Source organism: Giesbergeria sinuosa (assembly GCF_042652905.1).
In the GTDB taxonomy this organism is placed as follows: domain Bacteria; phylum Pseudomonadota; class Gammaproteobacteria; order Burkholderiales; family Burkholderiaceae_C; genus Simplicispira; species Simplicispira sinuosa.
Window position 1 is genome coordinate 173,015 of record NZ_JBHSHJ010000002.1, and the last position, 54,838, is coordinate 227,852.

The window sequence follows — 54,838 nt, forward strand, 5'->3', positions numbered from 1 at the left end:
CAGACGTGCCTCGTCAGTAAGCAAGGCCGTGACATCGGGGGCATGGGTGATGAGCTGTCGAAACTGTTGCGCTAGCTTTTGCAAGTGCTGGGTATCTGCCGCGAAGCCTGCCTCACGCAGCGCACGGGCATCCCATGCGTGTAGCAAACGCTCTAGCCGCAACAGTTGCAATTGCTTGGCAGCGGCCAAGCGCAAATCATCATCAAACCAGAACTGTACCCAAGATTGCAGGTACTGGGTGGGGCGGTATTCACTTTGGGGTAACAGCCAGGCCACTTCCACATCTACTTCATTGGCTGTGAACAAAGGTGTGCCGCCACCGCCACAAAACCCTACCAACACGCCTGCCTTGGCCAGTTCACGCATGGCCGCTTGGGTGATGGAAGTGCCAGTGCCCAACAAAATACTGGTGGTGTTGGCGATGGGGATGTTCCAGTACAGGCTGCGCTGGCCCGCGTCTGTCACATATTCCACCCGACCACCGTTGACCAATACGCGGCAGTGCTCTAGGTAGTAAAGATTGGCCCGTTTGGAATGCAAGATGGTTTTTAGGTCGGTGGAACGGATTTCTTCTGCGCCAGACATGTCTATTTCCTTTCACAACGCAAGGATAGGGTGTCACAGCTACCCCGTAGAATGTTTAGCGCATGTCATTGATTCTCCTGATATTTCTCCCATTTTTGGCCAGCGCACTGGCCGCTGTGCTGCCTTCTAATGCACGCAACACCGAGTCCACTCTAGCGGGGGCTGTGGCTGTGTTTTGCTGCATACAAACGGCACTGTATTTCCCACAGATTGCCCAAGGTGGAGTGGTGCGTGAAGAAATAGCGTGGCTGCCTTCGCTGGGGCTCAATTTGGTGTTGCGCCTAGATGGCTTTGCCTGGATGTTCTGCATGTTGGTGCTGGGCATTGGCGCATTGGTGGTGCTGTATGCACGCTACTACATGTCGCCTGCCGATCCAGTGCCGCGTTTCTTTGCCTTTTTCTTGGCCTTCATGGGGGCTATGACGGGGGTGGTGCTGTCGGGTAACCTCATCCAATTGGCGTTGTTTTGGGAGCTGACCAGCCTGTTCTCTTTTTTATTGATTGGCTACTGGCACCACCGCAAAGACGCTCGGCGTGGTGCCCGTATGGCGCTCACAGTCACCGGTAGCGGTGGCTTGTGCATGTTGGCTGGCATGTTGGTGCTGGGCCATATCGTCGGCAGTTACGATTTGGATCATGTTTTGGTAGCAGGCCAGTTGGTGCGTGACCACCCACTTTACCTGACAGCACTGGTGCTGATTTTGCTGGGGGCTTTGAGCAAAAGCGCGCAGTTTCCTTTCCATTTTTGGCTCCCCCACGCTATGGCAGCGCCCACGCCCGTGTCTGCCTATTTGCATTCGGCCACGATGGTCAAAGCAGGGGTGTTTTTGCTAGCGCGGTTGTGGCCGGTACTCAGTGGCACTGAAGAATGGTTTTGGTTGGTCGGTGGCGCTGGAGCCTGTACCCTGCTGCTGGGGGCTTATGTGGCCATGTTCCAAAACGACCTCAAGGGCTTGCTGGCCTATTCGACCATCTCGCACTTGGGGTTGATTACGTTGCTCTTGGGCCTCAACAGCCCATTGGCAGCCGTGGCGGCCGTGTTTCATATTTTGAATCATGCCACCTTCAAGGCCTCATTGTTTATGGCGGTCGGCATTGTTGACCATGAGAGTGGCACGCGTGACATTCAGCGCCTGTCTGGGCTACGCACCATGATGCCTGTGACAGCTACGCTGGCTACTGTGGCTGCCGCAGCAATGGCTGGCGTGCCTTTGCTCAATGGGTTTTTGTCCAAAGAGATGTTTTTCGCCGAAACGGTGTTTATCGATGGCAGCACACTGATCAACTACTTTTTGCCCATAGCTGCCACTGTGGCTGGGATTTTCAGCGTGGCTTACTCATTGCGCTTTACGGTGGATGTGTTTTGGGGGCCACCGGCTACTGATTTGCCCCGACAACCCCATGAACCGCCCCATTGGATGCGGGTACCAGTGGAGTTGTTGGTCTGTGCCTGTCTGGTGGTGGGCGTATTGCCTGCATGGGCCGTGGGCCAATATCTTCAGGCGGCAGCACTGCCTGTGGTCGGTGGGGTTTTGCCAGCATTCAGTTTGGCGGTTTGGCATGGGTTCAACACGCCATTTGTCATGAGTCTGGTGGCTTTGCTGGGCGGCACCTTGCTGTATGGGGTGTTGCGCTGGCGGCGTGCTCGCACCACACTGGAAGCCCCTCCAGGGTTGCAGGGCGTGGATGCCAAACGTATGTTTGAACATCTGTTGGCCCAACTGTCCCTGATGGGGCGCCAAGGGCGGCGTTTATGGAGTACCCATCGGTTGCAATGGCAAATGTTTTGGCTTTGTCTCATGACTTTGCTGGTAGCCACGGTGCCATTGTGGAGCCGTGGGTTGCACATTGGTAACCGCTCGACCATGCCAGTGTCATTGGCTTTTGTCGGGCTCTGGGTGGCGGGCATGGCCTGTGCAGTGGGCGCTGCATGGCAGGCCAAATACCATCGTATGGCAGCCTTGACGCTTATGGGGGGGGCTGGGCTGTGTACCAGCATCACCTTTCTGTGGTTTTCTGCACCCGATTTGGCCCTGACACAATTGATGGTGGAAATTGTGACTACCGTGTTGATTCTGCTGGGGCTGCGCTGGTTACCTCGGCGTGAGCAAGACATTCCGCCTGCTAGCACAGCACGCCTGCGCACCCAAGGACGGCGCTTACGTGATCTATTGATCGCGTTGGCCGCTGGGGTGGGCATGGCAGCCTTGGCGTTGGCTATGCTCAGTCGGCCTTTCCCAGAAAGCACGTCCACCTTTTTTCTAGAAAATGCCCTCATTGGCGGTGGTGGTAGCAACGTAGTCAATGTGATGCTGGTGGATTTTCGGGGGTTTGATACCTTTGGTGAGATCGTGGTGCTGTGTATCGTTGCACTCACGGTCTATGCCCTGTTGCGGCGTTTCCGGCCTGCCCCCGAAACCATGGATTTGCCCGTACAGCAACGTGCGCTGCCAGCGGATTTGCATACCGATCTGATCAATCCACGACAAGCCACCGACACTGCTGTCGGCTACTTGATGGTGCCTGCGGTGCTGGTGCGACTGCTGCTGCCGTTCACCATTGTGGTGGCGGTACACCTGTTTATGCGGGGCCACAATGAGCCAGGTGGTGGTTTTGTTGCCGGTCTGGTGTTCTCCGTGGGTTTGCTACTGCAATATATTGTGTCTGGCACCCAGTGGGTAGAAGCCCATATGCCCTTGACGCCTCGGCGCTGGATGGCTACTGGCTTGCTGTTTGCGCTGGCTACCGGGCTGGGGGCACTGTATTGGGGCTACCCGTTCTTGACCACCCACAGCGTCCATGTGCATTGGCCGTTGTTGGGTGAATTACACCTTGCCAGCGCCCTGTTTTTTGATTTGGGCGTTTTCACGTTGGTGGTTGGAGCCACTTTGGTGATTTTGACTTCTATTGCCCACCAGTCGGTGCGCGGCCATCGTTTCCACGCCCGAATTGCAGAAGAAGCTGCCCAGCAGTCAGGAGAGCATTGATGGAAATGACCTTGGCATTGGCCATTGGCGTATTGACTGGCTCAGGCGTTTGGCTGTTGCTGCGTCCACGTACTTTTCAGGTGATTATGGGGCTGTCACTGCTGTCGTATGCCGTCAATCTTTTCATCTTCAGTATGGGGCGACTCGGACTGTCCACCGGAATGGAGCCAGTGCTGCGCTCAGGGGTGGCCCAAGACTTGGCACACTATGCCGACCCTTTGCCACAGGCACTGGTATTGACCGCCATCGTCATTGGTTTTGCCATGACTGCATTGTTCTTGGTGGTGTTGCTGGCCTCACGCGGACTGGCAGGCAATGACCATGTGGATGGCCGTGATCCTGGTCAGCATCCAGAGGAGAACACTTGATGCAAGCCCTGCTGCTATCGCTGGCGCAGGCTACTATGCCCCACCTGATGTTGGCACCCATTGCCTTGCCATTGGTCACTGCCGCACTGATGCTGATATTGCGTGAAGAGCAGCAGCGCCTCAAGGTCACACTCAATCTGTTGTCGACCGCACTTGGTTTGTTGATTGCGCTGGTACTGCTGTTTTGGAGCAACCAGCAGGGGTTGCCTACCAGTCTGGGCGTGTACCTGCCAGGCAACTGGCCTGCGCCCTTTGGCATTGTGTTGGCACTCGATAGGCTTGCGGCGCTCATGCTTGTGCTCACCAGCACTGTGGCGTTGGCCTCCGTGCTGTTTGCCAGTGCCCGCTGGCACCGTGCGGGTGTGCATTACCACCCACTCTTTCAGTTCCAGTTGATGGGTTTGAGTGGTGCCTTTCTGACCGCAGACCTGTTCAACCTCTTTGTCTTTTTCGAAATCATGCTGGCAGCCTCTTATGGTTTGCTCTTGCATGGTTCGGGTCGGGCGCGGGTGCAGTCGGGCCTGCATTACATTGCCATCAATCTGGCGGCCTCCGCACTCTTTTTGATTGGGGTGTCCATGCTCTACGGCATCACTGGCACCCTCAACATGGCCGATTTGGCTCGCAGTATGCCTGCGGTTGCCCCCAACGACCGGGGGTTGCTTCATGCAGCTGCGGCCATACTGGCCACGGCTTTCTTGATCAAGGCAGCGGCTTGGCCGCTGAACTTCTGGTTGGTGCCCGCCTACAGTGCGGCCACTGCTCCAGTGGGTGCCTTGTTTGCCCTCATGACCAAAGTAGGCATTTATGCCTTGCTGCGCCTGTGGACGCTGTTGTTTGGCACGGAGTCTGGTGCATCGGCTTGGTTTGGTAGCCTGTGGCTGCTCAGTGGTGGTCTGTTGACCATGGCCTTTGGTGCTATTGGTATGCTTGGCTCACAACGTTTGGGTCATTTGGCGGGTTATGCTGCGGTGCTGTCTTCAGGCACCTTGCTGGCAGCCATGGGTTTTGGTCACAACTTGCTCACTGGCAGCCTGCTCTACTACTTGCCTGGTTCCACATTAGCGGTCAGTGCCCTGTTTTTGCTAAGTGACCTCATTGACCGCTGGCGCACCGAAGGCAGCGGCACCATGCCCTACGAACCCTTGGCCGATGAGGCTCCCTTTCTTGATGCCGAGCTGGTGCCCGCTGCAGGCATGAACCTTGATGACGATGAGGAAGTGTTGGTGGGTCGGGTCATTCCTGCGGCAGCAGCCTTTATGGGCATATCTTTTTTGGGCTGCACCTTGATGGTGGCCGGACTACCACCATTGGCTAGCTTTGTTGGCAAGTTTGCCATGCTCACAGCGGTACTCAACCCCTTGGGTATGGGGGCATCAGCAGGGCATCAGCCAGGCTGGTATGGCTGGAGTTTTTTGGCGCTGCTGATTGCCTCCGGACTGCTGGCCCTGATTGCCTTGACACGGGTGGGGATCCGGCATTTTTGGGCTGCGCATGACCGCCCGCCCCCCCAATTGCGCTGGGCAGAGGGGTTGCCGATTGCCGGATTGTTGCTGACTTGCGTGCTGCTGTCGGTGGTGGCGGAGCCTGTGTTGCGTTACACCCAGGCCACTGCCGATGCTCTGCACTCGCCCGGTACCTATATACGGGCCGTGATGTCAGCGGTGCCCACACCATCGCCCGTCTATATGTCCCCTGAAAAGCAGCAACCCTTGGAGGATGGGCCATGAAAAACCTGTTGCCCATGCCTCTGCTGTCACTGGCTTTGCTGCTACTGTGGTTATTGCTCAACCGCAGTCTGAGTGCAGGCCATCTGCTGATGGCCTCGTTGCTGGCGCTGTTCATTCCACTGCTCACGCAGGGGCTGCGTCCATTGCCTGTGCAAGTGCGCAGGCCCGGCGCGATGGGGCGTTTGTTGTGCAGAGTTGCGCTGGACTCCATCCAATCCAACATCACCGTGATGCGATTTTTGTTGTGGCCCAGCCGTAGACGCCATCCGGCAGGTTTTGTCTATGTGCCTCTGGATGTCCGCGACCCCAATGCCTTGGCCGTATTGGCCATGATTGTGTGTATTACACCTGGCACTGCTTGGGCCGAACTGGCGCTAGACCGGAGCGTATTGCTGTTGCATGTGCTCGAGTTGGACGATGCCGAGGCCATTGCCGCACATATCAAGCAACAGTACGAACGCCCCTTGATGGAGATTTTTGAATCATGACCACCACGCCAATTCTGTCGTGGGCAGTTCCTCTGGCCCTGCTGATATTGGTGCTGGCCATGGCCTGCACCTTGGTACGTGTGTTGATTGGCCCCACAGCCCAAGACCGGGTGTTGGCACTGGACTGCATGTACCTCAATGGCATGTTGGCAATGTTGGTGCTGGGCTTACGCTACGACAGCCCACACTACTTTGAGGCCGCTTTGTTGGTGGCCTTGCTCGGGTTTGTCAGTTCTACGGCGATGGCCAAGTTTTTGTTGCGGGGCGAGGTGATTGAGTGAGTACCACCGTGTTGTTGCCCCTGTGGGCAGAAATAGCCATTGCTGCACTGCTGTTGTGTGGTGCTGCCATCGCGTTGTTGGGTTCTACAGGTTTACTGCGTTTGCCCAGTTTTTTTGAACGGGTGCATGCCCCAGCCATGATTTCTACCTTGGGTTGTTGGTGCATTGTGGGCGGTGCTGGGCTGTATTTTTCACTGCGTTCAGGACAATTGGCATTGCATATCTTGTTGATTGCCATTTTTTTGGCGATTACGGTACCTATCACCACCATCTTTTTGATGCGGGCAGGGCTGTTTCGTGCCCGGCAGGCCAGGCGCAAAGACATTCCCCCCACCCTGAGCCGCATCACCCCTTCGCGCCCCAGTAAATCCTGAGACACCTTGTTTGATGACGCCTATACACATAGTGAGTATCTGCTGCGGAGCCAGTCTGGGGGCGCTGGCCCGCTGGCGTTTGGGCCTTTGGCTCAGTACCGATGCCATTTTGCCTTGGGGCACGCTGGCAGCCAATTTGGTGGGGGGGTACTTGATCGGTGTGCTGGTAGGCGTCTTTCAAGTGATGCCACAGCTCGATCCGGTTTGGCGCTTGGCTTTGATCACAGGATTTTTGGGTGCATTGACCACTTTTTCGAGTTTTTCTGTGGAAGTGGTGGGGCTGTTGCAACAACAGCGTTATCTAACCGCGTTAGGCTGGAGCGCGCTGCATCTGTTGGGGTCTTTGCTCATGACTGCCGCAGGCTTGCAGACTACGTCGCTGTGGCTGGGGTTGCGCACCTGATTCCACCCCGGTCTCAAGTTTTGGCCTCTCTTTTTTGGACACCATGGACACCAATACCCGACTGAACCAACGCCGCCTGGCCGATGCTTGGGCTGAACTGCACACCGATGCCCACCAAGGCAATCCTTTACATGCCGATGCCCACCGCATGGCTTTTGCGGACCCAGAATTCATGTTTCGGCGTGAAACCCGTGGTATTCGCTTCCAATTGGAAATGCTCAAACCCGACCTAGGCCAGACCGAGCAAGGTATTGATAATACCGTGGTTGTGTATGGTAGCGCCCGATTTGTTTCACCCAAACAGGCTGCCAAACAACTCAACCAAGCCAAGGCAAAAGGAAATAGCCATCATATTGCAGAAGCAGAGCGGGCTGTGCGCAATGCTGAATATTATGCCCAAGCCCGAAAATTTGGCAGGTTGGTGGCTGAACATAGCAAAACCCAAAAACCAGAAAATAGATTGTATATTTGCACTGGAGGTGGCCCCGGCATCATGGAGGCAGCTAACCGGGGTGCCCACGATGCCGGAGCGCCCAATGTGGGATTGAGTATTGCCTTACCCCATGAGCAAGGAGGCAACCGTTATATCTCGCCATCATTGAGTTTTAAGTTTCACTATTTTGCATTGCGCAAAATGCACTTTATGATTCGGGCGAAGGCCTTAGTGGCGTTCCCGGGGGGGTTTGGTACGCTAGACGAGTTGTTTGAAGTGCTCACTTTGGTGCAAACCAAGAAGGCCAAACCCGTGCCAATTATATTGTTTGGTAGCAACTACTGGAAGCGGTTGATCAATTGGGAGTTTCTTATGGAAGAAGGAACTATATCGGCCCATGATCTTAAATTATTTCACATGACCGATGATGCTGCCGAAGCCTGGGCCATGATTCGGGATTTTTACAAGTTGGAACGTTAACATCCAATGTTTTGGTATTGAGGAAAAAGAATTCTCGTGAATATTGTGCTGATGTTGGCTATAAAATAAATATATCCCTCATGTCCTCGTTCAGGGGAATGTGAGGGATATATTTATAAAATTGTTGGATTTTTAATCGGATTGAATGGTGGTGGGTGTGATGATTATATAAGGCGTTGCCTTGTTGGATCGATGCTTGTGTGCCAAAGAATGAAGAAAAGCAAAACTGCATGAGCCGAGAAAATTGGCAATCAAATCTTGCATGTTATTGTCATAGCCACCAACTCCATGATGGGGTACAGTCAAAACAACTAAATATTCAACAATTTCTACCAATGCACCTAGCCCCATGACTACCAATACTACAAATATGCGATTAACCCGCGTTAGTGCAATGTGTTGTATATGAAATAGCCTGCTAATTAAAATGCTGATAGAAAAAGCATTGATAAAATGAACGTATTTGTCGTAGCGTATGTTAAAAATATAGGCGTCATACAATCTGCTGCCTTCTATTTGAATAAAGGCACCGCTAAAGTGCATCAAAATACCGCATTGAACCAACAATAAAAGTAAAGAATTGAATTCGTAATTGCGAAATACCCACCACAAAGCAACGATGCCGATTAATATAAAGATGGCATAAATAAAAAACTCTTCAACATGTGCGCTGCCCCGGTATTCTATAAATCTGGCGTAATACCTAAAAATGCACAGAAACAAGAAAAGCAGAGTGTTGAAAATGATAAAAACATCTATTTTTTTCATGGAATGCTGCCTTTCTAGTGAGATGGCCGCTTTATGGGGTGTTTGAAATCAATTGACCATCCCGCAAGGCCATGCACCGATGGGCGGTGCGGGAGATTTCAGGGTTGTGTGTGGCAATCAGCACCAAAGCACCCGTCAATTTGGCATGTTGGGTCAGTAGATCTACCACCCGTTCTCCGTTGCGGGTGTCAAGATTGCCGGTAGGTTCGTCAGCCAAGATCAATGCGGGGCGATTGGCCAAAGCCCGTGCGACCGCAGCCCGTTGACGTTCTCCCCCGGAAACATGCGCAGGTAAAAAAGCAGCCCGATGGGCTAACCCCATTTGTTCCAACAACTCTGCTGCCTGTTTTTGCCGTGTCTTGCGGTCTGTGCCCAAGGCCAACATTGGAGCCTCGATGTTCTCTTGCAGTGTCATGGTTGGCACCATGTGGTGGAACTGGAAGACAAAGCCTATATGTCGGGCGCGGAACTGGGGGACTTGTCGTATCGATGACAGGTTTTGCCCTAACAAAGTAATGTGCCCGCTGGTGGGGTGATCCAATAAGCCAATCAGAGACAACAGGGTGCTTTTGCCACAACCGGAGGGGCCAGTCAGTGCCACGACCTCACCACGACAAGCATCAAAGGAGATATCTTGGAGCGCAGGTGCCTCGCTGCGGTGGTAGCGGTGGCACAGTTGGACAACCTGTAGCAGGGGCAAGGCATCATTCATGGCGAAGGGCATGCAAGGGTTGGATGCGCCACAGCACAATGGCTGGCCACAACAGCGAGAACAGGGCTACGACAAAGCTCATTGCTGCGGCATCGGCCATGACTGACCATGAGAGTTTGACAGGAATCCACCCATAACCCACCGACTCCATCCGGTTGAGTAGGTGCAGCAATAACAAAGCCAATCCTTGGCCTGCTGCGGCGCCCAAACTGCACAGCAGCAGGCTCTCGGCCATCAGCATGCGCAACACCCGCCAAGGAGTCCAACCTACGGTCATTAAGATGCCAATCTCTCGCGTACGTTCAGCTACCGCCATGACCAAAGTGTTGGTGACCACTAGCACAGTGCCTATCAATACCAGTATGGAAATAGCCGTGACAAAGGCATTGACCACCCGGAGCAGGCGCAGTGAGCCTGCAAACTCAGTCCCAGGAACTGCACGCAATTGTGGGAAATGCTCGGCCACTTCTTGTAAAAAACGTTCGCGGGCTTGGGGATTGGTGGTTTGCAGTAACGCCAAGGTGTAGCGCCCTTCTTCACCCGGACGGGTCAACATTTGTTGCACATCCGTAATACTGCCCATCACTCCCCCATCCAGCAGCCTACTGCCAGTGCGGTAGATACCCGTGATAAGGTAGTCTTGTCCATCCAGCATGATGCGTTTCCCCGGTGCCAGCTGGAGGCGCTGTGCATTGATCTCGCCTACCATGACTTCGGGTTGGCCCGCAGTAAAGTGCTGCCCTGCTACCAATGGAATGCGCCGGGAAAAATCGGCCCCTGCTCCCACTACCAAGGCGTAGGCATTCCATTTCTCATTGAGTGAACCCAACACCATCGGGGTCAAGGCTGAACCAAAACGGGCAGACAACGCTGCCATTTGGGCCTGTGTAATGCGCGAAGAGAAGGCTGAAGTAGCCCGGCGCTCGTAGACGACTACTTCGAGGTTATAGGCACTGACGGCATGGGCAATTTGTGTGCGCAGATCGGCAGTAATCGTGCTGATCGCTACAAACAACGCCACACCACCGGCAACCCCCAGCAGTGTGAGCAAGCTGCGCACAGGAGCGCGCAGCACATTGCGCAGAAAGATCATGGACGGGGTAGTTTGCTGCTACATGGGCTTGCACAATCTTTATGGATTGCAGGCAGGCGCAGAGGTCACAGCTTCTCCGTTGACTGTCATGGCCGCTTGCAGCTTGGAGCCCGGCACAATGGTCGCGACAGAGGTAGAGTTGGCTGCGCCTGTCATTGTCACAATGCCGGAAACATAGTCTCCAGAATCGTTGGTAATGATGGGGGCTGTCGTGGTCAGATCGAAGTATTGACCGTTAGAGCGGTATCCCCGACCGGTGATAGAGATTTGCTCGCCACCGTCTGTCCGCTTGAAGGTTGTCATCGTGTAGTTGGTTTGTCGGTAAGTTTTTTGCGTTAGCCGGTTAACCACTGCAATCTCATCGGCTTGTAGCCGGTCGGGCTGGTTCGCTGTGGCATCACCACCCGGCACACCCGGTGTATAGACATAGTTGGTAAAACGCACAGTTTGGGAGTCAACCACAGCACCGGCTGCATTTTTCTTTTCCATGCTGATGCCATCGGCACTGTGGGCTGCCAGTTGGGTGGTGATGGGCCCATTGGCTGTAGGAGTGGCTCTGTTGGTAAATGACATGCGACCGTTGTAATAGGTCTTGCTGCCAGTGTCAGAGTCCTGTGTGCAATAGTTGTCGAACACGCGGGTGGCGGTGGTCACCCCGTTGGCATGTGTGTAGTCAGGAAAGCTGATGCGACCACCACAACTCCCCAGCTTGTCGGCAGGGGGCGTACTGGTATAGGTTGCCATAGAACGCGAACCGCTGCCGGAACCCAGCGAGCGTGCGGCCATGGCTGCGTGGATAGCACGCTCGAAAGATGCTGATCCGCTGGCGGTGTTGTTGGCAGAGCTGAGGCCAGAAACCGGGCTACAAACGGTCAGGAAAGAGGCCAGTTCTGCACTGCCGTTGTTTACCGCGGCCACATCGAAAGTGGCAGGCGCAGGGCCACAAGTTTCGGGAAAGATAGAACAGGAGTAATCAGCCAAGTCTCCTAGCGCAACCCATTGTGGATTGTTGGACAGTGCATTGACCAAACCCACCACAGACGTGCCATTGACACCCAAGGCTACATTGGTGCTTGCATAGTAGCGGAAGGTATAGGTTTCGTAGGTGAGTGTGGGGGGACGAGGGCCAGGCAAGACTACAGGATAGGTCGACTCAGCCCAATTGAACAACTCATCGGCTGTAGGCATACGCACATTAGCCAAAGACACCGACAGGCCCACGGTGCTTTTCAGGGTGGAGATGGCTGCTCCTTGAGGCTGCTCCAACGCTTTGGCCTGACTAAAGGCCGAGCCATTAAAGGCGGGAGGAGAGTCGCTGGAACCACAGGCAGCTACCAACAAGGCAGCAATTGCCGTGATGCCGAACAAAGACGGGTTAGGTACCATTGGACGCCTCCGCAAAGCAAGTGGGATAAGGCATTGGACGCCACTGCCAGGGGTAAAAACTTGATCTAGATCAAGAGTTCATGGGTTGCATGTCTTGTGGCCCTTGGGGTATCACTCAAGGGCATCAGGGTGTAGGAACCATGAAAGCCCAGAGTTAGCGGAAAACCGAAGAAAAAGCGCAGTTAACCATCTCTTGTATTGGTTGTGCGATGGGTCTCGGTTCGTTAATCAGTGGTGTGGGCTGCTCTAAGCGAAATCTCATCGAGTCCCCCGATGTGATCGCCACCATCCTTGGGTTTGGCCTGCTGTGACTTCGACCCTGCCAGCTTGGGCATGGCCGCCCAACTACCCCAGTGGCAGAGGATGCCGTTTTTAGCGGAAGAAATGCTTGGAAGAGCCGCGCGCAAAGCCCATCAGGTGCCACCTCTATGCGGATCAGGTTGATCAATGGGGGAACGCCTGACGTTAGACAACCATTTGATGATTGAGCAGTCTTGGGCTTTTTTGAAAAATTTGCAGCGTAAATAGGCAAAAAAAAGCCACATCCGAAGAAGTGGCTTTTTTGTTTTATTTGGGGTGGCTGATGGGACTCGAACCCACGACGACAGGAATCACAATCCTGGACTCTACCAACTGAGCTACAGCCACCGTAGTGTAGATTTGAATTATAACATCAAAATTTGATTACCAAGAGAAGTGGTTAATTCTTTTCGGTGGATGTTGTTGGGCGGGGCACTTTGATCTGTGCTTTGAAGCGGGTTTTCAGGAACTCATAGTAGGCTTGGCTTTCTGCCGAGGCCAACCACTGCACATACTGTTGCTGCCGTTGTGTTTCCAGCGAGGCGTCGGTGGTTTCACGCGGCACAATGCGATTGATCCGTGCCAGCACATAGCCGTTGTCGTTCAGATCGACACCAACCCAAGTGGGCAGTTTGTCGGTTTTAGTGGAGAGTACGGCATCTACCAGTGCTGTAGTCTGGTTTTGTCGTTGGTCACGGGAGAGCACCAGTGGGGCACTCAGACCAGTCGCTGCTTCAGGTTTGACTTGCCAAGCTGCCAACCGTGCCTCGCCTTCTTTGCGTGCCAGTTCTGCAGATTCTTCACTGACATACAGCTTCTGTACCTGTTCACGTACTTCATTGAAAGCCAGGGTCGACGCCCCTTGATAAGCCGTGATGCGAGCAGCCACCAATTGATTGCTGCCAATTTCCAGTGCCTCGGTATTGCGCTTTTGCGCTATAGAGTCTTCAGAAAACAAGGCTGTGAGGAGTTTTTCATTGGCCAGTACGCCTGTAGTGCCTGGCGCAGGTTTGCGCTGTACCTTCATGGCCGTTTGGACTTTCAAGCCCAATTTTTCTGCCACGGGTTGCAGGCTTTCCGCTTGTTCATAGACGGTGTTGCTGAACGTCTCGGCGACTTCAGCAAACTTGCGCTGGGCTTGTTGTTGGCGCATTTCCGCTTCTAGGCGGGGGCGCAGTTCCTCAAAGCTGGGCTGGCGAGGTGTCTTGATTTCTGTCAGTTGGATGATGTGATAGCCGAATTCACTTTCAACCACATCGCTGATTTCGCCTTTCTTCAGAGCGAAGGCTGTATCTTCAAAGGGTTTGACCATGGCTCCGCGGGCAAAGAAACCCAAATCACCACCTTGGGTGGCTGAGCCAGTGTCTTGTGAAGATTTTTTGGCCAAGTCTGCAAAGTGACCGGGGGCTTTACGTGCTTGTTCTAGGAGCTCTTGGGCGCGGGCTTTGGCTTTGTCACGTTCTGCTGCGGGGGCATCTTTCGCAGCGGTGATCAGAATATGGCTAGCACGGCGTTCTTCTTTGCCTGCAAGACGGTCTATATTCTCTTGGTAATAGGTGCGTAGATCTGCTTCGTTCAGGCTGATGCTAGCGGCTACGCTGGTCAAGTCCAAGAGTACATATTCGATGCTGGCTTGCTCGGGTTGTTGAAACTTGGCGGGGTTGGCTTTGTAATACGCTTCCAGCAGCTCGGGGCTTTGTGCCACTTTGGCAGTAAAGTGGGCTGGTTTGAATTCCAGCAGTTGCACTTCTCGTCTTTGCAACAACGCGTCTACCGTGACTTTGGTTTGGGCGGGCGTGCTGAAGGCCGTGGCATTGATATTGCCTAGCACTTGGTTCACGGCCAGTTCATTGCGCACGGCAGCTTCAAAACCCTCAGGTGTCAAACCTTGGGTGGCTACCAATGCTTTGTAGCCCTCAATGTCCAGTGTGCCATCGGCCCGCCGTAGGGCGGCAATTTGCGGAATCTCGCTCAGGTGGCGGGCCAGTTGTCCATCACTGGTCACAAGGTGGGCTTTGTGGACGGCTGTTTGCAATACCCGCTCACGCACCAGGCGCTCTAGCGTGGCATAGCGTGCCTCGGGCGTATCCAGCAAAGCTGCGTTGATATTGGGTTGCTGTGCCCGGATACGGTCAGATTCCTGTCGATGGGCATTGTCCCAGTCGGTCTGGGTGATCTCATGACCATTCACCAGTGCCACTACGGGACTGCTGCCTGAAAAATACGTGGAATCTATGCCTACCAGGATGAAGGACGGAATGATCAGCAAGAACAGCAAGAACATCGCAATCTTGGAGTGCTTGCGGATAGATTCAAACATGGTCAATCTTTCAGTGACAAAAAAAGCGAACTTGCGTTCGCCTTTATATGGATGGTGATTGGGGTTGGCAGGATGGAATCGCGGACTCAAGTGTTGCGAGGGGTTGCCTGTTGCTTATAAATCAATGGGTTGCATCGATTATTACCCGTATACCACCCGAAATCGGGGAACGATGCCAATTTTACCTGTTTAGCGTACCCCACATCTGAGCGATGGCCTCTTTGCCACTTGTAAGGGGAAACCCAGTCATTTTTATGTGGCTTATCGTTACGCGATGTCACATACTGTTGCTACAGTGGGCTCGGGTGAAAAATGCCCATGTGTTTGCTGTGGCCGATGTTGGATAGACCATAACGCGCAAGTATTGGAAGGAGCAGGCGGATGGAGCGGGTGATCATCATGGGAGGTACTGTTCTTGCGTGTATTTGTTACATGAACACAGTGCCTTATGGTTTGAGTGCACGAAGGGTGGGCCAATGAAGTTTTATATCGTTCGTATGGCCAGTGGTGTGCACTACATCGCCTCGGTGGTCAGTTCTTGTGCTGCATTCATGCAGGCCCAGGATGTTTTGGGGGAATTTGCCAGCAGTGCAAGACCGGTATGAGGCGGTTGCCGTGACTGGGAGACGGCGACAACGTCGCTGTGTGAAATGAAAAAAGCCACCTTTAAGGTGGCTTTTTTCATGGGTTTGGTGGTGGTGGGTGCTAACGGGGTCGAACCGCTGACCTACGCCTTGTAAGGGCGCCGCTCTACCAACTGAGCTAAGCACCCCACCGATGTCGTTAGTTTACAGCATCTTTGAGTGCTTTGCCAGGACGAAACTTAGGAATTGTGGCGGATTTGATGTTGATGGCCGCGCCAGTACGTGGATTACGGCCTGTGCGGGCTGCGCGTTGGCCCACTGCAAAGGTGCCAAACCCCACCAACGACACTGTGCCACCCTTCTTCAGGGTGGTCTTGACCGCATCAATGGTGCCTTCCAAAGCGCGGGCTGCAGCAGCTTTGGAGATGTCGGCGTGGTTGGCGATGTGCTCGATCAGTTCAGTTTTGTTCACAGGAACCTCTTGTTAGCAGAAGAGTAGTTTGGGGTGGCTTGGACTACCTGCCAATGGGGCATCCCACATGCAGACAGGTTGGGAGAAGTAGGAGATGGAATGGCGCCAAACACCTTGGAGGTGACATGATGGCGGCTATTCGCATGCAGAAAGCTGATGGCCTGACCAGACGGTGGCATCGGCCGCGATTCTAGTCGTAATTGCTAATGCGTTATGTTGGATGGGGTACGGGTTGCATGTTGAGCCATGCTTGATGCAGGGCTTGTTGTGCTTGCGGTGGCAATACGCCCAGCCGCAGCCAGCCAGGCAGTCCGAAGGAGGTGCAGTCGCGTAATTGCACATCCTGCGCCCGCAGGTGGGTGAGCGCGGTGTGTAGTGTGTGAGTGGGTGGCCGAGCTACGAAATAGTTGGCCCTGCTGCCAGGCTCAATCTGCCAGCCCAATGTGGCACAAAGTGTTTGTTGGCTTTTTTTCCAATGACGCAGGGTGATCAAACTAGATGCCAACCAGTGCTGCGTGGTGGGCTGTGCCCAAGCGTGGAGCAGGGCGACACCGTGGGCACCCACGGGCCAAGAGGGGGCCAAAGCGATCAGCCGGGCCGCATCTTCTGCGCTGTGCAATGGTGCAATGGCATAGGCTGCCCGCACACCCGTCAAACCCAAGGCTTTGTTGGGTGTCCACAGCTGCCAGAGGTGATCCATGGGGGCGGGAGGTGGTGGGCAATGCAGCTGTAAGGGGCGATAGGCACAGTCCAGCACCCACCAGCGTCCAGACAGGGGCTGCGCTGTTTGTAGCATGGGGTCGGTCAATCCTTGTGGGCTGGATGGTTCGCACATCCAGTGCAGGTCTGCCGTTGTGGTATGGATATCTGTGCTGTTTGTCCAGTGTGTTGGGCGATGGTGAATGGACAAGCCCCAAGCCCGTGCAGCCTGTGCGTAATCACCATAACTGTGGGTGGGCAAAGAGACGGCTGTGGCACCGCACCGGGCGGCTAAAGTGGTAATGCGCCAGATGAATTCACTGGCACTGGCTGCCAGTACGATACGTTCGGGCCTGACTTGATGAAATTCGGCCAGTACTGTACGCAATGCGGTGTAACTGGGGTCTGGATAACGACTGGCATCGGCCTGTTGCACAGCCGCTAAGGCCTCAGGGCAAGGGCCACAGGCATTGCTGTTGGTAGAAAAATCCCAACGGGCGGGGCCACGGGCATCGGGACCGCCGTGGGGCGGAGGCTCCGCCAGAAAAGAAACAGGCAAAGAAGCGTTCACAGACAAGGCCTTCAATTTAGCAAATCAGCAACCACAGCAGTGCCAGCAGGCAGGGCACTGCAACGGCTACAGAGGCCAAGGTGCAGGCACGGAGGGTGTCGATAGCACTGGCGGCCTGGCCGCTGGCGTGGAGCTGGTAGACCCCAGGTTTGCCCAGCCGGATATGCAGCGCCAGCGCCATTGCGGCCATAGGCCAGCCGCTGTTGGGCGATGGGGTTTGCCGTGCTTCTCGTGCCAATGTCCGCAGGGGCAGACCACCAGCAGCCAAGGCGAATAAAGTCGCTGTTAGGCGTGCGGGCAGCCAAGAAAGCACATCATCCGCACGGGCAGCCCATTTGCCTGCCCATTGCCAATAACGGGCAGCAGGCCCCGTGCCGCGCAGGCCGGGGTAGCCCCACATGGCATCGGCGGTATTGGCCAGCCGGTACAGTGCGGCTCCGGGCAAGCCTGCCACCACAAACCAAAATAGCGGTGCGATGACTGAGTCGCTGAGGTTTTCTGCCAAGGACTCTATGGCCGATTCGCGCACCTGCACTGCATCCAAGGTGGTCACATCGCGGCTTACCAGCCAAGCCAATCGGGCACGACCTGCATCGAGCGATTGGCCCAAGGCCGCTTCGACGGCCTGCACTTCGTGGCGCAGCATTCGCCAAGACAGCAACGGCTTGAGCCACAGGCCCAGCAATGCCCCTGTGAGCAGGGGGGCGGCCGAACTATCGCGCAAAAAATGGAGGGTTGCCCATTGCAGCAGTGCATAACTGCCGCTAGCAACCGTGGCTAGCACACACCAAAGGATGGCAAACAACCAAAAGGAGCGCCAATCTGGCCCTACAGTGGCGGCGGTGGGTGCCAGCCGACGGCTGGCCCAACCCAGAGCGTGGCCCATCCAGACCACTGGATGCCAGCGTGCTGGAGGTTCTCCCCAGCAGTGGTCCACGACCAAAGCCACCAGCAGTGCCCAAAGAGCGATGTGGCTGCCGTTGTGACCGCTGGCCCACAACGGCCCCCACAGCCAATTTGCTTCAGGCATCCGCGTCTTTCAGGCCGTTGGAGAACAGTGCCGAGGGCGTATTCCATTGGTCATCAAATACCAACGAAGCCAGTGGCGCACGTTGCGCCCAACGCTCGCGTTGCAGCATCGGTTCGTGGTAGAACTCCTGCACTGGCCCTAAGCACAGCAGGGCGATGACTTCAGCCCCTAGAGGCAGTCCGAGCAACTGACCCAAGGCTGCTGGATCAAAGATTGAGACCCAGCCCATGCCCAACCCTTCGGCCCGTGCTGCCAGCCACAGGTTTTGAATGGCACAACTGGCCGAGGCCAAATCCATCTGGGGCATGGTGCGTCGGCCAAAAACGTGCTGCTCTCGGCCATCGGCCAGTGCTACCACCAGGAGTTCGGCGGCATCCAAGATGCCCTGCACCTTGAGGCGCATAAATTCTTCTTGGCGTTGCCCTAGGGCTTGGGCGGTCAGGATGCGTTCTTGCTCTACCAAATCATGCAGTGGCTGGCGCAGTGCAGCTTGGGTAATGCGGATAAAGCGCCACGGCTGCATAAAGCCCACGCTGGGGGCATGGTGTGCTGCTTGTAGCAGGCGCAGCAACACCTCAGGGGCTACATGGCCACCACAGAAGTGGCGCATATCGCGCCGCTCATGGATGGCACGGTACACCGCCAGCCGTTCGGCTTCGGTAAAAGCCTGTGCGTTGGGCATGGCTTCTGTGGTCGATTGCGGCATGGGTTTAATCCTCAATGCCACGCTGGGCAGGGATACCGGCTTGAAAGGCGTGTTTGATAAGTTTCATTTCGGTGACGGTGTCGGCCAGTTCCATGATTTCTGTGGGGCAGCGGCGGCCTGTGAGCACCACATGCACGTCTTGGGGGCGTTGGCGCAGGGTCTCGAGTACGCCGTCCAGTGGCAGCCAACCGTAAATCAGTGGGTAGGTGATTTCATCGAGCACCACCATGAAGTAATCCCCCGAAAGGATGGCGCTACGGGCTTTTTCCCAGCCATCACGGGCCAATTGCGCCGAATGCTCCAGATCTTGACTCTTCCAGCTAAAGCCATCGCCTAGCCCTTCGATAGGCAAGCCAATTTGCTCAAACATGCGGTGTTCGCCAAAGCGGGCGCTGGGCACCTTCATGAACTGGAAGATCTTGACGGCTTTGCCTCGGCCATGTGCGCGCAGCGCAAGGCCAAAGGCCGCAGTGCTTTTGCCTTTGCCATCGCCAGTGTGGACGATGGTCAGGCCTCGGCGCTCGCCGCTGGGTTTTTCGTAGCGTTTTTCGGTGGGAGGGGTTTCGAGTTGCATACAGTGCTCCAATCCAGAAAAATTAAAGGGCCAGCGTGCGCCGCTCCAAACAGGGCAGGGCTACCCACATGCCTGCTGCTTGCTGGATGTGGATGCGTTGGTCAAAGACTTGTTCTAAGGCTCTGTGGGTTGTGCTGTCGCTGGCGCTGCCGTGGTGGTGCAGGCGGCCATCGGCCACGATAGCGATGTCGTCTGCTTGCAGCGCCAGTGAGACCTCGTGCAGCACACTGACCACGGTATGGCCTTGGGCCACCAGATCACGCACCAACAACAGCCAATCGGCTTGGTGTGGTGGGTCTAGGTTGGCCAGCGGCTCATCCATCAGCAGTACTGGGGCTTGCACTGCCAAAGCGCGGGCTAACAACACCCGTTGGCGCTCGCCACCGGAGAGTTGGCCCAAGGCGCGCCCGCGCCAGTCCCATGCTTGGGTAGCGCGCAGGGCTTGCTCTACAGCGGTATGGTCGGCGGCACTGGGGGCGGCCAGCCATGCTTGGTGTGGCAAGCGGCCTAGCATAGCCACGTCATAAACGCTGAGGTCATCTGCTGCTGCCTCGTTTTGGCCCAGCCATGACAGGGTGCGAGCGCGTTCGCGCCGGGGCCAGTGGTGCAGTGGGCGGCCTAGCAGTTGCACTTGGCCCGAGCAGGGCAGCAAGCCAGCCAAAGCCCGCAACAGGGTGGATTTGCCCGCGCCATTGGGGCCAACCATGCTGGTCCACCGCCCGGCTGCCAACGATAGATTCAGGTCGTGCAAGATGGCACGTTGCCCGATTTGTACCCCTACGGCTTGGGCGTGCAAGGCGCAGAGAGGTGGTGTGCTCATCCCAGTCCTCCAGTGCGTCGGTGCATGAGCCAGAGCAAGTAAACCCCGCCCAATACAGCGGTGAGCACACCCACCGGCAGCTCTTGCGGTGCCATCAGACCACGGGCTAGCAAATCGGCACCGGCCAGCAGTACCGCCCCCATAGCACTGGCTAGCACCATCAGCCGGCCGTGGGGTACGGGAGCCACTGCCCGCACCAAGTGTGGTGCTGCCAAGCCCACAAAGGCGATCAATCCGGTTTGGGCTACGGCGGTGCCCGTTGCCAGCGCCAACACACCCACCAATGCAGCCCGCAAGGGGGCCAGCGGCAAGCCCAAACTGTGGGCTGTGGATTCGCCCAAAGCCAGCCCATCCAGCACCCGCGACAACGCCCAAGCGGCTAGCAGGCACAGCAGCCAAGTACCGGCCATGAGCAGACATGCCGTCCAGCCGACAAAGCCGGTAGAACCCAACAAAAAGGCTTGCATCGCTTGCATCGAATCGGGCGAGAGCAGCAAGATGAGTGAGGTCAGCGCCCCCAGCACAACACCAACAATTACCCCAGCCAACAACAGCCGCAAGGTGTGTTGTACCCCTCGTGCCAGCACCAGCGTGAGCACCACCGCCAGCACTGCTCCGGCAAAGGCGGCCCCGGTCAGGCCCAAGCGCACCAGCCAGTGCCCAGAAAACACCGACACCGCATAGCTGCCCATGCCCGTCCCTGCCATGCCGATACCCGATCCCATCAACGCCAAAGCCAAGGCCACCCCCAGTGATGCCCCTGAGGCACTGCCCAACAGATAGGGGTCGGCCAGCGGGTTGCGAAACAAGCCCTGGGCTACAGCACCCGCCAGCCCCAGCAAAGCCCCAGCGCACCACGCCCCCAGCGTACGGGGCAGGCGAATGTCCCAAATGATTTGCCAAGCCATGGTACGGCTGGCGGTGTCGGACTCATTGCCCCAGAGAGTGGGCCAAAGATTCTCTAGCCCAGTGCTGCCCACGGCAGTGCCCAATGGCAATAACAATAGGCTAGAACACAGCAGCGCCAGTGCCAACCAGCGCCCACGCGACGGCGGCGCACTCATCGGGTGGTGGCCTTGTCCGTCAGGCAACGGGCCATGAGGCGAGCACCTTCGGCCATGCGTGGGCCGGGGCGGATCAGCATATCAAACTCGGGTGGCGTAAAAACGCACAGACGTTGCTGTTGCAGTGCCTGCATGGCTTGCCAGCCGGGGCGTTGCGCCAGTCCTTCCACACTGCGTGCCCCCACCATGATCAAGTCGGGGTTGGCACGCACCACATATTCTGGATTGAGTTTAGGAAATGGTCCCAGCGCGGCGGGCAGGATGTTGCGTGCGCCCAAGCGGGTCAGGGTTTCGCCAATAAAGGATTGCATACCCGCACCATACGGCCCCCGGTTGACCTCAAAATAGACCCGCGCGTTGCGGGCCGCAACGGGCACCGATTGTGCTGCGGCCTGCACGCCAGCATCAATCACCCGCCACAGCCGTTGGGCATCGGGCACGGCCAGCACTTGACCAATTTTGCCCAGTACGCGCTGCACGTCGGCATGGCTTTTAGGCTCCAGTGCCACTACGGGCACTCCCAGCGATTCGAGCCGTGCTGCGCCACGCGAGGACGTAGCCATGAGAACAACATCGGGGCGCAGCGCCACAATGGCCTCAATGTTGGGGTCGAGACCACCGCCCACCTTGGGCAGTTTTTGTACGCTGGCAGGCCAGTCGGAGTAGCGATCTACGCCCACCAGCCGGTGGCATTGTTCTAGCGCGCAAACGGTTTCCGTCAGCGAGGGCAGCAAACTGACAATGCGTTGTGGGGGCCGAGCCAGCGTCACCGCATGGCCCCGATCATCTGTCAATGCAATCGGCTGGGCCTGCACACTGAGCACCGCTGCGCTCCAAGCCAACACCGCAGATAGTCGGGTCAAACTGCGTGGCAACCACTGCATGGCGTATCCTTGAGGGTCAGTGGCAAGCCTGCGGCCATGAGCGTGACGCGCTGGCAGGTTTGGGCCACTTGCTGGTTGAGCAGCCCCAGTGCATCGACAAAAGCCCGCACCTCGTGGCCCAGTGGGATTACGCCCAAGCCGATTTCATTGCCCACCAGTACTACTGGGCCGGGGGCTTGTGCCAGTGCAGCACCAAAAGCGGTGGCCTGTTCTTGCCAGGTTCCCAACGGGGCGGTGTCTGATGAAGCATCATGGGCGGGCATCAGCCAGTGGGTGAGCCAGAGGGTGAGGCAATCCACCACAATGAGCGTTTCTGGGCTGCTGTGTTGTTGCAGGGCTTGTGCCAGGTAGCGGGGCTCTTCGAGCGTGGTCATGCCCGGTACGCGTATGGCCCGATCTTGCTGGTGGCGCTGGATGCGCTCTTGCATTTCTGTATCCCACGCTTGGGCGGTGGCCAGCATGAGGGCATGGTGCAGGGGGGATTGATCCAGCCAATGGCGGGCCAATAGCTCGGCACGGCGGGATTTTCCGCTTTTTTGTCCTCCCAAGATTAGCTCGCTGCGGGCGATGGACAAGCTCATAAGTCCACCCCACCCAGCCAGCGGGCCACAGTGCGTGGGCTGGAGGCAAACCAAGCATGAAAATAGCTGGCGTGCAGGCTACCGTGTTGGTACAGGGCTTCGCCTTTGCTTTCCTCCACAGCTTGGCCGGGGCGGCTGCTGCGCGTGAGTACTGGCGCTGGACTGTCCAACCGCGAATAGTGAAAGGTGTGCCCACGCAGCACCCCTGTGTCAGTCGCCAGTTGCTGCATACCCAGCCCTGCCAGCCGTTTTTGCAACACGGCCTTACCGGGCAACAGCCCCCACAGAGGGGCAAACTGGCCATCGTGGCCGGTAATGCCTTCACACAGGGCCACCATGCCGCCACACTCGGCCCAGATGGGCTTGCCTGCGCCCCAGTGGGCGCGCAAGTCCTCTTGCACGGCATGATTGGCCATCAAGGCCGCAGCGTGCAGTTCGGGGTAGCCACCGGGCAGCCACACCGCATCGCAGGGTGGCAAGCCCTCTCCGGCCAAAGGGGAGAAAAACACCAGTTGCCCGCCCATCGCACGCAGGCAGTCCAGATTGGCTGGGTAAATAAAGCTGAATGCCGCATCGCGTGCCACGGCCACAGTGCAGCCTTGCAGCCAAGTCTGTACCTCTTCTGGCGCTGGCTTGGCGGCTGGCGCAGCAAAATCCGCCGCCCATGCTTGCCATTGTTCCCAGCTACGCTGGCCCAACGGCGTCTGTGCCAGTGCATCGGCCACGGCATCGAGCCGTTGCAGCGCATCGCCCAATTCATGGGCGGCCACCAAGCCCAAATGGCGTTCGGGCAGCAGCGAGCTGTCTCCTGCCGGGGTGACTTTTTGCAAAGCCCCTTGCCACAAGGCAGGGTCGCGCAGCCCCGCTCGGAGCAAATCAGCATGGTGTTCCGTAGCGACGCGATTGGCCAGCACCCCGGCCCAGCGCAAGCCCGGCTGGTAATGCACTAAACCATAGACCAAGGCGCCAAAAGTGGTGGACATGGCTCCCGCATCTAGCACCGCCAGCACCGGAATATTCAGCCGCTGTGCCAATTCGGCGGCGCTGGGGCTGCCATCAAACAAGCCCATCACCCCTTCAATCAAGATCAGATCGGCCTCTTGGGCGGCGTCATGGAGCCGGGCCGCCACATCTTCGGGGCCAGTCATCCAACCATCGAGTGAATGCACGGGGGCACCACTGGCGAGCTCATGCCAGTGCGGATCGAGAAAGTCTGGCCCACACTTGAACACGCGCACTTTGCGCCCCTGGCGGCTGTGCAAACGTGCCAAAGCGGCAGTGAGGGTGGTTTTGCCCTGCCCCGAGGCTGGGGCAGCTATCAACAGTGCGGGGCAGCGGGTGCTCATTGGGGCGTCCATTTCAGGCCTACATACAGGCTACGCCCTGGGGTGGCATAGCTGCGGGCAAGCTGGTAATCTTTGTCGGCCAAGTTGTCAATGCGTGCCAGCAAAGTGAAGTTGCGTGCCATGCGCGTGCTGGCATACAGGTTCCAGAGGGTGTAGCCCCCCAGTCGGGTAGTGTTGGCAATGGTGTCAAATCGCTGGCCCGAGGCTTGCATTTCTGCGCCCAGATTCCAGCCTGCCCATAGGGTATCGGCGCCCAAGGTGGCATGGCGTTTGGCCCGGCGTGCCAGCTGTTTGCCGGTGTCTAAATCACGGGGGTTTTGCCAGTCCACTGAGCCGCGCCACTGCACCCCAGCCAGCCGGTAGGAGCCTGCCACCGTCACGCCTTCGTATTGGGCGCGGGCGGTGTTGGCGTAGCAGCCAAAATCAGAAGCACAAGCACCCGTCCCTACGAAGGAGATCAAATTGCGTACCCGGTTGCGGTAGGCCGTCACTGAGAAAGTGCTGCTTTTTTCAGCCCAACGCAGGCCAATTTCGGCGTTGCGGCTTTTTTCTGGTTGCAGTGTGGCGACACCGTACTCGCTAAAACGCTGGTACAGAGTGGGCGCCCGAAACGCTGTGCCCACCGAGGCTGTGGCTCGCCATTGGGGGGTGAGGGCATAGCCATAGGCCAAACTCCCTGTGTTCTGACCCCCAAATTCACTGTCGTTGTCGTGGCGGGCATTGAGCTGTACGGTATGCCCCCCTGCGTTGTAGCCATAACCCAGTGCAACCCCATCCTGTGAACGTTGGCGGTCTAGCGTGACCCCCCAAGCATCCAAAGCTGGGTTGTAGAGCTGGTCTTCGCGGCGCTCGAGGGCTGCGTTAAAGCGATGTGCGCCCCATTGGTAATCGTGCTGCCATAGGTAGCCACGCAGTGTGGTTTCTGTCAGGTAGGGCGAAGGCGTGGTTTCGTAGCGGCTGGCCGCCTCCGTCACAGAGAGACGCGTGCGGTACGCCTCACTCCATTGCGCCTGCCAGCTCAAACCCGCCGTGCGCAGGCGATGCAAATTGCGGTCATCGGCAGGCGCAGCAGGGGTGTAGCTGAAAGCGTCGTAATCAGAGTGGAGCCGTTGCGCCAGCAGGGTGGCATCCAAACGGTGTTGCGTGTTGATGCGCAGGCCTAGGCGGGCATTGGCCGATGTGCTGCGGTAGCCATCGCGGTCTGGGTGGTGGCTGCCGCTGGTTTTGGTATCAAAACCATCGCTAGTGGTACGGTGCAGGCCCAGTGCATAGTCCAAGGCACCATCGGTGCCAGTGCTGCCACTGATGCCCGCCTCTATTTTGCGTGTGCCTTGGCTGCCCAAACCTACCCCAACCATGGGTTGGGCTGGGCCTTCGCCCTTGCGGGTAAATAATTGGATCACGCCAGCAATAGCGTCTGAGCCATACACGGCCGCTGCCGGGCCACGCAATACCTCAATGCGCTCCATCTGTGCCAACGGAATCTGTTCCCATTGTGCGCCACCCGTCGATTGGGAGTCCACCCGTACGCCGTCGATATAGACCGCTGTGAAGCGCGATTCAGCCCCACGCACAAACACACTGCTGGCATTGCCAGGGCCACCATTGCGCGAGATTTCTAAGCCCGGCAGCCGGGCCAGCACATCCGCCAACACACTGGCACCACTAGATTCAAGCGTTTCGCGATCCACAATGGAGACGTCGGCCACCAAGTCGGCCAAAGGTTGTGGCGTGCGGGTTGCCGTGACCACCACATCAGACAGCGAGGGTGTGTGCAGGTTCTGTGCCAATAGCAGTGGGCCTGGGGCATCTGAGGTTTGTTGTGCGTGTGCAGACAGTGCAGACAACAGGGCACAGGCCCAAACCACAGGGCGCACATTCAGGGCAACGCTGGGGCAGCCTGGGACGGTAGAGATCTTCATGGGAACACAATCAGAATGCAACCCGTGCTGGCTTCCCCGCCAGCGTTGGGTGATACAGCCACACTAGCCACCAAGGCTATGTGCGACCACCGTGTTGGCCGGTATCCGGGCTGGCGGAGCACCCTTCAGCGCCTTCCCAGTGCTTGTTCAAGGCATCCAGTGGCGTGTGGCTGAAGAGAGAGTGGCATGGACTCGTCCGCTGACCGTTGCGGGGGCAGCGCAGGCTCGGCAGCCCCCTTGATGGGGGCTTTCCTCCCTGCTTCCCGTTGAACTTCGGCATGTGAACCACACCAAGAGCACCAACGGCGCGGATTCTACGGCGCTTTGGCCACTGGCAACCCTACAATTGCAGGCATGGCCCCCTTGCAAACCATCGATCTCATCACCGCGCGTGTGGAGCACCTGCTCCAACGCCTGACCCAGTCTCAGCAGACTCAGCAGCAGCAGGCGCAACAGCTGGCCGATTTGGCCCGTGATCGACAGGCGCTGGAAAAGATACGCGAGCAACAAGCTGAACAGATAGTGCGGCTACTGGAAGAGCACGATATGCTCGTCCAGGCCCATACGGCCCTGCAAGAGGATGGACTGCGGCAAGAGGCCAAGAGCCTACATCTGGAGCAGGAGCGCGATGCCTTGCAGAAAGTCCACGCCGCCCAAACAGAACAATTGGTCGCCTTGACCCGTCAGCATGAAGAATTGCTGCGCAATACGGCACCCCAAACAGAAAAACTGGCGGCTTTGCACAAGGAGCATGCCGCCTTGCAGCAGGCCCATGCGGCCTTGCAGCAGACCAGCACCGAGCAGGCCACCCAAGTGACTGCCTTGCGCCAAGAGTGCCAAACCTTGCAACAGGCAGGGCAGGCACAACTGGCACAAATTGCTGCCCTTACCCAGGAGCGCGACACCTTGCAACAAACCAGCACTGGGCAGGCCGAGCAGATCAGCGCCCTCACCCGTGAGCATGACATGCTCAAATCCCGCCTGCAAACGGCCCGCTCCCGCATGGATGCTTTGATGGAAACCTTGCCAGCCAGTCCCGCAGAGAAAGAGGGTGGCGCATGATGATGAAGAAAATCGAGGTGCAGATCATGCAGCAGAGCCTGCTGCTGAGTTGCCCTGAAGGTGGCGAAGCCTACCTGCGGGAAGCCGCCGCACGGGTAGACAAGGCCATGACCCAGATCCGTGACGGTGGCAAGGTGCGGTTGCGTGAACAAATTGCTGTGCAGGCGGCTATCAATCTGGCTTTTGAGATGGTCAAGGCGGCGGTAGCCGAAAAGACGGCCCTGACGCGCGCTGAACAGGCAGAAGCTGCTGCGGCCAATGCACTGGTGCAAGCCCAAGAGGCGGCTATCTTGGCACAAAGCGTCTCTGGCCCCGAAATGCAGGCCAAGTGCCAGGCCTTGTTGGAGCGCCTCGATACGGCACTGCAAGACGGCACCACACCCGGTTGAGGTGTGGTGGCTGTGGTGGGCCAGCGCCTATGGCCGCCCAGTACCGCTACAATCGGCCTGTCTGCGGTGCTGCTGGGCTTTATATTTCCTTGAACCAATGCTCATTGAGCCTGGGCTTGGTACATTGCCCGGTGAGCGTGATCGTCTCGCGTCAGATGAACCCAACACCTGGCTGCCCTTGCCCCCCTGAACCCCCGGTTCAGGATGCAGGTTCGGTGGCACTGGCAGACACCTTCATTGTCTTGCCCTCCCCAGTCTGTATCGTGTCTGGGGCACTCCCAGCAGCCTCTGGTCAGGCGGGCCTGCTCCCCTTGATCCCCCCCCCCACCATTTATGTTCGATACCCTGCTAATTGTTGAGTTGGCCTTGCTGGGCCTGTGTACGGGCTTTTTTGCCGGACTGCTCGGTATTGGTGGCGGCATGATGTTGGTGCCTTTTCTGACCTATTTTCTGACTGAGCGGGCTGTATCTCCTGATTTGGCCGTCAAGATGGCCATTGCCACGGCGATGGCTACTATTTTGTTTACATCTATCTCCAGTGTGCGTGCGCACCACCGCCGTGGTGCTGTGCGTTGGGATTTGGTTCAGCGGTTGGCCCCCGGTATCGCTTTGGGAGGGATGGCGGCCAGCTTGGGGGTGTTCTCCTTGCTTAAAGGGTCTTTTTTGGCACTGTTTTTTGGGGTCTTTGTGGGTTTTTCTGCATTGCAGATGTTCCGTGACCGCAAACCAGCACCATCCCGACAAATGCCAGGGGTGGCAGGACAGGTAGCCGCTGGCAGTGGCATTGGTTTTTTGGCTGGGTTGGTGGGGGCTGGGGGGGGGTTTATCAGCGTGCCCTTCATGACTTGGTGCAACGTGCCCATCCACAATGCTGTGGCTACCAGCGCCGCCTTGGGTTTTCCGATTGCAGTGTTCAACGTGGCTGGTTATGTGCTGGGGGGCTTTTCGGTGCCCGGTCTACCTGCACATTCCATGGGTTATGTGTGGTTGCCAGCTTTGGGCGTAATTGCCGCGTGCAGTGTATTCACGGCCCCTCTGGGCGCTCGTGCGGCCCACAGTTTGCCTGTGCGCCAACTCAAGCGGGTTTTTGCCAGCTTATTGCTGGTGCTGGCGGTTTATATGTTTTGGAAGGGATATGCCGCGTTGTAACGCAACCGGGCCATCAACTGCACCACAGTTCTGGCCCATGGGTGGCATCAAGCCACAGTGCCCATAAGGCCACACCACAGAGCAAAATGCCTGCCAGTCGTGTGCCACGGTCGCCATGCACCTTGAGGCGCTGGCGTAAACGCAGCCACAGCCACGGCCCTGCCACCAGCCACAGGCCACTGCCCACGGCAAACAGGGCCATAGTGATGGCACCCGACACTGCACTGCCACTGAGAGAGGCCACTAACAAGGCCGAGTAAAGCAGACCGCAGGGCATCAAGGCCCACAGAAAACCTGTTGCAAACACGCCCCCCGGTTTAGCCACCACAGGCCGCACCCGCTGCCAGAGGCTCCGTCCGGTTTGTTCTACCCAAGCGGGTTGGCGAGCCAACACCACCATCATCAACCCCCAAGCCAGCACGCCCACATGCAGCATCGTCCAAGCCGGGCGCAAGGCCGCACTTTGCACTGTGAGCCAAGCCAAACTTTGCATTGCTACTGCGGCCAGAGCGCCCACAGCGGCATAGCCGAGCAGACGGCCAAGGTGGTAAGCCCATACACGCCGCTGGTGTTGTGGTGGAGCGCCCTGCCAATGCACGGGCTGTTCGGGGGGGGTGTTGGTGCCTGCACCCACCACGGCACCGCAAGGGGCTGCGCACATAGCCAAACAATGCGGCCCACCGACCAGCCCCATGAGCAAGGCCGTCCAGGCCACTGAAAAAAGCATCATCTTCAGATGATGCGGGAAAACCGTGTTCGGTTCCGGTCGGCCTGCAAATACCGGTCAAAAGTCATGGCAATACCTCGTACAAAGTACCAGCCCATCTCTGTGACTTGCACCCCATCGGCGTTGAAAATCACCAACCCTTGGCCGGCCATTTCTTGTAGCACGCCTAGCTCGACGGCAAAATACTGGCGAAAATCAATCAGCCAAGCGGCTTCTAAGGGCTCAAACAGCAGCTCGCCTTGGCACATCAAGGCCATGATGACAGCACGGCGCACCAAGTCGTCGCGTGTCAAGGCTAAGCCTCGCACGATGGGCAGACGACCTTGGTTCAGGTGGTCGTAGTATTCGTCCAGAGTTTTGGCATTTTGGCTGTAGGTGGCACCCACACGCCCAATGGCCGATACGCCCAGTGCAATCAGATCGCAGTCGGGTTGGGTGCTGTAGCCCTGAAAATTGCGGTGCAGGCGTCCTTGGCGCTTGGCTACGGCCAACGCATCATCGGGCAACGCAAAATGATCCATGCCCACATACACATAGCCCGCTGCACTAAAAGCCTCTAATGAGCGTGCCAACATGGCGACCTTGGCAGAGGCCATTGGCAAATCGGCCCATACGATGCGCCGCTGTGGCTTGAAGCGTTCGGGCAGGTGGGCATAAGCATACAGCGCGATGCGATCGGGGCGCAACTGCGCCACTTGGGCCAAGGTGCGCTCAAACGATGCAGGTGTTTGGCGTGGCAGGCCGTAAATCAGGTCGATGTTGATGGAGGCGAAACCCAAGGCGCGTGCCGCATCTACCAGTGCAAACACCTGTTCGGCAGGTTGGATGCGGTGTACGGCCTTTTGGACTTCGGGGTCAAAGTCTTGCACGCCAAAGCTCAGGCGGTTAAAGCCCAGTTCGGCCAGCAAGGCCAGCCGCCCGGCATCTACTGTGCGCGGGTCAATCTCGATGGAGTACTCCCCATCGGGAGCCAACGTAAAGTGGCTGCGCAACATCGCCATCAGTTCGCGCAGACCTTCATCTGACAAGAAGGTGGGCGAGCCACCGCCCAGATGCAGCTGGCTCACTACTTGGCCTTTGCCACAATGGGCGGTATGCAGTTCTACCTCACGGCTGAGGTAGCGCAGATAGACTTCCGCCCGGTCGTGGTGCCGGGTGATAATTTTGTTGCAGGCGCAGTAGTAGCACAGCGATTCACAAAAAGGGATGTGCACATACAACGACAGTGGCAGCGCCTTGGCCGATGTTCCCACGCTGCGTTGTTGCAACGCGAGCACATAGTCGTTGGCACCAAAAGCCTCCACAAAGCGATCTGCCGTTGGGTAAGAGGTGTAACGCGGTCCGGGCACATCAAACCGGGTCAGCAATTCGGGGGAAACAACGGTCATGGGAAAATTCCTTAAGTGCCAATGCACTGTGCCGTAAATGGGCCAGACAGGCGTTGACGTCTGTCAAGAGCAAACACCAAAGGCGCACTGTGTTGGCAGCAGTGGGGGATGGGCGATAATTTGAACATGTCCACTATCTTTCCCGCCCCAGCAATGCCTTACTGCGCAATCGGGTCAAGGGGATGGCAGTGTGGCTGATTTATCTGAAGTAGCTCCGAGTCGCCATGAATCCACACACCATCAAAGTCGCCTGTTCCAACTGCAACTTGCGCGAGCTTTGCATGCCGCTGGGATTGACGGATGCACAAATACAACGCATTGACGAAGTAGTGGCTACCCGGCGCAAAATCAAGCGTGGTGGCACTTTGTTTCGCAATGGCGAGGCATTTACCTCGCTGTATGCCATTCGCACAGGGTTTTTCAAAACCTGTGTGGCTACCGAGGACGGGCGCGATCAGGTCACTGGCTTTCAGATGGCAGGCGAAGTCATCGGTCTGGATGGCATCGTCAATGACCGACATACCTGCGATGCCATTGCATTGGAAGATGCAGAGGTTTGCGTTATGCCCTTTGACCGGATTGAAGAGCTTTCGCGTGAGGTCACGGCCTTGCAAAGCCATGTCCACAAAATCATGAGCCGTGAGATCGTACGCGAGCACGGAGTGATGTTGTTGCTGGGCAGCATGCGGGCTGAGGAGCGTTTGGCAGCCTTTTTGCTCAATTTGGTACAGCGTCTGCACGCCCGTGGTTTTTCGCAGTCAGAACTGGTGTTGCGCATGACCCGCGAAGAGATTGGTAGCTATTTGGGCCTGAAGTTAGAGACCGTTAGTCGCACTTTCTCCAAGTTTGTGGAAGATGGCATCGTAGAAGTGCGTCAGCGCCATGTGCGCATTCTTAGCACCGATGCGCTCAAACGCATTGTCAATAACCAACAAGCTTGCCATTGAGCACTGCGCCGTATCTGAGGCAGGCTATTGGTTGGGTTTCTGTCATAGTTTGTGGCAAAAAAAGCGCCCCTCCCCTTGGAAAGCCCTTTTTTTCCCAGTAGCATCGCTCCAGCCAGTGGAGAAACTGGTTTTCGCTGGTTCACACTGCCCGTTATTCACAAGGAAACCCAACATGGCAACTCCCAAAAAAGCCCCGGCCAAGGCCGCTCCCGCTGCTGAAGCGGCTGCGCCTGCTGCCAAAAAGCGCACTCCCAACGCGGCTTTCATGAAGCCCCTGACCCCCAGCGCCGAACTGGCCGCTGTGGTGGGTGCGGCTCCCCTGCCCCGCACAGAGATCATCAGCAAGCTGTGGGCCTACATCAAAGAGCACAAGCTCCAAGACGAAGCCAACAAGCGCAACATCAACGCCGATGCCAAGCTCAAGAAGGTGTTTGGCAAGCCCCAAGTTTCGATGTTCGAAATGGCTGGTCTGATCGGCAAGCATGTGAAATAAGCGTTCGCACGCTTTGCACACCAGGTCGGCTTTGCCGGCCTTTTTTTTGCCTGAACTTTACTTATGAATGAGAATACTTGTTATTTGATTTAAGATTGACAGTTCGACGATGCACAGCCAATTTTTCTAGCCACTGCTTCGTACCTGTATCGGCACCAATGGTGGTGCCGATGGCAATGACCTATCTACGGAGGCCCAATTGGCAAAGAAACCCGCACCGCATTTGCAAAAAACAACCCCCATGCCCGAGTTGCAGCCCGCTGTGCTGTCGGGCCGTATGGCCGCAGGTTTTGACAAGCCTTTGCTCCCCCTGGGTGCCTTGATGTTGGCGACTTCGATGGGCAGCTGGGCGCAGACCAACGAGGCGCCCAGTGCCACCTTGCCTGCGGTGACAGTGCGTGAAGCGGTGCAAATCCAAAGCAAAGACACTTTGCAGGTCAAAAAGACCACCATTGGTAAAGGCCAGCAAGAACTGCGCGACATTCCGCAAAGCGTCACGGTGTTTACTGAGCGCCTGATGGACGACCGTAACCAAGACGACTTCCGTGAAGTGCTGCGCACCACTTCGGGGGTGACTTTTCAGGCAGGCGAAACCGGCGAAGAAGATGTGCGTTTGCGCGGCTTCTCTTTGGGCCAGGCAGGAGACATCTACATTGATGGCATGAAAGATGCCCCACTGTACGAGCGCGACACTTTCAACAACGACCGGGTAGAAGTGCTCAAAGGCTCTGCTTCCATGTTGTTTGGCAAGGGCTCGACGGGTGGCGTGGTTAACCAAGTCAACAAGGCGCCATTGTTGATGGATCAGCACGAAGCCAGTTACACCATTGGCACGGGCAATGAACACCGCGTGACGGGCGACTTTAACTTCAAGACGGGAGAAAACGCAGCCCTGCGCGTCAATGCCATGGTGCACAACGCCGACAACCACGGTGCTACGCAGAAAAAGCGTGGCATTGCGCCCACCTTCAGTTGGGGTATTGGCACCCGTGATGAGTTCTCAGTCGGGCTGTACTATTTGGACATTCAGGGGCGTCCTTCGTACAACCATCCTTGGTTTTTGGACAACGGCGTGATCGTCCCATCGTTGCCTGCCAAGAATTACTATGGCCTCAACAGTGATTATTTGAACACTTCGGCCAAGTATGTCACGCTGTCGCATATTCACCGTTTTGATGATCGTGGCGAGCTGAACACCCGTTTGCGCCACGGCACCTATGAACGCGATTTGTGGGCCAGTGTGATTCGCTTTGGCACGGGCACCACGCTAGAAAACATCAATAGCAGCACGGTGGTCTCTCGTACCCCTAAGGGTCGGGTGGGCAGTAGCGATTTGACGCAACTGCAAAGTGATTACACCAACACCTTCGACTGGCTGGGTAAGAAGCACGCACTGATTGCCGGGGTAGATGTTTACCACGATGACGCTGATCGCAACCAGAACTTTGCTGGAACTCCCAGTGGCTTGAACACGACGGTAGGCACACCCAACAATGGCGACTGGCGTGCAGACACCCGTGGCGTGCCAGCTTACAACAGCTTCACGGCGCGCAATGTGAGTTTGTACGCACAAGACACGATGAGCCTGACATCTGCGTTCAAGTTGGTGGCAGGTTTGCGTTATGACCACTTCAAGGCGTCGTACCACACCAGTACCGACTTGAGCCACGCCCGTTCCGATGATCTCTGGAGCCCACGCATTGGTGCTTTGTATCAGCCCAATGATCTGGCTTCGTACTATGTGTCGTATGGCACTTCGTACAACACGTCGGGCGACACTTACCAGTTTGGCAACCCGAATGCTGGCACAGAAAAAACAGCCAATACCCCCGCAGAGAAAAGCCGCAATTTTGAAATTGGTGGCAAGTTTGAACTGTTTGAAAAGCGTGCCAGCCTAGGGGTGGCCGCGTTCTACAGCGAGAAATACAACGAACGCAACACCGACCCTGATACCGCATCAACCCAGCAATTGTTGTCGGGCAAGCGCCATGCCACAGGGATGGAGTTCAACTTGGCCGGGCGTGTGACACCGCGTTGGGAAGTGTTTTATAACCACACTTGGATCCCCAGCGCCAAGATTGACGAAAGCAATGTGGTTTTGGCCGCCAACGGTGGGGGTGCCCAGGTCAAGGGCGACCGCCCTGGCCTGACGCCCAAGCACAGCGGCAGCTTCTGGACAACCTACGCCGTGACACCACAGTTGCGTGTGGGGGCTGGCTTGAACTACCGTGGCAAGCAAAATCCGGAAGGCTCGCGTGCAGTGGTGGCCGACAGCTTTGTCACGGCTGATGCGATGGTGGAATACAGCTTCAACGAGAAAACCTCGCTCAAGCTCAACATCACCAACTTGAGCGACGAGTTGTATGCCGATAGCCTGTACCGTGGGTTCTATGCGCCCGGTGCTGCCCGTGCGGTGCAACTGACGCTCAAGACCCGTTTCTAAGCGGTATCTTCTACACAACGCACTGTCTGCCCCGTATGTTTTTGCATCTGAAAAATATCCTGACTCCGCAAGAGGTTCAGACTGCTCGCACTTTGTTGGGCGATGATGCCCCTTGGCGAGACGGGCGCAGCAGTGCGGGGGGACAGGCGCTGGCGCACAAGCGCAACGAACAATTGGCCCAAGACAGCACCCAAGCGCAGCAATTGCGTGCCTTGGTGCTGGCCGCGTTGCAGCGCGATGCCTTGTTCTTTTCAGCGGCCCTGCCCAAGAAGATTTTTAACCCGCTGTTCAATCGTTACAGCGGCGACAGCAACTTTTATGGCAACCATGTGGATGGTGCTGTGTTGCGCTCGCATTACCCTGAGCAATGGGTGCGTAGCGACTTGTCGTGCACGATTTTTCTGGCTGAGCCACAAGAGTATGACGGTGGTGAATTGCTCATTCGTGAGGCCCAAGGAGAGCGGGCCATCAAATTGCCTGCGGGTGATATGGTGCTGTATCCCAGTTCTACCGTACACCAAGTGGCGCCGGTCACACGGGGTGCCCGCATTGCCAGTTTTTTCTGGATTGAGAGTATGGTGCGCTCGCTTGAGCAGCGCCAGTTGTTGTTTGACATGGACATGGACTTGCTGCGCTTGCGCGCTGCGGTGGGCGAAGGCGCGCCTGCTGTAGTGGGCCTGACGGGCACCTACCACAACCTGCTGCGCATGTGGGCTGATGTCTAACGCCCGATGATGCACACCTTGAAACGCCAATCGGTGCCTGCGGGCATTGTCAATTTGGCCGACCACGAGCAATTAGCCCAACAACGCCTTGACGATAACGCTTGGGCCTATTTTGGCGGTGGTGCCGGTGATGAAATCACCTTGCAAGCCAATCGCACAGCGTGGGATGCTTGGAGGCTGCAACCACGTGTGTTGCAGCGTGTGGCAGGTGGGCATACCCGGGTTGCCTTGTTAGGGCGCACGCTGGCCCATCCAATTATGTTGGCCCCAGTGGCTTTTCAGCGGCTGGCCCATGTGGATGGTGAAGTGGCTACCGCCTATGCTGCTGCCGCTTTGGGGGCAGGTATGGTGTTGAGCACCCAAGCCAGCACACCGCTGGAAACGGTGGCCGATGCTTTTCTGGCAGATCCGGGCCGTGGTGCTCTCTGGTTTCAACTGTATTTACAGCATGATCGGGGCTTTACCCGTGCTTTGGTGCAGCGGGCTGAGGCTGCCGGCTATGAAGCCTTGGTATTGACAGTGGATGCCCCCGTCAGTGGTATTCGTGACCGGGAGCGTCGGGCGGGGTTTCAGTTGCCCCCCGGCATTCGTGCTGTCAATTTGGATGGCTTAGCCCCGCGCCCAGCACGGCCCTTGCAGGGCGGACAAAGTGCTTTATTCCATGATCTCTTGCACGATGCCCCTACTTGGGAAGATGTGCAATGGCTGCAATCCATTACCCGTTTGCCGGTACTGCTCAAGGGTGTGCTCCATCCGGAGGATGCCCGACAAGCTGCGGCTATTGGTGTGGCGGGTCTGGTGGTTTCTAACCACGGTGGACGCACGCTAGACACCGCTATCACCACAGCCCAAGCCTTGCCTGCTGTAGTGCAGGCTGTAGAGGGGCGCTTGCCTGTGTTGGTCGATGGTGGCATTCGCCGAGGCACTGACGTGTTCAAGGCGCTGGCGCTGGGGGCCAGTGCGGTGCTGGTGGGGCGGCCGGCCATTCATGGGCTGACCAACGCGGGGGCAGCGGGGGTGGCCCATGTGCTGCGCCTGTTGCGTGATGAGTTGGAAGCCACGATGGCGCTGATGGGTTGCGCTACGTTGGCGGACGTGGCTGCTGTTTCTTTGCCTATGCCTCCTTTGGGCATTCGATGAAATCCCATCTTGATGGCATAGACTTTATTGAATGAGAAAAATTCTCATTTATAATCAGGCTGTCTTTTAACTGCCAGTCTTGATTTGGTGTTTTGCCATGATCGTTTGTGTCTGCCGCCGTGTCTCTGACCGTGAAATCGCCCGCCATGCCCATGCAGGGATGGGCTTTGACGACATCCAGTTCGAGCTGGGTGTGGCTACCCAATGTGGCCGCTGTGAGGGCTGTGCCCGAGAGGTGGTGGCGCAGTGCCATGCCAGTCGACCTGTGGCCGCTTTGCACAATATGTTGGCCGCCCCCCATTCCCATGGGGCTGGGGTGTGATGCGCCATGATGCTGTCCATCTTGGCAGGAAGTGCCCTGTTGGTAGTGGTTTCTGCTTGGTGGATATTTCACCGTTGAGCAGGTGCCACGGGGTTTGAGTTTCATATTGGCTTTGGGTGCTGGCCGTTATTGATGGTTCTATGTCTTCTTCTGATCGTTTTGCTTTTCCTGCCGTTTCTGCGCGCCATGCATTCATTGCTTCTGGCGTGGTGTTGGCCCATGCCGTCGGGTTATGGACTTTAGAGGCCGGGTTATTGCGCAAGGCGGTTCCACAAGACGTGGTGGTGCCTGCGGAAGTGGTGGCCGAGGTGATCGTTGCGGCACCTCCACCAGCACCTCCCCCCCCGGCACCGCCAGCACCAAAAACACCGCCCTTGCCCCGTCCGGCGGTTGTCAAAACACCAGTGCCTCGGCCTGCACCGGCACCTATGCCGTTGCCTGTGGCTCAAGCCCCTGCCACCCCCAATGCCCCTGTGGTGCAGGCCAGTGAGGCCGTGCCAACGCCTGCACCCGCAGCACCTGCACCAGTAGCGCCACCGGCCCCTCCAGCACCGCCTGCTCCACCGGCACCGCCCCGGATTGAATTGCCGTCAAGCCATGCCGCCTATCTGCAAAATCCGGCCCCAGCCTATCCTGCCATCAGCAAGCGCATGGGCGAGCAAGGCAAGGTTGTGCTGCGTGTGCTCATTGGTGCTGATGGTCTGCCACAGAAAGTGGAATTACAGCAATCGAGTGGCTATGACCGATTGGATCGCCAAGCCCAAGAGGCCGTGATGCGCTGGCGCTTTGTGCCAGGCAAGCGCAACGGCGTGCCCGAGACCATGTGGAATCTGGTGCCGATCAATTTTGTTCTCGAATAATCAAATCCATCGTCAGGAGTTTTCATGGAATCGCAATTTGGCTTGGCCCACGTCTGGATGCAGGGTGACTTTGTGACCCGTTTGGTCGCGGTACTGCTGCTGGGCATGTCGCTGGCATCGTGGATTGTCATCATCGTCAAGGCGCTGGACATCATGAAATTCAAGAAACACGCACGGGCTGCCTTGGGTTTTTGGCACAGTGAAGATTTTGCCGCCGGGTTGGAAAAGCTCGGTGCTGATCCAGCCAATCCTTTTCGCCAGTTGGCCATTGAGGGGCGCGAGGCCACTGCCCACCACCGCAATACCAAAGGCCAGTTGCACGACAGCTTGGATGTGAGTGATTGGGTCACGGGCTGCCTGCGCAACAGCATTGATGAGTTCACGGCCCGTCTGCAATCGGGGCTGGCTATTTTGGCCTCGGTGGGTTCTACGGCCCCTTTTATTGGTCTGTTTGGCACGGTTTGGGGCATCTACCATGCCTTGATTGCCATTGGTGCTTCGGGCCAATCTACGATTGACAAAGTGGCTGGCCCTATTGGTGAGGCGCTCATCATGACGGCACTGGGGTTGGCTGTAGCCATTCCAGCCGTGCTGGGCTACAACGCACTGGTGCGAGGAAACAAGTCCATCCTGAATCGTCTGAATAGCTTTGCCCATGACCTCCATGCTTATTGCGTGACGGGTGCGCGCGTTTCTGGCAACACCGAGGCAGCAGGCAATGTCCATGCCTTGAAGAAAGGAGCTTGAGCATGGCGTTTGGAACCCAGGACGACACCGATGAGGTGATGAACGAGATCAACATGACACCGTTGGTGGACGTCATGCTGGTGTTGCTTATCATTTTCATCATCACCGTGCCGGTGATGAAGCATTCGGTGAATGTAGATTTGCCCCGTGCCAGCAATCAGCCCGAACTCATCAAACCCGAAACGGTGCGCCTGAGCGTAGCGGCAGATGGCGCTTATTTTCTCAATGGCGCACCAGTAGAGGATGCGGAGCTGGAGGCGATGTTGAAAACCGAAGCCGCCAAAGAGCCGCAGCCTGACTTGCATATCCGGGGCGATAAAACCGTGCGTTATGAGCGTGTAGCCCAAGCGATGGCTAGCGCCCAACGGGCCGGGGTGCGCAAAATCGGCTTTGTCACAGATCCCCAGTAACCCTTGCTTTGGAGTATGAAGACCATGTACGCCGCCAGTCTGACCAGTGCTTCGCCTTATTTTGCTGTGGCCTTGGGCGCGACCCCCCAAGATTTGCCTACCTCTGCCGCTTTGGAGGGACATGGCGCAGCGCCACAGGATACCTTGGACAGCCGAGACTTATTGCAAGGCCGCAAGACGGTGACTATTGCACACAATGGCAGTGTGTACCGTTTGCAGGCCACCCGTTTGGGTAAATTGATTTTGACCAAGTAGGTTTCATCGTGGGGCGACTCCCGGGTTTGTTGCAAGCCCGTCAGGGTCGTTTTGGCCAGCCAACGGTTTTTTGCCGCGTAGCCAGGCTTTTTTTCCATGGGAACTTTGTGGGATGGGGTGAATCAACTGTATTGATTCTTGCCACGATTTGTGGGGGTATTGACTCTTGCAGGAAAGTCCCCACCTAGAATCCAGACGCCTGCGCTGTGCAGGTCACTCAGGAGCATATCGATGAACGACCGCGTTTCCACCCTCTACTCCTCTGCGGACTATGGCTACGGCATTTCGCAGGAGCAGCGCCACAAGGTGCTGCGCAATACTTATTGGTTGTTGGCCTTGAGCTTGGTGCCCACCGTGTTGGGTGCTTGGGTGGGGGTGGCTACTGGCATTACCTCCATGCTGGGCGGCATGATGGGCATGATTGTGTTCATGGCGGGTGCCTTCGGTTTTATGTTTGCCATCGAAAAAACCAAGCATTCCGCGATGGGCGTTCCCGTGTTGTTGGCTTTTACCTTCTTCATGGGCTTGATGTTGTCACGTCTGATTGGTTCGGTGCTGGGTTTCAAAAATGGCTCCGAACTGATCATGACTGCTTTTGCAGGCACTGCTGGGGTATTTGTCGTGATGGCTAGCTTGGCTAGCGTTATCAAGCGTGATTTGTCTGGTATGGGCAAATGGTTGATGGTGGGCACTTTGGTGTTGATGGCGGGTGCCGTTATCAACGTGTTTGTTGGTTCTAGTGCAGGCATGATGGCTATTTCGGTGGCCGCCATTGGCATTTTCAGTGCCTATATGCTGTATGACCTCAAGCAAATCATTGATGGTGGCGAAACCAACTACATCAGCGCCACCTTGGCACTGTATATGGACATCTTTAATGTATTCCAGAGCTTGTTGGCACTGCTGGGTATCTTTGGTGGTGAGCGCGAATAAAATTTTTCGAAAATTTCCACAAGTCAACCTTTGAGCATGCAATAGGGTTGCACATAGAAAAAGGGCCGGTGTTGAACCGGCCCTTTTTCTTTAGGCATGGGCACCATGCAGCACAGAGTGGTTTAGGTGTAATCTGTGTCCCCATGTTTTCCCTGAATCAGCTTGCCTGCTGAAAGAGACATCATGAGCATGGCAATGTTTTCGTGCATCAGAATGGTGTGCCGATTGCCTGTGTTGACCATTGCTTTGCGCAGTGCCTCACGCACTGCACCCACACCCGTGACATCAATCACGATATCAACCTCTGTACCCAAAGCAAGCAGCTCCATAAAGTCGGTGGTAACACGCACTCCATGTGCTTGTGCCAAGGCTATGCCGGGTTGCTGAGGGTTCAGATCAGCCACCCCCAGCACTTTGACAAAACTTGCACTCAGCAATTGTTGAAGTAATGGGGTGCCAGTTTCACCAGCGCCAATCACCACCACACGAAAATCAGCCATACCATCGCTCCTTTGTTATCCAGTGAGAGATCCATTGTTAGATCCAAGTTTCCATTCCTTCGTCGGCATGGGTCAATGCAATCATGCGGAACTCATCACCCAGCGCAATAAAGGCATCTACAACAACCGGGTCAAAATGGCTACCACTGCCTTCGACAATGATTTCTGTAGCCTTTGTGTGTGAATAGGCTGGTTTGTATACCCGGCGGCTGATCAGTGCATCATAGACATCGGCCACCGCCATAATACGGCCAGGCAGTGGAATTTCGGAGCCTTTGAGCCCTTGCGGATAGCCTTTGCCGTCCCAGCGTTCGTGGTGTCCCAAAATGATTTGACGGGCACATTGCAAAAATACGCTCTCGCTTTGGGTGCCTTCAGCTACTTCCAAAGCTTTGGCCCCATAGATGACATGCTGCTTCATCTCTTCAAATTCTTCGGGGGTCAGGCGTCCTGGCTTGAGCAAAACCACATCCCGGATTGCGACTTTGCCAATATCGTGCAGTGGTGCGCAGCGGTAGAGCATTTCGACACTGACAGGATCTAACAAATGTTGGTAAGGGCCGTGGTGGCTGAGATGCTGCGTGAGCGCACGCACATAATTTTGTGTGCGCTTGATATGTCCCCCAGTTTCGTTATCCCGAAACTCCGCCAGATTGGCCAAGGCTTCAATGGTGATTTGCTGTGTCAAGGCCAACTCGGCTGTGCGAGCGCGCACCAGTTCTTCTAGTTGTTGTTCGTAGCGTTTTAGTACCAAGTGGTTGCGCACCCTGGCTTTGACCAGTACGGGTTCAAATGGTTTGCGAATGTAGTCCACAGCACCCAATTCAAGCCCTAGGGTTTCATGCCCCACTTGGTCGAGCGCACTGATAAAGACAACCGGAATATGCGCCGTGGTGGGGTCATGCTTGAGTTGTCGACAGACTTCGTAACCGTCAATGCCGGGCATCATGATGTCCAGCAGAATGATGTCTGGTTGGGGCAGCTTGCGGGCGATCTCCAGCCCTTTTTCTCCAGAGATGGCTGCGTGGATGGTGTAGTCAGTGCGCAACAACTGACGCAATATCTCGATATTTTCGGGGGTATCATCCACTACTAGAACAATTTGCCGTTTCTCTGGCATGAGCGTACGCTCCCTCTCTTTATTGTGACTCCCGGTTGGGCGCAAGGTCGATCATCCATTCATCCAGCGTATCGCAGGCGCCTTGAAAATCGAACACTCTGGCTTTCTTTTCCAGTTCTTTGAAGTGCTGGTCAGACAGGCCATAGCGGGTTTGTAATTCTTCCATCAAATCAAGAGCCTCTGTATTGCCCGAGGACAATAGTTCGCGCAATGGCAAGAGCAAATGGTGCAATTGCTGGCGGTTGATCTGCGGTGTAGCTTCTGCCACTGCTGGTGGCGATGTCAGATCCGTCAGCCCTTCTATCACGGGTGTGAGCTGTGCAACCACTTCCTGCAAGAATTGTTCCACTTGTGTCAGGGGTTGCTGTTCACGGCAGGCCAGTTCCAGTTCTTTGGCTGCTTCAGACAATGCCTGCGCACCCACCGTGGCAGAGACGCTTTTGAGCGTATGCGCCAAGCGGTTGGCGGTGGGCCAGTCTTGGGTTTGCAGGGCGTTGTGAAATTGGGCTGAAAAGTCTTGTTGACCTTGCTGAAAGAGTACCAGCAGTTTTCTGTAGGTGGCACGGTTGCCATTGGACAGCCGCAGTCCAGCCTCCAAGTCGATACCCGTTAGGCGTGTGGGCAAGGCGTCTGTTGGAGGGGCGGTGGTGGGTGGGGGCGCGGCTGGCACTGGCATTGCCGATGGGAGGGGGCTACGCACATGGGGATGAATCCACTTGGCAATGGTGGTGAACATTTGCACCACATCCAGCGGTTTGCCAATTTGGTCATTGAGGCCGGCGGCCATCGCCTTGTCGCGGTCACCGGCCATGACATTGGCTGTCATGGCGATCACTGGCAGATCGGCCCATTCGGAGCGACGGATGGCCTGTGTGGCCGCATAACCATCCATGACTGGCATTTGCAGATCCATCAGCACACCATCAAATGCTTCTTTGGCGAGCCAGTCTAGGGCTTCTTGCCCGTTGTTGGCAATGCGTGTGGTGATCTGGGCTTCGGCCAGCAGGTCTACTGCCAATTCTTGGTTAAGTTCGTTGTCTTCTGCCAGCAGCAGATGGGCACCGTGCAGGCTCTCCATGAGCGCACGCAACTCCTCATTGCGCAACGTGCGGTGGGTGCGCACTGGCACTGCATGGCCATGCACTCGCAGCAGCGTTTCGAGCAAGGTGGAGGGCGTGACGGGCTTGGCCAAGACTTCTTCAATGCCGGTACGGTCGGGCAGGTCTTCTGGATCGCGTGCCGTGACTATCACCATCTTGGGCCATTGTTCTGGTGGCAATTGGTTGCGCAGCAGACGGACGCATTCCAAACCATCCATTTCTGGCATCATCCAATCCATCAACACCACGGCATAGGGTTGCCCCCTTTGTTGGGCTTGCACGATGTGGGTCAGGGCATTGGCACCGCTGTCTGCCACACTGGCCTCAAAATGTAGGGCCGTGACCATGCGGGCGAGGATTTCACGGGCACTTTCGTTGTCGTCTACCACCAGCACCCGTTGGCCTTGCAGTGGTGGTGTCAGTGGCAGCCGCTCGTCGGTGTGCTTGGCACAACCAATGGTGGGCCAAGTGAAATGGAAGGTGCTGCCTTGGCCCAAGGTGCTTTCGACCCAAATCTGTCCTCCCATCATCTCGACCAGATTTTTGGAAATGGCCAGACCCAGCCCAGTCCCGCCATAGCGGCGGGTGGTGGAGCTGTCTGCTTGGGTGAAGTTGTGAAACAGCCGTTCCTGCTGCTCTTGGCTGATACCAATGCCGGTGTCGCGGATCATGAAATGCAACACCAATGTGGTGCGCTCATCGGTGGTTGCGTGGGCTTGGTGCATGATCCGAACGCCTAGCACGATTTCACCATGCTCAGTGAACTTGACCGCGTTGTAACCAATGTTGGTCAGCACTTGGCCCAGACGCAATGGGTCACCTGTCAATTCACGCGGAAGGTGGGGCGGAATGTCGAACAACAGTTCAAGGCCTTTTTCTTCTGCCCGTAGGCCCACCATCCCGGAGAAATCCTCCAGCACGTCTTGCAAGTTAAAACAGACTTGCTCTAGTGTGAGTTTGCGTGCTTCGATCTTAGAGAAATCCAGAATGTCATTGATCAGGCCCAGCAGTGATTGGGCAGAGCGGTGTACCTTGACCAGGTAATTGCGCTGGCGGTCAGAGAGTTGGGTCTCTAGGGCCAGATGCACCATGCCCGTGATGACGTTCAGTGGAGTGCGGATCTCGTGGCTCATGTTGGCCAGAAAGTCTGATTTGGCACGGTTGGCCGCTTCGGCTTCGCTTTGTGCCTGCTGTAATTGTTGTTCGCTGCGCTTGCGGCTGGTGATGTCGAGCATTGCCCCCAGCATGCGCAATGGTTTGCCCTCGGCATCACACAGCACCTGGGCTACCTGTTGCACATGGCGCTCTTCGCCGGTGACGGCACGCAAGATGCGGTACTCAATTTGCCATGCAGCTCCCGGTGTTTCTTGGGCCGAGAGCAGTGCTTGCTCTACCATCGTCCGGTCTTGGGGATGCACTGCTTGTAAAAACTGGGCGGGAGTGCTGGCAACTTTTGCGGGGGTGTAACCCAAAATCCGGTAGAGCTCATCAGACCAGCGTTGGGTGCCATCGTGCAAGTCCCATACCCAGCTGCCCAAATGCGTCATTTCTTGGGCGCTTTCCAACATGATGCGGCTCTCTACCAGTTGGGCGGTAGTGCTGCTCAATTCGGCTGTGCGGCGTTGCACACGTACTTCGAGTTGGTTCTGAATGGCATGCAATTCGGCGGTGCGCTGCGCAAAACCACGGGCCAGCTCCTCCAATTCGTCGTCAGTGCCCAGTGGTGCATCCAGCGGTGTGTTCACATCCTTGCCGGTGATGCGTTGGTACAAAGTGAGTATGGGGGTGGTGATGGAGTTGCCCATCCAGGCAGCCAGTAGCAGGGCTCCAAGCAGCAAAAACACCCCAATCAGCAAAAAGCCCTCTACCACCGCCCAGACGGCTTGGCGGTGTACGGATTCGGGCAAACCAATTTCCAGACGGAGATTGAGTATCTTGAGCAAAGGCGTGGCTGCCGCCTCCGGCCCCAATATTTGATGGATATAGGTCTGGGTGGAGGTGTGGTTATGCACCAGCAATGTCTCTGTGCCCATGAGCAGGTGGTAGCAGGCTTGTGGATAGCCAGGGGATTGGTTCATGGTCAGGGCGGGCAGGTCAAACTCCACCACCACCGCACCTTGGACGGTTTTGTAGAACGTGATCGGCACCATGACCACCAGGCGCTTATTGGAAGGGCGCACAAAGAGCACCCGACGCCCCATGCTCAAGGCATTGCGTAGTTCTGGTGAGGCGTTGTACTCAATGTGTTCGGTGTGCCACTGGTAGACTGGCTGGGCATCAAAATCGACCAACGAAAACGCTACCACTTCTCGGCCTTGGGCAAAATTGCGGGCCAACTGTGGCAGATAGGTCTCGCGGCCTTGTTGATCCATCAGGCCATTGACCACCAACGGATTGTCGGCCAACCGTTCGGTGTTCTCTACCAGAGCGGTGATGCGGGCCTCCAGCAATACCAGCGAAGAGCGTGCCATGTCGCGCAAGCTATTTTGCATCTGGCGTCCGAGCTGTGCATCCATCATCAGGGCCACTGCTACGGTCAGGAGCAGCATGGTGGCAGACACCAACGCACAGACTTGCAAAATCACCCGCCGTTTGAGACTGCGGCGCATACCGAGCAGCCGCTCTACCCCAGCATTTTGGGTGTTGTGGGGTGCTTTCATGGCGACACCATCAGAATGGCCCCGTCTTCTGCAAAACGGGCCATGTGGTAGTTTTCTGCATCCAGCGCATCATGGCGTGTTGTGCTGAAGGCGGGGGCATAGCGGCGCACGGCCCCCTCCATGGGGGGCAATTTCTCGAGCGCCTGGCGCACTGCCAGCCGGTCGGTGCTGCCTGCCTGAGCAATGGCCCGTGCCAGTAAATGCACCAAATCATAGGTTTGTGCCACTGCCTGTGGGGCTGCGACTTCTCGCAGCGATGCCACTCCATAGCGGTTTTGGTATTTTTCGGCTAACCGTTGGCTTTGTGGACGGGGATTACCGATGAAGGTAAATGTCTGAAAAAACCGCATGTCGATTTTGCTCAGAGCCTCCCGATTGGCTGCCCAGAAATTGCCAGAACTGATGCCCCAATGTGAAATGACTGGCAGTGCAGACGAGCGTTGCGCCAAGGTTTGCACCACCTGTCCCCCTTCGGCCCCAGTCGCCACCAGCACCAATACATCGGCGCCAGACCGCTCGATGCGGCGCAGCACGTCGTTGAAGTCAGTTTGTCCACGGTTGAACGATTCCACCTGTACAAAATCATGGCCAGACTGTTGCAGGTATTCTTGCATCCGCTCTAGGTTAACGCGGCCCCACACCGTGTTTTCTCGCAGGATGGCAGGACGGCGATAACGCTGCTGCAATAAGTGGTTCATGATGAACGGCGCCGCCAGCCGATCGTCGGCAGAGAGCCTGAACACGGGGCCAGGGGGCTGATGGGGTGTGAACAGATCGCCGACCGATGCCCACGCCACCAGCAATGGCAACCCTGTGGTGCTTGCCGGCTCCTTTTCTGCCATAACCACCGCAGACTGCACCCCCCCCAACACAGCCACGACCTCGGGTTGTGCTGCAAAGGCATTGATATTGCTGACCCCCAAACTGGGCAAGCCCTTATGGTCGCGTGCTATCAATTGCAGTGGCCGACCTAGCACCCCACCGGCCGCATTGATTTCGTCAATAGCCAGATGAGCGCCGCGCCGAAAGCCCAGACCGGCTGTGGCTGAATACTGCGACAGGTCGGCATCTAGTCCGATGACAATGCGTTGTGCGGTGCCATACTTGCGGTCGAGCATTTCTTCGGTGCGTGACAGGATGTCTGAGCCGATCACATCTTCAAACAGGGCTGGTATGTTGGCCATAGTGGCCTTGAATTTGGCGCGCTCGGTGGGGCCGAGTTCATGCACTGTCACACCCGCTTGGCGAATGGTTTCTAGCAGGGCGGCCTCTCGGCGGTGGGTTTCTTGCCGCTCCCAGGGGGTCAGTTCTTTGGCGGTATTGACCAATAGCTGCTGCCATTGGGTTGGTAAGTTGTTGAAGCTGCGGGCGCTGATCATCACCACATAGCCCATATAGCCGTGGCTGCTGAGCGTCAGGTGCTTTTGCACCTGATGCAGTCCCATACTGACGATGGCTACCAGAGGGTTTTCTTGTCCATCCACCACCTTATCGGCCAAGGCTTGGCGTGTGGCATGAAAGTCAATTTGGATGGGGTTGGCACCAAGGTTCTTGAATTGCTCCATCAGCAACCGGCTTTTCATGGTGCGCATGTCGAGCCCCTGAAAATCAGTGGGAGCACGCAGGGGTGTGTTGGCCGTGAAATGCTTGAATCCGTTTTCCCAAAATGTCACACCCACCAGATCAATCGACTGTAGGCGCTGCAACAGCATTTGTCCTGGCTCACCATCGAGCATCTCATACAGGTCTTCACGGGTGGGGAAGTAGAACGGAAGGTCGGCATACTGCATGGCCGGAACCGATGTGCTGACTTTGGCTGTAGGGGTCAGAACAATGTCTAATTCGCCAGTGCGGGCCATTTCCAGCATTTGATCGTCGGTACCAAGCTGCTGTGCCGGAAAGACCTCGATTTTGACCTGGTGCTGGCTGCGTTCTGCCACCAATTCTGCCAAGCGCACCGCCGCTTGGTGCAACGCACTGTCTACAGGAATGTTGTGCCCTAACCGTAAGGTGTATGCGGGGCTATTTACTGTTGCGGGTGGTTCTTCAGAAGCTCGGTTTTGTGCCCACCATGCCACCAACCCCAGCAGAAAAAACAGGAAGAAACTGAGGGTGGCTACAAATTTTTTGGGGAACATATTCTGATTCCTTGGGGCATGTGCGGATATAACCACGCGCCACGGCACCAATATAAGCCATTCCCTTGTCTGTTGATGCTACAAGGCTCAACCTGGCCTGCGCTGTGCCGATAATGGAAAACATGTTCCAGAAAGTGTCCCCCATGCTGCTACGCCTTCCTGCCCTTTTTGCATTGCTGTTACTGACTGGCTGCGAGATTCCGGGCTTGGGGCCCAGCCCTGCTGTCCTGAAAAGTGAAGCCGAAGCCAAGGCCATAGGCAGTGCCTGTCGCCATGCCCTGCGTGGTCTGGAAGACTGTTACACCCTTAATCCCAAGTCGCCTAAGGCAGCGGTCTTTGCTGGTTGGAAAGACATGGATGCTTATATGCGCGACAACAAGATAGAGGGCACGCCTTCTGTGCTGGGCAAAGCAGAAAAGCCCGCCAAGCCACCCACAGAGACCATCATTGAGACAGCCCCGCGTGGTGGTGCCGAACGGCGCAGTTGAGTGGCGCGTTATGTGGTGTGGACGCGTTCAAACACGGCCATGCTTTCTACGTGGGCGGTGTGTGGGAACATATTGACCATCCCTGCCGCTACGCAACGATAACCGGCTTGGTGTACCAGCAAGCCCGCGTCGCGGGCCAAAGTGGCCGGATTGCAGCTCACATAAACGATTCGTTGTGGGGGATGCCAGTGTTGTGCTTCTGCGGGCAGGGGGCTGGCACCTTCGGCACCGAGCCGGGCTTGCTCAATGTCGGCCAAGGCTTTGGACAGCGCAAAGGCCCCTTCGCGTGGGGGGTCGATCAGCCATTTTTCTGCCACTCCGTCGGCTACCAGCATCTCTGGGGTCATCTCGAACAGGTTGCGTGCCACAAAGCCAGTAGGAGCCAGCGCCTGTCCAGTGGGTGCATGGCTTTGGTTGAGGGCGTAGTTGGAGCGGGAGCGGGCTACCAGGGCTTCGCTGCCCTCAATGCCCAGCACTTCACGCGCTTGGGTGGCCAGTGGCAGGGTAAAGTTGCCCAAGCCGCAAAACCAGTCAATCACCCGCTCGTGCTTTTGCACATCAAGCAAGCGCAACGCGCGCGATACCAGCACCCGGTTGATATGGGGGTTCACTTGCGTGAAGTCGGTAGGCTTGAAGGGCATGGTGATGCCAAACTCGGGCAGCGCGTACGAGAGTTCTGGGCCTCGCTCATCGAGCAAATGCACGGTGTCTGGCCCTTTGGGTTGTAGCCACCATTGCACGCGGTGCTCTGCGGCAAAGGCACGCAGCTTGTCTGTATCGCTGGCCGATAACGGTTCCAAATGGCGCAGCACCAAGGCGGTGACCTGATCACCACAGGCCAGCTCGATTTGTGGGCAGGTGTCGCGCGCCTCCATGGAGGCAATCAAGGCCCGCATGGGCATGAGCATGGCACTGACATGCGGCGGCAGGATGGGGCACACTTCCATGTCAGCCACATAGCGGCTCTTGCGCTCGTGAAAACCAACCAGTACGGTACCTTTCTTGAGTACATGCCGTACCGATAAGCGGGCACGGTAGCGGTAGCCCCAAGCTGGGCCTTCTATGGGGCGCAGCAAAGTCTCGGGCTTGACCTTGCCCAAATGCCAGAGGTTGTCTTCGAGTACCCGCTGTTTGACGGCCACTTGGGCACCGGCGTGTAAGTGCTGCATTTTGCAGCCGCCACAGGCTCCCGAGTGCAGGCCAAAATGTGGGCAACCAGGGCGTACACGCTGTGATGATTCTTTGTGAATCGCCGTAAGGCTGGCTTGTTCCCAGTTGTTCTTCTTACGATGGGTATTGGCCGTGACCCACTCAGAGGGCAAGGCACCATCAATAAAGATCACTTTGCCATCGGGCTTGCGGGCCACGCCTTGGGCGTCCAGATCCATGGAATGCACCTCCAGCCAATCGGCGGGGTACGCGGGTGGGGTTTCGTTCAAATCGCTCATGGTCTGAATTGTCTCAGGCCCACCAGTGCAGACAAAGGCCAGACGGTAGAAAATCCCCGGTCTATGACGTCGCACATGCCTGTAATTGTCCCTGAGTCGGCGCAGCCCGATCCTCTCGCCAACCGCCCTGCCCCACGCAATGTGGCAGATTTGTTTTGGTCTTTTACTTGGCTGGCCTTGCAGGGGTTTGGTGGTGTGGTGGCGGTGGTGCAGCGGGAATTGGTAGAAAAAAGGCGCTGGCTGACCCGAGAGGAGTTTGTCGAGGAGTGGGCTGTGGCTCAGGTCATGCCTGGCCCCAATGTGGTCAATTTGTCCATCATGATTGGGGATCGTTATTTTGGCTTGCGTGGTGCGGTGGCGGCTTTGCTGGGGATGCTGGCGCTGCCCTTGGTCTTGGTGTTGCTGGCCGCTTTGGCCTATGCACATTGGGCCACGCACCCTGCTGTGGCGGGTGCCTTGCGTGGTATGGGGGCGGTGGCAGCGGGCATGATCGGTGGTATGGGGTTGAAGCTCATGCCTGCTTTGCGCCAACACCCTTTGGGGCCAGTGTTCAGTGGCCTGATTGCGCTGACTGCCTTTGTGTTGGTGGCATGGTGGCGTATTCCTTTGCCGTGGGTGTTGCTGGTGTTGGGGTTGGTGGCTTGTGGTCTGACTTGGCGCAAGGTGGCCCCATGATCGTGTTGAATTTGCAGGTGTCAGATTGGCTGGGGTTGTTGCTGTATTTTTTGTCGATGTCTCTGTTGGCGGTGGGGGGGGCCATTTCTTTGGCCCCAGATATGCACCGTTTTTTGGTGGATCAACAAGGGTGGCTGACCGATTTGCAATTCAATGCCAGTATTGCCATTGCACAGGCGGCCCCTGGGCCTAATTTGTTGTTTATTGCTCTGCTGGGTTGGAATGTGGGCCTGAACGCTGCTGGCGCTGGCACTGGTAGTGCGGGCTGGGCACTGGGCTTACTGGGGGCTGGGTTGACCATGCTGGGTATTTTGCTCCCCAGTGCGACCTTGACTTGGTTGGCTACCCGTTGGGCACAGCGTAACCGCCAGCGGCGCAGCGTGCGTGCCTTCAAACAAGGCATGGCCCCTATCGTGATTGGTTTTATGATGGCCACGGCCTGGGTATTGGGCAGAGGCCAGGGGCAAGTCCAAGCCGACGCAGGTTTATGGATGCTCGGTTTGGTCTGTGCCCTGCTGGTGTGGCGCACCCGCCTGCATTTGCTCTGGCTGTTGGGTGCTGGGGCGCTCTTGGGGGCGTTGGGTTGGGTATAAAAATCAGCCGCCGCGCTGGCGCAGGGCTTCGTACAGACAAATACCGCTGGCTACCGACACGTTCAGGCTTTCTACCGCCCCTTTCATTGGAATGCTGACCAGTGCATCGCAGGTTTTGCGCGTTAGTTGGCGAATACCATCGCCTTCGGCACCCAACACCAATGCCACCGGGCCTTTCAAATCGGCTTGGTAGATGCTTTGTGGGGCATCACCACTGGTGCCAATAATCCAGATATTGCGCTCTTTGAGTTCATTGAGCGTGCGTGCTAAATTGGTCACCATGAAGTAGGGCACGGTTTCGGCAGCACCACTGGCTACTTTGGCGACAGTGGCATTGATGCCCGAGGCGTGGTCTTTGGGTGCAATGACGGCATGGGCCCCCGCGCCGTCGGCCACACGCAAACAAGCACCCAAATTGTGCGGATCGGTCACGCCATCGAGCACCAGCAGCAAGGGCGAGGCGATGCCGCTTTCTTCCAGATTCTCGAGCAGCTCGTCCAACGAAGTAATTTGGGCTACCGGCTCTACCCGTGCCGCCACCCCTTGGTGGCCGTGGCTGCCCGCCAACTTGGCAATGCGTACGCTGTCAGCTTCAATCAATCGGGCACCAGCTTCACGGGCACGGTCCAGAAACTGGCGCATCCGTGCATCGCGCCGTGTGGCCTCGTAGTAGATTTCGATAATGGATTGTGGTGCGGTTTTCAGGCGCACGCCCACGGCATGAAAGCCAAACAGAACTTTGGGGGAAGACATAGGCACAGATTATCCCGCGCTCAGCTAACCACTGGGTTTTTTGCCCCGTCAGTGCCTGATGGCCTCCTTGTTTTTGGGCGTAGTAAAGAACTAACCTATTTCTTTGATTTGTCCCGCATCCATCGTGATGCCTATTTCTTTGATTTGTCCCGCATCCATCGTGATGCAGCGTTCGCATCGGGCTGCCAGCGCCCGATCGTGGGTAACCAGCACCAGTGTGGTGCCTTGCTCGCGGTTCAAGTCCAGCATCAATTGCATGATGGTCTCTCCAGTGGCAAAGTCCAGGCTGCCTGTAGGCTCGTCGGCCAGCAACACGGCGGGCTGCACCACAAAAGCCCGTGCCAGCGCCACGCGTTGCTGTTCGCCACCACTGAGCACTTTGGGGTAATGTTGTAAGCGTTGGCCCAAGCCTACATGGTGCAGCATCTGCGCAGCGCGTTGGCGTGCATCACGTTGCCCAGCCAACTCCAGCGGTAGCATCACGTTTTCTAACGCGGTCAGGTTGCCCATCAGCTGGAAGCTCTGGAAAACGAAACCCATTTTTTGCGCTCGCAGCGCAGCACGGTCATCCTCATTCAAGGCAAAAATATCTTGGCCTTCCAACAGCACTGTGCCCGTGCTGGGCGTGTCTAAGCCCGCCAGAATAGACAGCAGAGTGCTTTTCCCGGAGCCAGAAGCGCCGACAATGGCCACGGTCTCTTTGGCGACCAGTTGAAAATCGATATCCCGCAAAATCTGCAAGCTGCCGCTGGCGTCCATCACCGATTTGGTGACATGCTGCACGGCGATGAGGGGAGGCGCAGAGGGAATGGCAGAGTCGGACATGGAAGGGCTTATCACAGTGAATCAGAAAGTGTATCGGCGCCACTTTATCCGGGCCCATATGGCCGTGATGCTGGGCGGGCTGTTTGGGATGGTGCAAGCACAAGCCAAACCAGCAACTATCTTGGTATTGGGGGACTCTTTAAGTGCCGAATATGGGCTGCCCAGGGGTATGGGCTGGGTGGCTTTGTTGGAGCGGCGACTGCAGTCTGAAAAGCTACCCTTCACGGTGGTCAATGCCAGTATCAGTGGCGATACAACTGCCGGTGGCCGTTCCCGTTTGTCGGCGCTGTTGGCGCAGCACCAGCCAGCGGTGGTGGTGATTGAACTGGGGGGCAACGACGCCTTGCGTGGCTTGCCTTTGTCAAGCACCCGAGAGCATTTGCAGGCCATGACACACGCTGCCCGTGCTACGGGCGCCAAGGTCTTGCTGGCGGGGATGCAGGTGCCACCCAACTATGGCCGCGATTATGCGCAACAGTTTGCAGCGATGTTTGCCACCGTGGCACAAGAAAATCAGGCTGCATTGGTGCCTTTTCTACTCCAAGGCATTGCCGATGGCACCGATCCGCTGGCCCTGTTCCAGTCTGACCGAATCCATCCCCGTGCAGAGGCACATCCCCGCATTCTGGACAACGTCTGGCCCACATTGCGCAAGCTGTTGCGTTAAGACAGGGCCCAAAAGCCACCAATTAGCTGGGTTGTTGTGTGCTGTTGTCGGCAACGGACGCCGCACTGCCCAACGCAACCTCTGTGGCGTTGTCTGGGGCCACGTAAGTGTCGCTGTGGCGCACGACCGTGCCATTGGCCTTGGCCCGCAGCTTGTCCTCTTTTTTCTTTTTCTTGGCCAGTTCGCGCTGGCGTTTTTCGTATCCGTAGTTGGGGGTTGCCAAGGTGGTGGTGCTTTCTATAAAGTGAAAATTTGAAAGCCCACTGTAACAGTTCCACCTCAGGCTGGTATGGCATAGAGTGTTACAGCGGCACAAAAGCCTGCTCTAGCGCCTGTGCCAAGTCTTGCTGCAAGTCTTGCACGCTTTCTAGGCCAATAGAAAAGCGCACCAATTTGCCGTGGCGTAGATGTGGCGTTGGCAAACTACGCATGGCCTGTAGCGCATAAGGCATGACCAAGCTGATGGGCCCACCCCAGCTATAACCAATTTTGAACAGGCGCAGGCTATCGCAAAAGGTATCGACCTGTTGTTGGCTGTAGCGCCCATCCACAATAATGCTGAACAAACCGGCTGCTGCACCATCGCCATGATGGGCTTGGCCGCACATTCTCTGCCAGTGATCATGGCCTGGAGCGCCGGGTAAAGCCGGGTGCAGCACTTGTACCACGGCAGGTTGTTGTTGCAGCCAGCGCGCCAAGTGGCGGGCTGCCAAGTCGTGGGCACGGTAGCGCAGGGCCATACTGGGCAAAGAGCGCAACAGCATTTCTGCATCGTTGCCGCCAATGCCCAAACCCAAGTGCATGTGCAGCAGTTTGATTTTCAGGTGCAGTGCCGGATCGCGGGTGATGATGCTGCCCATTAGCACATCACCGCCCCCACTGGGGTATTTGGTCAGGGCATGGGCCGAAATGTCGACCGCTAGTTGGCCATCCCCTTCAAGGTCGAATGGGGCAAAAGCCAGCCCAGCCCCCCAAGTATTGTCTAGTGCGGTGGTAATGCCCTGCGCTTGGCAGATGCGCAACAGTGCGGGCAGGTCTGGAAACTCCATCGTTACTGAACCAGGCGCTTCCAGCCAGACCAATTGGGTGGCAGGTGTGATTTTGGCTGCCAAATCGGCAGGATTTAAGGGGTCGTACAGTGCGTGTTTAATCCCCAATGGGGCCAGTGTGGCCGCTGCCATTGAGGCATTGGGGCCGTAGGCGTTGTCCGGAATCAACACCTGCTGGCCGCTGCGCAACAGAGCCAGCGACACCGTGGCAATGGCCGCCAATCCACTGGGCACCAGCACGCATTGCAATCCGCCTTCGAGCGTACACAACCGCTCCTCCAGCGTAAAGGTGGTGGGAGTGCCATGCAGGCCGTAGGTGTAACTGCTCTTGTCTTTCCACTCACGGGTGCGCATAGCGGCCACATTGGGAAAAATGACCGTAGACGCTTTGTGTACGGCAGGTGCGGGCGCCATGAAGCCATCGGGAGGGGTGTAGTCGTGGTGGATAAGGCGGGTGGACAGGTGGGGGGCGGTGTCTTGCATGATGGGGTTGATGGTATATCGCCATAGTTACCCTGCAAATTGCCTCTGAATGTATCCACATGCGGATGGATGCCGTTTTTTCTGTATATAATTCGGGTCTTTCCTCAATAGCTCAGTCGGTAGAGCGCCGGACTGTTAATCCGTAGGTCCCTGGTTCGAGCCCAGGTTGAGGAGCCAAAATTTTATTGCCCTGCACAGCGCGGGGTTTGTTTACCGATCATTCCTCAATAGCTCAGTCGGTAGAGCGCCGGACTGTTAATCCGTAGGTCCCTGGTTCGAGCCCAGGTTGAGGAGCCAAAATTTTATTGCCCTGCACAGCGCGGGGTTTGTTTACCGATCATTCCTCAATAGCTCAGTCGGTAGAGCGCCGGACTGTTAATCCGTAGGT

General features: G+C 56.8%; 55 protein-coding genes, 5 tRNA genes and 1 riboswitch (2 of these 61 cut by a window edge). Of the genes, 29 read left to right on the plus strand and 31 right to left on the minus strand.

Features of this window, described 5'->3' with window-relative positions:
- Positions 1-585 carry the 5' portion of a type I-F CRISPR-associated endonuclease Cas1f gene (gene cas1f / locus ACFO6X_RS03420; protein ID WP_382430073.1) on the minus strand. 438 nt of this gene lie to the left of the window's left edge, so the window shows 585 of its 1,023 coding nt (coding positions 1-585); the start codon lies at positions 583-585; its stop codon lies off the left edge, out of view.
- A gap of 62 nt (positions 586-647) precedes the next feature.
- Here cas1f and ACFO6X_RS03425 point away from each other — a divergent pair, with 62 nt between their 5' ends.
- From ACFO6X_RS03425 to ACFO6X_RS03460, 8 genes are read left to right on the plus strand one after another with little or no spacing between them, the layout of a single operon-like run.
- Positions 648-3,572, plus strand: a complete 2,925-nt coding sequence (locus ACFO6X_RS03425; protein ID WP_382430075.1) for a monovalent cation/H+ antiporter subunit A — start codon at positions 648-650, stop codon at positions 3,570-3,572.
- Positions 3,572-3,940: a Na+/H+ antiporter subunit C gene (locus ACFO6X_RS03430; RefSeq protein ID WP_382430077.1), complete on the plus strand. Its 369-nt coding sequence runs from the start codon at positions 3,572-3,574 to the stop codon at positions 3,938-3,940. The genes ACFO6X_RS03425 and ACFO6X_RS03430 overlap by 1 nt, the downstream gene beginning before the upstream one ends.
- Positions 3,940-5,670 carry a monovalent cation/H+ antiporter subunit D gene (locus ACFO6X_RS03435; RefSeq protein ID WP_382430079.1) on the plus strand — a complete coding sequence of 577 codons (1,731 nt, stop codon included), beginning with the start codon at positions 3,940-3,942 and terminating at the stop codon, positions 5,668-5,670. The genes ACFO6X_RS03430 and ACFO6X_RS03435 overlap by 1 nt, the downstream gene beginning before the upstream one ends.
- A complete protein-coding gene (locus ACFO6X_RS03440; RefSeq protein ID WP_382430081.1) occupies positions 5,667-6,158 on the plus strand; it encodes a Na+/H+ antiporter subunit E in 492 nt (163 codons plus the stop codon). The genes ACFO6X_RS03435 and ACFO6X_RS03440 overlap by 4 nt, the downstream gene beginning before the upstream one ends.
- On the plus strand, positions 6,155-6,439 hold the full coding sequence (locus ACFO6X_RS03445) for a K+/H+ antiporter subunit F (RefSeq protein ID WP_382430083.1): 285 nt from the start codon (positions 6,155-6,157) through the stop codon (positions 6,437-6,439). Before ACFO6X_RS03440 ends, ACFO6X_RS03445 begins: the two co-directional genes overlap by 4 nt.
- Positions 6,436-6,813 (plus strand): monovalent cation/H(+) antiporter subunit G, encoded by a 378-nt coding sequence (gene mnhG, locus ACFO6X_RS03450; RefSeq protein WP_382430085.1) that lies wholly within the window; start codon positions 6,436-6,438, stop codon positions 6,811-6,813. Before ACFO6X_RS03445 ends, mnhG begins: the two co-directional genes overlap by 4 nt.
- Before the next feature lie 13 nt (positions 6,814-6,826).
- Positions 6,827-7,216: a fluoride efflux transporter CrcB gene (gene crcB, locus ACFO6X_RS03455; protein WP_382430087.1), complete on the plus strand. Its 390-nt coding sequence runs from the start codon at positions 6,827-6,829 to the stop codon at positions 7,214-7,216.
- A 43-nt stretch (positions 7,217-7,259) separates the two neighbouring features.
- Positions 7,260-8,129: an LOG family protein gene (locus tag ACFO6X_RS03460; protein ID WP_382430089.1), complete on the plus strand. Its 870-nt coding sequence runs from the start codon at positions 7,260-7,262 to the stop codon at positions 8,127-8,129.
- A 132-nt stretch (positions 8,130-8,261) separates the two neighbouring features.
- Here the strand turns inward: ACFO6X_RS03460 and ACFO6X_RS03465 are convergent, their stop codons facing one another.
- The 19 genes from ACFO6X_RS03465 to ACFO6X_RS03555 form a co-directional block, all read right to left on the minus strand.
- Complete coding sequence (locus ACFO6X_RS03465) at positions 8,262-8,897, minus strand: DUF2238 domain-containing protein (protein WP_382430091.1); 636 nt, start codon at positions 8,895-8,897, stop codon at positions 8,262-8,264.
- A 31-nt stretch (positions 8,898-8,928) separates the two neighbouring features.
- The gene (locus tag ACFO6X_RS03470) at positions 8,929-9,609 is read right to left on the minus strand and encodes an ABC transporter ATP-binding protein (RefSeq protein WP_382430093.1); all 681 of its coding nucleotides are present in this window, start codon (positions 9,607-9,609) and stop codon (positions 8,929-8,931) included.
- The gene (locus tag ACFO6X_RS03475; RefSeq protein ID WP_382430095.1) at positions 9,602-10,702 is read right to left on the minus strand and encodes an ABC transporter permease; all 1,101 of its coding nucleotides are present in this window, start codon (positions 10,700-10,702) and stop codon (positions 9,602-9,604) included. The genes ACFO6X_RS03470 and ACFO6X_RS03475 overlap by 8 nt, the downstream gene beginning before the upstream one ends.
- 39 nt (positions 10,703-10,741) lie before the next feature.
- On the minus strand, positions 10,742-12,088 hold the full coding sequence (locus tag ACFO6X_RS03480; protein WP_382430097.1) for a flagellar basal-body rod protein FlgG: 1,347 nt from the start codon (positions 12,086-12,088) through the stop codon (positions 10,742-10,744).
- Positions 12,089-12,660: 572 nt separating this feature from the next.
- Positions 12,661-12,736 (minus strand) — tRNA-His (locus ACFO6X_RS03485).
- Between the two features lie 52 nt (positions 12,737-12,788).
- The gene (locus tag ACFO6X_RS03490; RefSeq protein WP_382430099.1) at positions 12,789-14,708 is read right to left on the minus strand and encodes a SurA N-terminal domain-containing protein; all 1,920 of its coding nucleotides are present in this window, start codon (positions 14,706-14,708) and stop codon (positions 12,789-12,791) included.
- 514 nt (positions 14,709-15,222) lie between these two features.
- On the minus strand, positions 15,223-15,393 hold the full coding sequence (locus ACFO6X_RS03495) for a hypothetical protein (protein ID WP_382430101.1): 171 nt from the start codon (positions 15,391-15,393) through the stop codon (positions 15,223-15,225).
- 11 nt (positions 15,394-15,404) lie between these two features.
- Positions 15,405-15,480: transfer RNA gene (locus tag ACFO6X_RS03500), tRNA-Val, on the minus strand.
- Between the two features lie 11 nt (positions 15,481-15,491).
- Positions 15,492-15,764: an HU family DNA-binding protein gene (locus tag ACFO6X_RS03505; RefSeq protein WP_382430103.1), complete on the minus strand. Its 273-nt coding sequence runs from the start codon at positions 15,762-15,764 to the stop codon at positions 15,492-15,494.
- Positions 15,765-15,975: 211 nt separating this feature from the next.
- Complete coding sequence (locus tag ACFO6X_RS03510) at positions 15,976-17,034, minus strand: aminotransferase class I/II-fold pyridoxal phosphate-dependent enzyme (RefSeq protein ID WP_382430105.1); 1,059 nt, start codon at positions 17,032-17,034, stop codon at positions 15,976-15,978.
- Between the two features lie 16 nt (positions 17,035-17,050).
- Positions 17,051-18,064: an adenosylcobinamide-phosphate synthase CbiB gene (gene cbiB, locus ACFO6X_RS03515; RefSeq protein ID WP_382430107.1), complete on the minus strand. Its 1,014-nt coding sequence runs from the start codon at positions 18,062-18,064 to the stop codon at positions 17,051-17,053.
- Positions 18,057-18,770, minus strand: a complete 714-nt coding sequence (gene bluB / locus ACFO6X_RS03520) for a 5,6-dimethylbenzimidazole synthase (protein ID WP_382430109.1) — start codon at positions 18,768-18,770, stop codon at positions 18,057-18,059. Before bluB ends, cbiB begins: the two co-directional genes overlap by 8 nt.
- Before the next feature lie 4 nt (positions 18,771-18,774).
- Positions 18,775-19,344 carry a cob(I)yrinic acid a,c-diamide adenosyltransferase gene (gene cobO / locus ACFO6X_RS03525; protein WP_382430111.1) on the minus strand — a complete coding sequence of 190 codons (570 nt, stop codon included), beginning with the start codon at positions 19,342-19,344 and terminating at the stop codon, positions 18,775-18,777.
- 22 nt (positions 19,345-19,366) lie between these two features.
- A complete protein-coding gene (locus tag ACFO6X_RS03530) occupies positions 19,367-20,164 on the minus strand; it encodes an ABC transporter ATP-binding protein (RefSeq protein WP_382430113.1) in 798 nt (265 codons plus the stop codon).
- Positions 20,161-21,228, minus strand: coding sequence for a FecCD family ABC transporter permease (locus ACFO6X_RS03535; RefSeq protein ID WP_382430115.1), 1,068 nt, complete (start codon positions 21,226-21,228; stop codon positions 20,161-20,163). The genes ACFO6X_RS03530 and ACFO6X_RS03535 overlap by 4 nt, the downstream gene beginning before the upstream one ends.
- Positions 21,225-22,112: an ABC transporter substrate-binding protein gene (locus ACFO6X_RS03540; protein WP_382430117.1), complete on the minus strand. Its 888-nt coding sequence runs from the start codon at positions 22,110-22,112 to the stop codon at positions 21,225-21,227. The genes ACFO6X_RS03535 and ACFO6X_RS03540 overlap by 4 nt, the downstream gene beginning before the upstream one ends.
- A complete protein-coding gene (locus ACFO6X_RS03545) occupies positions 22,088-22,693 on the minus strand; it encodes a bifunctional adenosylcobinamide kinase/adenosylcobinamide-phosphate guanylyltransferase (RefSeq protein WP_382430119.1) in 606 nt (201 codons plus the stop codon). Before ACFO6X_RS03545 ends, ACFO6X_RS03540 begins: the two co-directional genes overlap by 25 nt.
- Positions 22,690-24,039 carry a cobyrinate a,c-diamide synthase gene (locus tag ACFO6X_RS03550; protein ID WP_382430121.1) on the minus strand — a complete coding sequence of 450 codons (1,350 nt, stop codon included), beginning with the start codon at positions 24,037-24,039 and terminating at the stop codon, positions 22,690-22,692. Before ACFO6X_RS03550 ends, ACFO6X_RS03545 begins: the two co-directional genes overlap by 4 nt.
- Positions 24,036-25,961: a TonB-dependent receptor domain-containing protein gene (locus tag ACFO6X_RS03555; RefSeq protein WP_382430123.1), complete on the minus strand. Its 1,926-nt coding sequence runs from the start codon at positions 25,959-25,961 to the stop codon at positions 24,036-24,038. The genes ACFO6X_RS03550 and ACFO6X_RS03555 overlap by 4 nt, the downstream gene beginning before the upstream one ends.
- 79 nt (positions 25,962-26,040) lie before the next feature.
- Positions 26,041-26,280: riboswitch (cobalamin riboswitch) on the minus strand.
- Between the two features lie 35 nt (positions 26,281-26,315).
- On the opposite strand from ACFO6X_RS03555, the gene ACFO6X_RS03560 reads away from it, so the two are divergent.
- The 3 genes from ACFO6X_RS03560 (at position 26,316) to ACFO6X_RS03570 (ending at position 28,561) form a co-directional block, all read left to right on the plus strand.
- Positions 26,316-27,023, plus strand: coding sequence for a hypothetical protein (locus ACFO6X_RS03560; RefSeq protein ID WP_382430125.1), 708 nt, complete (start codon positions 26,316-26,318; stop codon positions 27,021-27,023).
- Positions 27,024-27,025: 2 nt separating this feature from the next.
- Positions 27,026-27,412: a cell division protein ZapA gene (locus ACFO6X_RS03565; RefSeq protein WP_382430502.1), complete on the plus strand. Its 387-nt coding sequence runs from the start codon at positions 27,026-27,028 to the stop codon at positions 27,410-27,412.
- A gap of 333 nt (positions 27,413-27,745) precedes the next feature.
- Entirely contained in the window at positions 27,746-28,561 is an 816-nt protein-coding gene (locus ACFO6X_RS03570; protein WP_382430127.1) for a sulfite exporter TauE/SafE family protein, read from the plus strand.
- Positions 28,562-28,574: 13 nt separating this feature from the next.
- Here ACFO6X_RS03570 and ACFO6X_RS03575 read toward each other — a convergent pair whose 3' ends face one another.
- Together ACFO6X_RS03575 and hemN are read right to left on the minus strand one after the other, a co-directional pair.
- Positions 28,575-29,288 (minus strand): sulfite exporter TauE/SafE family protein, encoded by a 714-nt coding sequence (locus ACFO6X_RS03575; RefSeq protein ID WP_382430504.1) that lies wholly within the window; start codon positions 29,286-29,288, stop codon positions 28,575-28,577.
- A 5-nt stretch (positions 29,289-29,293) separates the two neighbouring features.
- Positions 29,294-30,676, minus strand: coding sequence for an oxygen-independent coproporphyrinogen III oxidase (gene hemN, locus ACFO6X_RS03580; protein WP_382430129.1), 1,383 nt, complete (start codon positions 30,674-30,676; stop codon positions 29,294-29,296).
- Positions 30,677-30,900: 224 nt separating this feature from the next.
- On the opposite strand from hemN, the gene fnr reads away from it, so the two are divergent.
- The 11 genes from fnr to ACFO6X_RS03635 all read left to right on the plus strand — a co-directional run bounded on the left by fnr (position 30,901) and on the right by ACFO6X_RS03635 (position 39,951).
- A complete protein-coding gene (gene fnr, locus ACFO6X_RS03585) occupies positions 30,901-31,623 on the plus strand; it encodes a fumarate/nitrate reduction transcriptional regulator Fnr (RefSeq protein ID WP_382430131.1) in 723 nt (240 codons plus the stop codon).
- Positions 31,624-31,795: 172 nt separating this feature from the next.
- Positions 31,796-32,116, plus strand: a complete 321-nt coding sequence (locus ACFO6X_RS03590; protein ID WP_382430133.1) for an SWIB/MDM2 domain-containing protein — start codon at positions 31,796-31,798, stop codon at positions 32,114-32,116.
- 277 nt (positions 32,117-32,393) lie between these two features.
- Positions 32,394-34,559 carry a TonB-dependent receptor gene (locus ACFO6X_RS03595; RefSeq protein WP_382430506.1) on the plus strand — a complete coding sequence of 722 codons (2,166 nt, stop codon included), beginning with the start codon at positions 32,394-32,396 and terminating at the stop codon, positions 34,557-34,559.
- Between the two features lie 35 nt (positions 34,560-34,594).
- Positions 34,595-35,284 carry a Fe2+-dependent dioxygenase gene (locus ACFO6X_RS03600; RefSeq protein WP_382430135.1) on the plus strand — a complete coding sequence of 230 codons (690 nt, stop codon included), beginning with the start codon at positions 34,595-34,597 and terminating at the stop codon, positions 35,282-35,284.
- Between the two features lie 6 nt (positions 35,285-35,290).
- Positions 35,291-36,424 (plus strand): alpha-hydroxy acid oxidase, encoded by a 1,134-nt coding sequence (locus tag ACFO6X_RS03605; RefSeq protein WP_382430137.1) that lies wholly within the window; start codon positions 35,291-35,293, stop codon positions 36,422-36,424.
- Positions 36,425-36,521: 97 nt separating this feature from the next.
- The gene (locus ACFO6X_RS03610) at positions 36,522-36,746 is read left to right on the plus strand and encodes a (2Fe-2S)-binding protein (RefSeq protein WP_382430139.1); all 225 of its coding nucleotides are present in this window, start codon (positions 36,522-36,524) and stop codon (positions 36,744-36,746) included.
- A 140-nt stretch (positions 36,747-36,886) separates the two neighbouring features.
- Positions 36,887-37,606: an energy transducer TonB gene (locus ACFO6X_RS03615; protein WP_382430141.1), complete on the plus strand. Its 720-nt coding sequence runs from the start codon at positions 36,887-36,889 to the stop codon at positions 37,604-37,606.
- 24 nt (positions 37,607-37,630) lie between these two features.
- A complete protein-coding gene (locus ACFO6X_RS03620; RefSeq protein ID WP_382430143.1) occupies positions 37,631-38,353 on the plus strand; it encodes a MotA/TolQ/ExbB proton channel family protein in 723 nt (240 codons plus the stop codon).
- Between the two features lie 2 nt (positions 38,354-38,355).
- Complete coding sequence (locus ACFO6X_RS03625) at positions 38,356-38,763, plus strand: ExbD/TolR family protein (protein WP_382430145.1); 408 nt, start codon at positions 38,356-38,358, stop codon at positions 38,761-38,763.
- 24 nt (positions 38,764-38,787) lie between these two features.
- Positions 38,788-39,018 (plus strand): hemin uptake protein HemP, encoded by a 231-nt coding sequence (gene hemP / locus ACFO6X_RS03630; protein ID WP_382430147.1) that lies wholly within the window; start codon positions 38,788-38,790, stop codon positions 39,016-39,018.
- A 231-nt stretch (positions 39,019-39,249) separates the two neighbouring features.
- Positions 39,250-39,951 (plus strand): Bax inhibitor-1/YccA family protein, encoded by a 702-nt coding sequence (locus ACFO6X_RS03635; protein WP_382430149.1) that lies wholly within the window; start codon positions 39,250-39,252, stop codon positions 39,949-39,951.
- A 122-nt stretch (positions 39,952-40,073) separates the two neighbouring features.
- Here the strand turns inward: ACFO6X_RS03635 and ACFO6X_RS03640 are convergent, their stop codons facing one another.
- Genes ACFO6X_RS03640 through ACFO6X_RS03655 form a run of 4 tightly spaced genes read right to left on the minus strand, consistent with a single transcriptional unit; the run spans position 40,074 to position 47,469 of the window.
- Positions 40,074-40,451 (minus strand): Gfo/Idh/MocA family oxidoreductase, encoded by a 378-nt coding sequence (locus tag ACFO6X_RS03640; RefSeq protein WP_382430151.1) that lies wholly within the window; start codon positions 40,449-40,451, stop codon positions 40,074-40,076.
- Between the two features lie 37 nt (positions 40,452-40,488).
- The gene (locus tag ACFO6X_RS03645; RefSeq protein ID WP_382430153.1) at positions 40,489-41,571 is read right to left on the minus strand and encodes a response regulator; all 1,083 of its coding nucleotides are present in this window, start codon (positions 41,569-41,571) and stop codon (positions 40,489-40,491) included.
- 19 nt (positions 41,572-41,590) lie between these two features.
- Positions 41,591-45,331: a hybrid sensor histidine kinase/response regulator gene (locus ACFO6X_RS03650; protein ID WP_382430155.1), complete on the minus strand. Its 3,741-nt coding sequence runs from the start codon at positions 45,329-45,331 to the stop codon at positions 41,591-41,593.
- Entirely contained in the window at positions 45,328-47,469 is a 2,142-nt protein-coding gene (locus tag ACFO6X_RS03655; protein ID WP_382430157.1) for a DctP family TRAP transporter solute-binding subunit, read from the minus strand. Before ACFO6X_RS03655 ends, ACFO6X_RS03650 begins: the two co-directional genes overlap by 4 nt.
- Positions 47,470-47,591: 122 nt before the next feature.
- Between ACFO6X_RS03655 and ACFO6X_RS03660 the strand changes: the two genes are divergently transcribed.
- Positions 47,592-47,957, plus strand: coding sequence for a hypothetical protein (locus ACFO6X_RS03660; protein ID WP_382430159.1), 366 nt, complete (start codon positions 47,592-47,594; stop codon positions 47,955-47,957).
- A gap of 8 nt (positions 47,958-47,965) precedes the next feature.
- On the opposite strand, the gene rlmD is transcribed toward ACFO6X_RS03660, so the two are convergent.
- On the minus strand, positions 47,966-49,405 hold the full coding sequence (rlmD, locus tag ACFO6X_RS03665) for a 23S rRNA (uracil(1939)-C(5))-methyltransferase RlmD (protein ID WP_382430161.1): 1,440 nt from the start codon (positions 49,403-49,405) through the stop codon (positions 47,966-47,968).
- Between the two features lie 75 nt (positions 49,406-49,480).
- On the opposite strand from rlmD, the gene ACFO6X_RS03670 reads away from it, so the two are divergent.
- Positions 49,481-50,080: a chromate transporter gene (locus ACFO6X_RS03670; protein WP_382430163.1), complete on the plus strand. Its 600-nt coding sequence runs from the start codon at positions 49,481-49,483 to the stop codon at positions 50,078-50,080.
- Positions 50,077-50,673: a chromate transporter gene (locus ACFO6X_RS03675; RefSeq protein WP_382430165.1), complete on the plus strand. Its 597-nt coding sequence runs from the start codon at positions 50,077-50,079 to the stop codon at positions 50,671-50,673. Before ACFO6X_RS03670 ends, ACFO6X_RS03675 begins: the two co-directional genes overlap by 4 nt.
- A gap of 3 nt (positions 50,674-50,676) precedes the next feature.
- Here ACFO6X_RS03675 and rlmB read toward each other — a convergent pair whose 3' ends face one another.
- Positions 50,677-51,426: a 23S rRNA (guanosine(2251)-2'-O)-methyltransferase RlmB gene (gene rlmB / locus ACFO6X_RS03680; protein ID WP_382430167.1), complete on the minus strand. Its 750-nt coding sequence runs from the start codon at positions 51,424-51,426 to the stop codon at positions 50,677-50,679.
- A 90-nt stretch (positions 51,427-51,516) separates the two neighbouring features.
- Positions 51,517-52,251 carry an ABC transporter ATP-binding protein gene (locus ACFO6X_RS03685; protein WP_382430169.1) on the minus strand — a complete coding sequence of 245 codons (735 nt, stop codon included), beginning with the start codon at positions 52,249-52,251 and terminating at the stop codon, positions 51,517-51,519.
- Between the two features lie 58 nt (positions 52,252-52,309).
- On the opposite strand from ACFO6X_RS03685, the gene ACFO6X_RS03690 reads away from it, so the two are divergent.
- Complete coding sequence (locus ACFO6X_RS03690; protein ID WP_382430508.1) at positions 52,310-52,918, plus strand: arylesterase; 609 nt, start codon at positions 52,310-52,312, stop codon at positions 52,916-52,918.
- 22 nt (positions 52,919-52,940) lie between these two features.
- Here the strand turns inward: ACFO6X_RS03690 and ACFO6X_RS03695 are convergent, their stop codons facing one another.
- Both ACFO6X_RS03695 and ACFO6X_RS03700 read right to left on the minus strand, forming a co-directional pair.
- Positions 52,941-53,141, minus strand: a complete 201-nt coding sequence (locus ACFO6X_RS03695; RefSeq protein ID WP_382430171.1) for a hypothetical protein — start codon at positions 53,139-53,141, stop codon at positions 52,941-52,943.
- Positions 53,142-53,220: 79 nt separating this feature from the next.
- A complete protein-coding gene (locus ACFO6X_RS03700) occupies positions 53,221-54,450 on the minus strand; it encodes a PLP-dependent transferase (protein ID WP_382430173.1) in 1,230 nt (409 codons plus the stop codon).
- Positions 54,451-54,551: 101 nt separating this feature from the next.
- Here ACFO6X_RS03700 and ACFO6X_RS03705 point away from each other — a divergent pair.
- From ACFO6X_RS03705 to ACFO6X_RS03715, 3 genes are all read left to right on the plus strand, one after another.
- Positions 54,552-54,627 (plus strand) — tRNA-Asn (locus ACFO6X_RS03705).
- 44 nt (positions 54,628-54,671) lie between these two features.
- Positions 54,672-54,747 (plus strand) — tRNA-Asn (locus ACFO6X_RS03710).
- A gap of 44 nt (positions 54,748-54,791) precedes the next feature.
- Positions 54,792-54,838, plus strand: a tRNA-Asn gene (locus ACFO6X_RS03715); it runs 29 nt beyond the window's last position.

Bases quoted from the DNA above. Each gene is read 5' to 3' on its own strand.
- ACFO6X_RS03425 (WP_382430075.1), top strand. From the start codon at position 648: ATGTCATTGATTCTCCTGATATTTCTCCCATTTTTGGCCAGCGCACTG.
- ACFO6X_RS03430 (WP_382430077.1), top strand. From the start codon at position 3,572: ATGGAAATGACCTTGGCATTGGCCATTGGCGTATTGACTGGCTCAGGC.
- ACFO6X_RS03435 (WP_382430079.1), top strand. From the start codon at position 3,940: ATGCAAGCCCTGCTGCTATCGCTGGCGCAGGCTACTATGCCCCACCTG.
- ACFO6X_RS03440 (WP_382430081.1), top strand. From the start codon at position 5,667: ATGAAAAACCTGTTGCCCATGCCTCTGCTGTCACTGGCTTTGCTGCTA.
- ACFO6X_RS03445 (WP_382430083.1), top strand. From the start codon at position 6,155: ATGACCACCACGCCAATTCTGTCGTGGGCAGTTCCTCTGGCCCTGCTG.
- crcB (WP_382430087.1), top strand. From the start codon at position 6,827: ATGACGCCTATACACATAGTGAGTATCTGCTGCGGAGCCAGTCTGGGG.
- ACFO6X_RS03460 (WP_382430089.1), top strand. From the start codon at position 7,260: ATGGACACCAATACCCGACTGAACCAACGCCGCCTGGCCGATGCTTGG.
- ACFO6X_RS03465 (WP_382430091.1), bottom strand. From the start codon at position 8,897: ATGAAAAAAATAGATGTTTTTATCATTTTCAACACTCTGCTTTTCTTG.
- ACFO6X_RS03470 (WP_382430093.1), bottom strand. From the start codon at position 9,609: ATGAATGATGCCTTGCCCCTGCTACAGGTTGTCCAACTGTGCCACCGC.
- ACFO6X_RS03475 (WP_382430095.1), bottom strand. From the start codon at position 10,702: ATGATCTTTCTGCGCAATGTGCTGCGCGCTCCTGTGCGCAGCTTGCTC.
- ACFO6X_RS03480 (WP_382430097.1), bottom strand. From the start codon at position 12,088: ATGGTACCTAACCCGTCTTTGTTCGGCATCACGGCAATTGCTGCCTTG.
- ACFO6X_RS03490 (WP_382430099.1), bottom strand. From the start codon at position 14,708: ATGTTTGAATCTATCCGCAAGCACTCCAAGATTGCGATGTTCTTGCTG.
- ACFO6X_RS03495 (WP_382430101.1), bottom strand. From the start codon at position 15,393: ATGAAAAAAGCCACCTTAAAGGTGGCTTTTTTCATTTCACACAGCGAC.
- cbiB (WP_382430107.1), bottom strand. From the start codon at position 18,064: ATGCCTGAAGCAAATTGGCTGTGGGGGCCGTTGTGGGCCAGCGGTCAC.
- bluB (WP_382430109.1), bottom strand. From the start codon at position 18,770: ATGCCGCAATCGACCACAGAAGCCATGCCCAACGCACAGGCTTTTACC.
- cobO (WP_382430111.1), bottom strand. From the start codon at position 19,344: ATGCAACTCGAAACCCCTCCCACCGAAAAACGCTACGAAAAACCCAGC.
- ACFO6X_RS03530 (WP_382430113.1), bottom strand. From the start codon at position 20,164: ATGAGCACACCACCTCTCTGCGCCTTGCACGCCCAAGCCGTAGGGGTA.
- ACFO6X_RS03535 (WP_382430115.1), bottom strand. From the start codon at position 21,228: ATGAGTGCGCCGCCGTCGCGTGGGCGCTGGTTGGCACTGGCGCTGCTG.
- ACFO6X_RS03540 (WP_382430117.1), bottom strand. From the start codon at position 22,112: ATGCAGTGGTTGCCACGCAGTTTGACCCGACTATCTGCGGTGTTGGCT.
- ACFO6X_RS03545 (WP_382430119.1), bottom strand. From the start codon at position 22,693: ATGAGCTTGTCCATCGCCCGCAGCGAGCTAATCTTGGGAGGACAAAAA.
- ACFO6X_RS03550 (WP_382430121.1), bottom strand. From the start codon at position 24,039: ATGAGCACCCGCTGCCCCGCACTGTTGATAGCTGCCCCAGCCTCGGGG.
- ACFO6X_RS03555 (WP_382430123.1), bottom strand. From the start codon at position 25,961: ATGAAGATCTCTACCGTCCCAGGCTGCCCCAGCGTTGCCCTGAATGTG.
- ACFO6X_RS03560 (WP_382430125.1), top strand. From the start codon at position 26,316: ATGGCCCCCTTGCAAACCATCGATCTCATCACCGCGCGTGTGGAGCAC.
- ACFO6X_RS03565 (WP_382430502.1), top strand. From the start codon at position 27,026: ATGAAGAAAATCGAGGTGCAGATCATGCAGCAGAGCCTGCTGCTGAGT.
- ACFO6X_RS03570 (WP_382430127.1), top strand. From the start codon at position 27,746: ATGTTCGATACCCTGCTAATTGTTGAGTTGGCCTTGCTGGGCCTGTGT.
- ACFO6X_RS03575 (WP_382430504.1), bottom strand. From the start codon at position 29,288: ATGCTTTTTTCAGTGGCCTGGACGGCCTTGCTCATGGGGCTGGTCGGT.
- hemN (WP_382430129.1), bottom strand. From the start codon at position 30,676: ATGACCGTTGTTTCCCCCGAATTGCTGACCCGGTTTGATGTGCCCGGA.
- fnr (WP_382430131.1), top strand. From the start codon at position 30,901: ATGAATCCACACACCATCAAAGTCGCCTGTTCCAACTGCAACTTGCGC.
- ACFO6X_RS03590 (WP_382430133.1), top strand. From the start codon at position 31,796: ATGGCAACTCCCAAAAAAGCCCCGGCCAAGGCCGCTCCCGCTGCTGAA.
- ACFO6X_RS03595 (WP_382430506.1), top strand. From the start codon at position 32,394: ATGGCCGCAGGTTTTGACAAGCCTTTGCTCCCCCTGGGTGCCTTGATG.
- ACFO6X_RS03600 (WP_382430135.1), top strand. From the start codon at position 34,595: ATGTTTTTGCATCTGAAAAATATCCTGACTCCGCAAGAGGTTCAGACT.
- ACFO6X_RS03605 (WP_382430137.1), top strand. From the start codon at position 35,291: ATGATGCACACCTTGAAACGCCAATCGGTGCCTGCGGGCATTGTCAAT.
- ACFO6X_RS03610 (WP_382430139.1), top strand. From the start codon at position 36,522: ATGATCGTTTGTGTCTGCCGCCGTGTCTCTGACCGTGAAATCGCCCGC.
- ACFO6X_RS03615 (WP_382430141.1), top strand. From the start codon at position 36,887: ATGTCTTCTTCTGATCGTTTTGCTTTTCCTGCCGTTTCTGCGCGCCAT.
- ACFO6X_RS03620 (WP_382430143.1), top strand. From the start codon at position 37,631: ATGGAATCGCAATTTGGCTTGGCCCACGTCTGGATGCAGGGTGACTTT.
- ACFO6X_RS03625 (WP_382430145.1), top strand. From the start codon at position 38,356: ATGGCGTTTGGAACCCAGGACGACACCGATGAGGTGATGAACGAGATC.
- hemP (WP_382430147.1), top strand. From the start codon at position 38,788: ATGTACGCCGCCAGTCTGACCAGTGCTTCGCCTTATTTTGCTGTGGCC.
- ACFO6X_RS03635 (WP_382430149.1), top strand. From the start codon at position 39,250: ATGAACGACCGCGTTTCCACCCTCTACTCCTCTGCGGACTATGGCTAC.
- ACFO6X_RS03640 (WP_382430151.1), bottom strand. From the start codon at position 40,451: ATGGCTGATTTTCGTGTGGTGGTGATTGGCGCTGGTGAAACTGGCACC.
- ACFO6X_RS03645 (WP_382430153.1), bottom strand. From the start codon at position 41,571: ATGCCAGAGAAACGGCAAATTGTTCTAGTAGTGGATGATACCCCCGAA.
- ACFO6X_RS03650 (WP_382430155.1), bottom strand. From the start codon at position 45,331: ATGAAAGCACCCCACAACACCCAAAATGCTGGGGTAGAGCGGCTGCTC.
- ACFO6X_RS03655 (WP_382430157.1), bottom strand. From the start codon at position 47,469: ATGTTCCCCAAAAAATTTGTAGCCACCCTCAGTTTCTTCCTGTTTTTT.
- ACFO6X_RS03660 (WP_382430159.1), top strand. From the start codon at position 47,592: ATGTTCCAGAAAGTGTCCCCCATGCTGCTACGCCTTCCTGCCCTTTTT.
- rlmD (WP_382430161.1), bottom strand. From the start codon at position 49,405: ATGAGCGATTTGAACGAAACCCCACCCGCGTACCCCGCCGATTGGCTG.
- ACFO6X_RS03670 (WP_382430163.1), top strand. From the start codon at position 49,481: ATGCCTGTAATTGTCCCTGAGTCGGCGCAGCCCGATCCTCTCGCCAAC.
- ACFO6X_RS03675 (WP_382430165.1), top strand. From the start codon at position 50,077: ATGATCGTGTTGAATTTGCAGGTGTCAGATTGGCTGGGGTTGTTGCTG.
- rlmB (WP_382430167.1), bottom strand. From the start codon at position 51,426: ATGTCTTCCCCCAAAGTTCTGTTTGGCTTTCATGCCGTGGGCGTGCGC.
- ACFO6X_RS03685 (WP_382430169.1), bottom strand. From the start codon at position 52,251: ATGTCCGACTCTGCCATTCCCTCTGCGCCTCCCCTCATCGCCGTGCAG.
- ACFO6X_RS03690 (WP_382430508.1), top strand. From the start codon at position 52,310: ATGGCCGTGATGCTGGGCGGGCTGTTTGGGATGGTGCAAGCACAAGCC.
- ACFO6X_RS03700 (WP_382430173.1), bottom strand. From the start codon at position 54,450: ATGCAAGACACCGCCCCCCACCTGTCCACCCGCCTTATCCACCACGAC.